This window comes from Streptomyces sp. NPDC046716 (assembly GCF_040645755.1).
GTDB lineage: Bacteria > Actinomycetota > Actinomycetes > Streptomycetales > Streptomycetaceae > Streptomyces.
This window is the reverse complement of the sequence record NZ_JBEYYU010000071.1, coordinates 1-40,655: the sequence shown is the minus strand read 5'-3', so window position 1 is coordinate 40,655 and position 40,655 is coordinate 1. Positions and strand designations below refer to the sequence as shown.

Genomic DNA, 40,655 nt, shown 5'->3' with positions numbered 1-40,655 from the left:
GCGCAGTTCCCCCTTCCCCTGGACGAGCGGAGCTCGTTTCAGGGGCGCGGGGAACTGCGCGACCAGCCACGACGTGGCCCGCACCCGACGACGAACCCCTACCTCCGATACCGGCCCAGAACATCCAGCGCCGGCAACGCACGGTCGCCGAAGTCGAACAGCGCCAGGTTCTCCCAGGCATTGCCGGACGCCGGATCGGCCGGGTCCCAGCCGTCGCCCGCCCGATAGGTCCACACGCCTTCCCAGTAGCAGTAGCCGAGCCCCTTGCCCCCGGGGACGCCGGCCTGGAGGTCGGCGACGGCGCGCAGCCAGTCGGCCTGGCCCTTCGGGGTCGCGGGGAAGCCCTCGGTGAGCTGGGACTCGCTGTTGAGGATGTCGTTGGTGGCGTCCTCGCTCTCCAGCGTGAAGGGGTAACCCGTCTCGGCGATCACGACGGGCTTGTCGTAACGGGCCGCCAGATCGGCGAAGTTGGCGGCCGCCGTCGCCAGGTCGCCGTGCCAGAAGGGGTAGTACGACTGGGCGATGATGTCGAAGTCGAGCCCGTACGTAGTGATCGCATTGTCGAACCACCAGCGGGAGGTGGCGTTGTCGCCGCCGGAGGCGATGTGCAGCATCGTGCGGGCCCGGGGCGTCGTGTCGCGGACGGCCTGGAGCCCCGCCCGGAGGAACTTCGCGGTGACGTCCCAGCCGCCGGAGCCGTCGCCCCAGTTCTTGCCCTCGGGCCACACCAGTCCGCCGTTGATCTCGTTGCCGACCTGCACGAGGTCGGCCGGGGTGCCCTGGCGGCGCAGGGCGCCGAGCACGTCGGCGGTGTGGTCGCGGACGGCGCGGGTCAGGCCCGCGACGTCGAGTCCGGCCCAGGCGGCGGGCTTGTACTGCTTCGACGGGTCGGCCCAGGTGTCGGAGTAGTGGAAGTCGATCCAGATGCCGATGCCCTCCTTCCGGAGGCGGCGGGCCAGCGGCAGGATCCGGCGCTTGGTGTTGTAGCCGTCGGCCGGGTCGAGCCAGACCTTGAGCCGGGCGTGGGTGACCCCGGCGCGGGCGAGGATGCGGACGGGGTCGTCCTGCTTGCCGTCGGCGTAGCGGTAGACGGCGCCGTGGGCCTCGTCCTTGGGCAGCGAGGAGATGTCGCAGCCCCGGATCTCCAGGCCCCGCGGCCGGCCGGGCGCGCCGGCTGCCGCGAGGGCCGGGGCGGCGCCGAGCACGGGCGCGGTGAGGGCTCCGGCCGCGGCGGCGGTCAGGACGGTTCGTCTGCGCATGAGGGTCCTTTCAAGGCTGTAACCGGGCACAGGATTCTCGGGTCACGACATGCACTGGCAACAAGTAAGTAACCCTCAACCGCACTCATTGACAAGGGAACGAAACAATTCTCTACTGTGCACGATCACAGAACAGCACGACCCATCGTGCACAGCCGCCCGGCCTTCCTGCCTCTCGTGCCCACGCCGTCACGGCGCGGAGCCCCCCACGGGGACCCTCAGGGACACCCGGCGCGGACCCGTCTTCCAGGGGAGATGAAGATGTCGATCCACCGTCGTGAAATCCGCAGGCGCTCCGTCCTCGCCGGCACGCTCGCCACCGGTCTCGCCGGTACCCTCGCCGCCTGCGGCGGCTCCGACGACAGCGACTCCGGCACCGAGTCCGGTCCGGTCCGGCTCACGTACTGGTCGTGGGCGCCGAACATGGAGAAGGTCGCCGCGATCTGGAACAAGAAGCACCCCGACATCACGGTGACGGTGTCCAAGCAGGCCAGCGGCGGCGAGATCGTCACCAAGCTGATCACAGCGAAGAAGGCGGGCAACGCCCCCGACCTGATCCAGGTCGAGTACCAGTCGCTGCCGACCCTGGTCTCCAACGACGTCCTCGCCGATCTGGCCAAGGAGGCGAAGGAGCTGAAGTCCAAGTTCGCCGAGGGCACCTGGGGCATGGTCACGCTGGGCACGGACGCGCTCTACGCGATACCGCAGGACTCCGGGCCGCTGATGTTCTACTACCGCGAGGACCTGTTCGAGAAGTACGAGCTGTCCGTCCCGAAGACCTGGGACGAGTTCGCCGAGGTGGCCCGCGCCGCGAAGAAGGCCGACCCCGACGCCTTCCTGACCACCTTCTCCTCCAACGACTCCGGCCTGTTCGCCGGTCTCGCCCAGCAGGCCGGCGCCAAGTGGTGGACCGTGGACGGCGACGGCACGTGGACCGTCGCCGTCGACGACGCGGCCACCGAGAAGGTCGCCGGGTTCTGGGGCGGACTCGTCGAGGAGGGGGTCGTCGACAACCAGAAGATGTACACCCCGCAGTGGAACAACGCCCTGAACAAGGGCACGAACCTGGTCTGGGTCTCGGCCGTGTGGGCGCCGGGCGTCCTGGTCTCCTCCGCCCCCGACACCAAGGGCAAGTGGCGGATGGCGCCGCTGCCGCAGTGGAGCGAGGGCGAGAACAGGACCGGCAGCTGGGGCGGCTCCTCGACGGGCGTGTCCACCGACTCGAAGCACAAGGCCGCCGCGGTGGAGTTCATCACGTGGCTCAACACCGATCCGGAGGCCCTGGCCGCGCTGGTCGAGCACGCCGGCATCTACCCGGCCGCCACCGAGGCCCAGTCCGGTGACGTCCTGGAGACGCCCGCGTTCTTCACGAACCAGAAGGACTTCTACGACGAGGCCGCCACGATCTCCGACACCGCCGTCGCCTCGGCCTGGGGCCCGAACGTGCAGACCTGCTACGACGCCTTCATGGACAGCTTCGGCAAGGCCTGCAAGGCGAAGAAGAAGTCCCAGTTCGTCTCCTCGGTCGGCGTGATGCAGGACAAGACGTACGCCGACATGAAGAAGCAGGGCTTCAAGGTGGCCGCCGGATGACCAGCACTCCGTCCGCCGCCGGCCCGGTTCCGGGCCGGCCGGTCCGGGTCCGGCGCCGGGGGCGCGGCGCGCCGTACTGGTTCCTCCTGCCGACGCTCCTGCTCTTCGCCGCGTTCACGGTCGTGCCCATCGGCTACGCGATCTGGATCAGCCTGCACAAGGTGGAGGTGCAGGGCGCGGGGCTCGGCTCGGGCGCCCGCCAGGAGGTCTGGAACGGCCTCGCCAACTACACGGCCGTGCTGCAGAACTCCGAGTTCGGCCACAGCGTCCTGCGCGCCTTCGGCTACGGCCTCATCGTCATCCCGACGATGCTGGGCCTCGCCCTGGTCTTCGCCCTGATGCTGGACACCCCGAAGCTGCGCGCCGGATCCTTCTCACGGCTGGCGATCTTCCTGCCGTACGCCGTGCCGGGCATCATCGCCGCGCTGATGTGGGGCTTCCTGTACCTGCCGGACGTCAGTCCCTTCTACTACGTCCTGCGCGCGCTCGACCTGCCCGAGCCCGACCTGTTCAGCGGCGGCACGCTCTACCTCACCTTCGCCAACATCGCGGTCTGGGGCGGCACCGGCTTCAACATGATCGTGATCTACACGGCGCTGCGCGCCATCCCGCAGGAGATCTACGAGGCGGCCCGCATCGACGGCGCCTCCGACGTGAAGATCGCCCTGCGGATCAAGATCCCGATCGTGCTGCCGTCCCTCGTGCTCACCTTCTTCTTCTCGGTGATCGCCACCCTCCAGGTCTTCACCGAGCCCAAGGCGCTGCAACCGATCAGCAACGGCATCTCCAGCACCTGGAGCCCGCTGCTCGCGATCTACAACGCCGCGTTCGGCACCAACGACCTGTACGGGGCGTCGGCCACGGCCGTGGTGCTGGCCGCCGCGACCTTCCTCCTCTCGTTCGCGCTGCTGCGCGTCTCCGACCGCTTCACCCGGGAGGACCCGGCATGACGTCCCTGACCCTGACCCGGGGCGCCACGGACACCCGTACGGCCCGTGCCACCGGCCGGCGCACCGCCTGGGTGCCCACCCTCGTGCTGATCCTGGGCGCGCTGTACTGCCTGGTGCCGATCGCCTGGGTGGTGATCGCCGCCACCAAGAGCCGCTCCGAGCTGTTCTCCACGTTCACCTTCGCCCCCGGCTCCGGTCTCCTCGACAATCTGCACGACCTGTCGACGTACCGCGACGGCATCTACTGGCAGTGGATGGCGAACTCGGCCTTCTACGCGGGCCTCGGCGCCCTGCTCTCCGCGACGGTGTCGGCGGCGGGTGGCTACGCGCTCGGCCGGTTCGCCTTCCGCGGTCGGGAGTTCGTCTTCAAGCTGATGCTGGCCGGGGTGCTGGTCCCGGGCATCGTCCTGGCGGTCCCGCAGTACCTGCTCATGTCCGAGCTGGACCTCGCCGACTCGTACTGGTCGATGCTGCTGCCGTCGATCCTCTCCCCGTACGGCGTCTACCTGATGCGGGTCTACGCGAGCGCGGCCGTGCCCGCCGAACTCCTCGAGGCGGCGCGGATGGACGGCGCCGGAGAGTTCCGCATCTTCACCCGGATCGCCGTCCCGATGATGATGCCGGGCCTGATCACGGTGTTCCTCTTCCAGTTCGTCGGCATCTGGAACAACTTCCTGCTGCCGTACGTGATGCTGGCCGACGACACCAAGTTCCCGCTGACACTCGGGCTGTACACCCTGCTCGCCCAGGGCGCGTCGCAGCCCGCGCTCTACACTCTCGTCATCATGGGGTGTCTGCTGGCGGTCCTCCCGCTGATCGGGCTGTTCCTGGTGATCCAGCGGTTCTGGTCTCTCGACCTGTTGAGTGGTTCCATCAAGTCGTGACGCCCTGGTCCGGACCTTCCCGGGGCGGAGGGTTCCGGACCGGCACGACCCCACCCGCGGACGCACCGCACCGCCCCTGCCCGCTCCACCCCCGCACGATCGAGGACCATGACCACCAGCCCGAACGAACGCCGCAAGCCGCCCACCATCCACGACGTGGCACGGGTGGCGGGGGTGTCCCGCGGTACCGTCTCCCGCTATCTCAACGGCGGGCACTACGTCTCGCCCGCGGCCCGGCAGTCGGTGGAGGCCGCCATCAAGAAGACGGGCTACGTCGTCAACCGGCACGCCCGCAGTCTCAGCACCGGCCGCTCGGACTCGGTGGCGTTCCTGCTGACGGAGCCGCAGGAGAGGTTCTTCGAGGACCCGAACTTCAATGTGCTGCTGCGCGCCTGCACCAAGGCGCTCGCCGAGCGCGACATCACCCTGCTGCTGATGATCGCGGGCACGCCGGACGAGCGGCGGCGCAATCTGCGGTACATCACCTCCGGCCACGTCGACGGCGTGCTGCTGGTCTCCTCGCACTCCGGGGACCCGGTCGCGGCCGAACTGCGCGACGCAGGGGTGCCGTTGGTGGCGTGCGGGCGGCCGATGGGGATCGGGGCGGCGGGGCGGAAGGTCAGCTACGTCGCCGCCGACGACCGGGACGGGGCGCGCGACATGGTGCGGCACCTGCTGTCGCTCGGGCGGCGCCGGATCGCCACCGTCACCGGGCCGCTGGACACGCCGGGCGGGGTGGACCGGCTCGCCGGGTACCGGGAGGTGCTGGCCGAGACGGGGATCGCGGTCGACGAGCGGCTGATCGTCACCGGTGACTACAGCCGGGCCGGCGGTGAGGCCGCCGCGGAGCGGCTTCTCGCGGACGGGGTGGAGTTCGACGCGATGTTCGTGGCGTCGGATCTCATGGCGCAGGGGGTGATGGGGGCGCTGGGGCGGGCCGGGCTGCGGGTGCCGGAGGATGTGGCGATCGGGGGGTTCGACGACTCGCCAGCGGCGCTCGCCACGCAGCCGGAGCTGACCACGATTCGGCATCCGCTGGACCGGATCAGCTCGGAGATGGTGCGGGTGCTGCTCGCGCAGATCAGCGGGGAGGATCCGGCCGCGGTGATCTTGCCGACGGAGCTGGTCCGACGGGGCTCGGCCTGATCCGACCGTCACCGGCGCCGCCACCCACGCGCGGCTCTCGTCGTGGCCGGTCGCGCAGTTCCCCGCGCCCCCAGGCAACCGATCCAGCTCGGCACAGCCCGTGCCCGACCACGCGCGGCTCTCGTCGTGGCCGGTCGCGCAGTTCCCCGCGCCCCTGAAGGCTGCGCTTCGCGCGCCTTCCCCTGGGGGCGCACGCAGTGCGCATCTCAGGGGCGCGGGGAACTGCGCGAGAAGCGGCCACCGGGCCGCGGACGAAGGACGACCCAGGGGCGCGGGGAACCGCCTGGCGGGCCCCCGGGACCACGGAACCCCGCCCGTGATCCAATCGGCCCCAGGACCGCATGAAAGGCCGACCGCCATGCCCGACACCCGCCCCATGAACTGGGCCCGCAACATCACCTTCTCCGCCGACGCCGTACACCGCCCGGCCACCCCCGACGCCTTGCGGCAGCTCGTGGCGCGGAGCCCGCACGTCCGGGTCCTCGGCAGCGGCCACTCCTTCAACCGGATCGCCGACGTGGACGAAGCCCGCGACGGCACCCTGGTCTCGCTGGGCGCCCTCCCCGCGGGGATCGACATCGACACGGCCGCGCGCACGGTACGGGTCGGCGGCGGCGTCCGCTACGCCGAGCTGGCGGCGCAGCTGCACGCCCACGGCCTCGCGCTGCCGAACATGGCGTCCCTGCCGCACATCTCGGTGGCCGGTTCGGTGGCGACCGGCACCCACGGCTCGGGCAACGGCAACAAGTCGCTCGCCGAGGCGGTCCGCGCCGTGGAGATCGTCACCGGGAACGGCGAGACCGTCACCCTCGCGCGCGGCGACGACGGCTTCGACGGCGCCGTCGTCTCGCTGGGCGCGCTCGGCGTCGTCCTCTCCCTCACCCTGGACGTGGAGCCGGACTACGAGGTGAGCCAGCACGTCTTCCGTGAACTGCCTTTCCAGGGGCTGGACTTCGAGGCCGTCACCTCGTCCGCGTACAGCGTGAGTCTGTTCACCAAGTGGCGCGGGCCGCACTTCGACCAGGTGTGGGTGAAGCAGCGGCACCCGCTGTCCGTCGACTTCCCGTGGGCCGAGCCGGCCACGGACAAGCAGCACCCCGTGCCGGGCATGCCCGCGGTCAACTGCACCGAGCAGTTCGGTGTGCCGGGACCCTGGCACGAGCGACTGCCCCACTTCCGGGCCGAGTTCACCCCCAGCAGCGGCGAGGAGCTCCAGTCGGAGTACCTGCTGCCGCGCGAGCGCGCGGTCGCGGCACTGGCCGCGCTGGACGGCGTACGGGACCGGATCGCGCCGGTGCTCCAGGTCTGCGAGGTGCGGACCGTGGCCGCCGACGCGCAGTGGCTGAGCCCGGCGTACGGGCGGGACACGGTCGCCTTCCACTTCACGTGGGTCGCGGACACGGCGCGCGTCCTGCCGGTCGTGTCGCTGGTCGAGGACCGGCTGCGGGACGTCGACGCGCGGCCGCACTGGGGGAAGGTGTTCACCGCCGAGCCCGCCCGGATCGCCGCGCGCTATCCGCGGGCCGCCGACTTCGGTGCGCTCGCACGGCGGCTCGACCCCGCGGGCAAGTTCGCCAACACCTTCGTGCGCGAGCTCTTGCCGAAGCCCTGACCTTCCCTCTCCCTGCTGGACTTTCATGCCACTTGTTGGACTTTCGCCACCTTTTCTCCCAGCTCTTCCGCCAGGACATCTAGCGTGAGGCGCAGTCGCACTGCTGCTGGGAGACACATGTCCTTCTCGTATGTCGATGACGTCCTGCCGGGTTCGGGAGCGCTCCCGCCGCGCAGTTGGTACGCAGCTTCGTCCGCGCACGCGCTGTCGCTGAACGGCGCGTGGCGGCTGCGGGTGGCGCCGACCGCCGACGCGTACGACGCGTCCTTCGCCGCCGAGGGATACGACGCCGGGGACTGGCCCGAGGTGCGGGTGCCCGGCCACTGGGTCCTCCAGGGCGACGGCGCGTTCGGTGCCCCGGTCTACACGAACCACCTCTACCCGTTCCCCGTCGACCCGCCGCACGTGCCCACCGAGAACCCGACCGGTGACCACCTGCGCGTCTTCGACCTGCCGGACGACTGGCCGGACGCGGGCGCGGGCGGTGGCGCCGTGCTGCGGTTCGACGGGGTCGAGTCGTGTGCGCGGGTGTGGCTGAACGGCACGGACCTCGGCGAGTTCAAGGGCAGCCGGCTGCCGCACGAGTTCGCGGTCGGGCAGCTGCTGAAGCCGGCCGGGAACACCCTCTCGGTCCGTGTCCACCAGTGGTCGTCGGGCTCGTACCTGGAGGACCAGGACCAGTGGTGGCTGCCCGGCATCTTCCGGGACGTGACGCTGCTGCACCGGCCGGCGGGCTGCGTCCTGGACTTCTTCACGCACGCCTCCTACGACCACACCGCCGGTCTGGGCACGCTGCGCGTCGACAGTGACGTGGACGGCCGGGTCACCGTGCCCGAGCTGGGGATCGACGTCGCGACCGGTGAGCCGGTGACCGTGCCGGTCGAGCCGTGGACGGCGGAGACACCGCGCCTGTACGCGGGCGAGCTGGCCACGGACGGCGAGCGCGTGCCGCTGCGCGTCGGGTTCCGGACGGTGGCCTTGGAGGACGGCCTGATCAAGGTCAACGGCACCCCGGTCCTCTTCAAGGGCGTCAACCGGCACGAGTGGCACCCCGAGCACGGCCGCGCCCTCGACCTCGAAACGATGCGCCACGACGTCGAGTTGATGAAGAAGCACAACATCAACGCCGTCCGCACCTCGCACTATCCGCCGCACCCGGCCTTCCTCGACCTGTGCGACGAGTACGGTCTGTGGGTCGTCGACGAGTGCGACCTGGAGACCCACGGCTTCGTCGAGCAGGGCTGGCGCGACAACCCCGTCGACGACGACCGCTGGACCCCGGCCCTCCTGGACCGCGCGGCCCGCACGGTGGAGCGCGACAAGAACCATCCGTCGGTGGTGATGTGGTCGCTGGGCAACGAGGCGGGCACCGGGCGCGGGCTGACCGCCATGGCCGAGTGGATCCGCGGCCGCGACCCGGAGCGCCTGGTGCACTACGAGGGCGACGCCGACTGCCGTGACACGGACGTCTATTCACGGATGTACGCCGATCACGCCGAGGTCGAGCGGATCGGGCGGGGCCTGGACGGCGGTCCGGAGCGGCGTCGCGGGCTGCCCTTCATCCTGTGCGAGTACGCGCACGCGATGGGCAACGGCCCCGGCGGACTCGCCGACTATCAGCGGCTGTTCGAGCGGTACGGCCGTCTTCAGGGCGCGTTCGTGTGGGAGTGGATCGACCACGGGATCGCCGACGACCGGTTCGGGTACGCGTACGGCGGTGACTTCGGCGAGGAGCTGCACGACGGCAACTTCGTGTGCGACGGGCTCGTCTTCCCCGACCGCACCCCGTCGCCCGGCCTGGCCGAGTTCAAGAAGGTGATCGAGCCGGTCCTGATCGCGGTCGACGGCCCGTCCGGCACGGCGCGCGTCACCAACCGCTTCGACTTCCGCGATCTGTCGCACCTCTCCTTCGAGTGGTCGTACCAGGTGGACGGCGAGACGGTGGAGGCGGGCTCGCTCGTGGTGCCCGCGCTCGGCCCCGGCGAGAGTGCCGAGGTCAAGCTGCCCGCGCCGCCTGTCGACCGCCGGGGCGCGGAGACGCAGTGGACGGTGCGCGCCCTCGACGGCGACGGTCACGAGGTGGCCTGGGGCGAGGCGGTCGCGGCGCACCGGCCCGCTCCGGCCGGGGTGTTCGACGACCGTCCGGTCCTGGGTGAGCGGCTGGTCACGCTCGGCCCGGCCGCGTTCGACGCGCGCACCGGCGAACTGCGCACGATCGGCGGGGTCGAGGTGCTCGCGCCACGGCTGGACGTGTGGCGGGCGCCGACCGACAACGACAACGGGGCGAGCTGGCAGGACGGGGAACGACTCGGCCTTCGCTGGCGGGAGTTCGGCCTGCACCGCATGCAACACCGCGTGGATGGGGTGGAGTTGGGTGACGACGCGCTGACCGTGCGGGCCCGGGTCGCTCCGGCCGGCCGGGACCTCGGCCTGCGGGCCGTCTACCGCTGGACCGCCGACGCGAGCCGGTTGCGGCTGACGGTGTCGGTGGCGCCGGAGGGCGACTGGCGGCTGCCGCTGCCCCGGCTCGGCGTGCGGCTCGGCCTGCCCGGGGGCGCGGACCGGGTCCGCTGGTTCGGCGGCGGCCCGGGCGAGGCGTACCCGGACACGAAGGAGGCGTCGGCCGTCGGCCTGTGGCACTCCGACGTGGACGCACTCCAGACCCCGTATCTGCGGCCGCAGGAGAACGGGGCGCGGGCCGACGTGCGGTGGGCCGAGCTGGGCGGGCTGCGGGTCGAGGGCGACCCGGCGTTCTTCTTCACGGCCCGCCGCTGGACGACGGAGCGGCTGGACGCGGCCGAGCACCGTACGGACCTCGTGCGGGAGGGCGACACGGTGTGGGTGAACCTCGACCACGCCCAGCAGGGCATCGGCTCCCAGTCATGCGGCCCGGGCACGCTGCCGCGGTACCGCCTGACTCCGGAGCCCGCCGAGTTCGCCTTCGTCTTCCGCGAGGTGGAGTAGGCCCGCTCTGGACGGCCGGGGCGACGGTCCCGTGCGCCGCCCCGGCCGGGACGCCCGCCACCGCCGCGCCGACCACCCTCTGCGCGCCGAGGCGGGGGGCTTCCGCGGGCGTGGGGCGAGCGGTGCGGTGTGCCGCGGCCGTCCGGTGATCTGGTCGCCGCCGGTGCGCGAAAGGTTGCCGGTGATTCGCTCAAGAGGATGTGTCGCAGCCAAGGAGTGAACGATGAGCAGGGGTGGCGGTATGCGGGAACGGCTCGCCGGCGCGCTGGCCGCGGCGGGTGTCGCGTGGGGGGATGTCGGCGCGTACGAAGAACTCGACGGCGGCACGTTCAACACGGTGTTCCGGGTGCGCCGTTCGGGCGGGGGCGCCGGGATCGTGGTGAAGCTGGCGCCCGGGGCGGACGTGCCCGTGCTGCGGTACGAGGAGGGGATCCTCGGGACCGAGGCGTGGTTCTACGAGGTGGTGCGGGACGGGGCGGTCGGAGTGCCCACGCCCGTCGCGCTGGCGCCTGCCACGGCCGGTCATCTCGTGATGTCGGAGTGTGCGGGCAGGCCGTGGTCCGAGGTCGGGGAGAAAATGAGTGAGGAGGAACGGCGTTTGATGCGCGGCGAGTTGGGGACGTACGTCGCCGGTCTCCACGCGTTGGAGGGTGACGGGTTCGGATATCCCGCGCGGTCTCTGGGGCCCCTGCGCGGCACCTGGCGGGAGGCGTTCCTCGGGATGGTCGACGCCATTCTGCTGGACGCCGAGCGGTTCGGCGTCGCGCTCCCCCGGCCCGTCGACGAGGTACGGGAACTGTTCGCCGGGCACGGCGCGTTGCTGGACGAGGTGACCGTGCCGCGGCTCGTCCACTTCGACCTGTGGGACGGGAACATCCTCGTGGAGGACGGGCACGTCAGCGCTCTGATCGATGCCGAACGGGCCTTCTGGGGAGACCCTTTGGCCGAGTTCGTGTCGCTCGCGCTGTTCGGGGACATCGAGCGGGACGAGGACTTCCTGGCCGGGTACCGGGCGGCGGGTGGCCCGGCGGTGATCGACGAGGGCGGACGGCGGCGGCTCGCGCTCTATCAGGCGTACCTGTATCTGATCATGTGGGTGGAGGTGGCGCCGCGAGGGTACGACGCGGGGCGGGTGGAGTGGCTGCGGCGGCAGGTGGTGGAGCCGCTGGGCCTGACGCTCGACGGGTGGGCCCGACGCTGAGCCCCTGCCTCCGTCGATCGCGACGAAAGTCGCACCGGTCATGGACCATCGGCGGACGCCTGCCGCACCGGCGGCGCCCAGAATCGGACGCGTGAACACCGAGAAGACATCCCGCGCAGGCGCGCGGACCGCGACCGGGACCACCGCCCTCGCCGAACCGGCCTGGCTGACCGTGCTCGTGTGCGTCGCGGGCGGCGCGGTGCTCGGCGGCGCCGCCCGCCTGCTCGCCGCCTGGCTCGTGACGCTGCCGTGGGCGCCGTTGCAGGGGCCGGCCGAGCTGCTGACCTCGGTCGACGAGCCCTGGCGCAGCGTCGGCGCGGTCGGCGTGGGGGCGCTGGCGGGCCTGCTCGTCGGGTTCCTCGCCGTGGACGAGTCGCTGTCGGTCACGGTCGGCGACGAGCACGTCGCCCTCACCCTCAAGGGCGACACCCAGGAGTTTCCGCGCGCTGAGGTCGCCGTCGCCTTCCGGGACGGCAAGCATCTCGTGCTGCTCGGACCGGACGGCGCCGAGATCGCGCGGGAGGAGAGCGGTCTGCCGTGGCCGCGGCTCGCCGCCGCCCTCACCGCGCACGGGTACCGCTGGGCGGACGCGGACCCGCACGGGGACGCCTTCGCCCGCTGGGTTCCGGGAGCCGCCGGACTGCCCGTGGGAGCGGACGCGCTGCTGCGGGCCCGCGCCACGGCCCGCGGCGGGGACGGCAACGCCGAGGAGGCGCGGGAGCTGCGCGCGGAACTGTGGCGGCTCGGCGTCGTCGTCCGGGACGACAAGCAGCGCCAGTACTGGCGTCACGCGCACCAGCCCTCCCACGAGTGACGGCCTCCAGGGGCGCGGGGAACTGCGCGACCGGCCACGACGCACGCGCACCCGGCGGCGAAACAGCCCCGCCCCCGAAGAAACCCCCCGCAGGCACCACTCCCACCCGCTTGACATCATGGGACGCGTGAACTTCCGGTCGATCTACAGTCAGGGATTCGCGCGGGTAGCGGCATGCACCGGGCACGCCGCCATCGCCGATCCGCACGCCAACGCCGAGGCGATCCTGCGCCAGGCCCGTGAGCGCGCCGCGGACGGGGTGGCCGTCGCGGTCTTCCCCGAGCTGGGGCTCTGCGGCTACTCCATCGAGGACCTGCTGTTGCAGGACGTCGTGCTCGACGAGGTGGAGCAGGCGCTGGAGAGCGTCGTCGCCGGATCCGCCGAGCTGCTGCCGGTACTCGTGGTCGGCGCGCCGCTGCGCCACCGGGACCGGATCTACAACTGCGCGGTCGTCGTGCACCGGGGCCGGATCCTCGGCGTGGCCCCGAAGTCGTACCTGCCGAACTACCGGGAGTTCTACGAGCGCCGCCAGATCGCGGCCGGTGACGCCGAGCGCGGCGGAACGATCCGGCTCGGCGGCGCCGAGGTGCCGTTCGGCGTGGATCTGCTGTTCGCCGCCGACGACGTGACCGGCCTCGTGCTGCACGTCGAGATCTGCGAGGACATGTGGGTGCCGGTGCCGCCCGCCGCGGAGGCGGCCCTCGCCGGCGCGACCGTGATCGCCAACCTGTCCGGCAGCCCGATCACGGTCGGCCGCGCCGAGGACCGCAAGCTGCTCTGCCGGTCGGCGTCGTCCCGCTACCTCGCCGCCTACGTCTACGCGGCCGCCGGTCTCGGTGAGTCCACCACGGACCTGTCGTGGGACGGGCAGACGATGATCTACGAGAACGGGACGCTGCTCGACGAGACGGAGCGCTTCCCGCTGGGCGACCGGGCCGCGATCGCCGACATCGACCTGGACCTGCTGCGCCAGGAGCGGCAGCGCCAGGGCACCTTCGACGACAACCGGCGCACGCACGCCGCGCGCACCGGCGACTTCCGCCGCATCCCCTTCCGCCTCGACGCGCCCGCGACCGACTTCGGGCTGCGCCGCGTCCTGGAGCGGTTCCCGTTCGTGCCGGCGGACGCCGAGCGGCTCGCCCAGGACTGCTACGAGGCGTACAACATCCAGGTCGCGGGCCTGGTGCAGCGGCTCGGCGCGATCGGTGACCCGAAGATCGTGATCGGGGTGTCCGGCGGGCTCGACTCGACGCACGCGCTGATCGTCGCCGCCCGCGCGATGGACCGGGCGGGGCGGCCGCGCAGCGACATCCTCGCCTTCACCATGCCGGGGTTCGCGACCGGCGAGCACACCAAGTCCAACGCGCACGCGCTGATGAAGTCCCTCGGTGTCACCGCCGCCGAGCTGGACATCACCGACACCGCGCGGCTGATGCTGAAGGAGATGGACCACCCGTTCGCGGGCGGCGACCCGGTCTACGACGTCACCTTCGAGAACGTGCAGGCCGGACTGCGGACGGACTACCTTTTCCGGCTGGCCAACCAGCGCGGCGGCATCGTCCTCGGCACCGGCGACCTGTCCGAGCTGGCGCTCGGCTGGTGCACGTACGGCGTCGGCGACCAGATGAGCCACTACAACGTCAACAGCGGCGTGCCGAAGACGCTGATCCAGCACCTGATCCGGTGGGTGGTCAGCAGCGGGCAGTTCGGGGACGACGCCGGGGAGATCCTCACCGCGATCCTCGACACGGAGATCAGCCCGGAGCTCGTGCCGGGCGAGGAGCTCCAGTCGACCGAGTCGAAGATCGGCCCGTACGCGCTGCACGACTTCACGCTGTTCTACGTGCTGCGGTACGGGTTCCGGCCCACGAAGATCGCGTTCATGGCGTGGCACGCGTGGCGGGACGCCACTGCGGGGGCGTGGCCGCCCGGGTTCCCGGACGCCGACCACAAGGCGTACGAGCTGGCGGAGATCCGGCACTGGCTGGAGTACTTCTGCCGCCGGTTCTTCCAGTTCGCCCAGTTCAAGCGGTCCGCGATGCCGAACGGGCCGAAGGTGTCGGCCGGCGGTTCGCTCTCGCCGCGCGGCGACTGGCGGATGCCGTCGGACAGTTCGGCGCGGGCCTGGCTGCGGGATCTGGAGCGCTGGGACCCTGCCGACATCGGCGACTGATCGCGCTACGGTCCTCATCGACGACTTGATCGCCGACCGAGAGGACCGAACTCCCTTGAGAGCGCCACGTGTTCGTCTCACCGTTCTCGGTGTCGTACTGCTGACGGGGCTCACCGCCCCGCTTCCGGCAGCCGCGGCCACCACCGCCACCGGCACCGTCGAGGAGGCCCGGCTCGACCGGGCCGCACCTCGGGAGATCCTGCGCCGCTCCGGCTTCGACGAGGCGGCGCCCCGGTTCGAGCGGGCGCTGGCCGGTGCCCGCACCTACGGGCAGGCCGAGCGTGCCGTCGCCCGGGAAGGGGCGCGGCTGTGGCGCCGGGCGGTGGACCGGGTGCAGGGGCGCGGGCCCGCCGGCGGTGATCTCAGCCGCGACGACGACCGGCCGCTGTACTGGGCACGGCTTTCGATGACGCGTGAACTGCGTTCCTGGGAGCCGGGGTTCGGGCTGAGCGAGACCCGCAGGGCCTCGCTCCTCGACCGGCTCGACCGGGCCTCGCGCGGGCAGGACGACATCGGCTATCCGCGCGGCAAGGGCCTGAAGCGGGTCTTCGTGACCGGCTTCGACCCGTTCCAGCTCGACATCGACGTACGCCGCTCCAACCCGTCCGGCGCCGCGGCCCTCGCCCTCGACGGCACGGTGGTCCGGACGGCGGACGGGCCCGCCCGGATCGAGGCCGTCACGTTCCCCGTGCTGTGGAAGGACTTCGCTGACGGCACCGTGGAGCGGGCGCTCAAGGGGGTCCTGCCGAAGGTCGACCTGTTCACCACGGTCAGCCAGGGCCGCGTCGGCCGCTTCGACATCGAGCGGACCAACGGCGCCTGGCGGGGCGGCTATCCGGACAACGACAACGTCTCGGACACCGGGACCGTCCCCGTCGGCGATCCGGCCACCCAGCCGCAGTGGACGTCGACGACGCTGCCGTACGCGAGGATCACGGCCGCGGACACCGGATCCTTCCCGGTGTACGACCACACGTCGGTGACCGAGATCCCGGCGGGCGCCACGGACCCCGTCGTCCGCCCGGACGGCCCGACCCCCGGCTCGACGGCGCGCGCGGGTGGCGGCGGCGACTATCTCTCCAACGAGATCGCCTACCGCGCGACCCTGCTCCGCGACCGGCTCGGCCTGCACGACAGCCTGCCCGGCGGCCATGTCCACACGCCGGTGCTGCAGTTCGCGGGCACCAACACGGATCCGGCGACGGGCACCGTCACCGACCCGGAGTTCGTAAGGAACAGGGTGGCGATCGTGGCGCAGCTGCGGGCGATCGTGGCGACCGCGCTGTAGGGCCTGCCCCGGGGCCCGCCGGTTCAGCCGCGGGCCCCCTCCAGGGCCTCCGCCCTGAACGTCCGCCGGTAGTCGCGCGGCGACACCCCGATGGCCGCGTGCAGGTGCTGGCGCAGCGAGGTGCCCGTGGCGAAGCCCACCTCGGCGGCGATCCGGTCCACCGGCAGATCGCTGGTCTCGAGCAACTGCCGGGCCCGGTGCACCCGCTGCTGGACGATCCAGCGGCCGGGGCTGGTACCGGTCTCCTCCTGGAAGCGCCGGGCGAAGGTGCGCCGGCTCATCCGGGCATGATCGGCCAACTCGCCGAGCGTCAGCGGCCGTTCCAGGTTCCGCAGGACCCAGGCGCGGGTGTCGGCGGTGCCGGTGCCGTCCTCCTCCGGCATCGGCTGCTCGATGTACTGGGCCTGGCCGCCGTCGCGCCACGGCGGCACCACGCAGTGCCTGGCCACCCGGTTCGCGACGGCGCTGCCGTGGTCGGAGCGGACCACGTGCAGGCACACGTCGACGCCGGACGCGGCGCCCGCCGAGGTGAGCACGTCGCCGTCGTCGACGAAGAGCACGTCCGGATCCAGGGCGATGTGCGGGAACATCCGGCGGAACAGGTCGGCGAGCGCCCAGTGCGTCGTCGCGGGCCGCCCGTCGAGCAGGCCGGCCGCGGCGAGGGTGAACGCGCCGGTGCAGATGGAGACGATCCGGGTGCCGGGCCGGATCCGGGCCAGCGCGGCGCGCACCGGCTCCGGCAGCTCGGCCGAGAGGAAGCGCAGGTCGAACGGGGGCACGACGACCGTGTCCGCCGTCTCCAGGGCCTCCGGGCCGTGCCCGACGGTGACGGTGAAGTCGGCGTTCGTCGCCACCGTGCGGTCCTGCGTCGCCGCGCACGTCACCACGTCGTACGCGCCCGGGACCATCGGGAAGACCCGGTTCGGGATGCCCAGCTCGAAGGGGTACACACCGTCGAGGGCGAGCACGACGACGCGGTGCGGCGGTGTCGTACGGAAGTCGACGGGCCGGGCGGAACCGGTCCGGGCGGGAGCCTGAGTCATGGCACGATCCTATCGGTTAATGACCATCTTGCCATTGCCGGGGCGGTGGCCCCGGCGCAGGCTGGACACATGACCAAGAACAACGGCGACCAGCCCGCGCAGCCCACCATGAAGGCCATCAGCCAGAACGCCCTCGGCGAACCCGACGTGCTCGAGGAGATCGAGACCGCCCGGCCGGAGCCGGGCGTCGGCCAGATCCTGGTGGCCGTGCACGCGGCGGGGGTGAACCCGACGGACTGGAAGCACCGCAGGTTCGGCGCCTTCCTGGGCAAGCCGCCGTTCACGCTCGGCTGGGACGTGTCCGGCGTCGTGGAGGCCGTCGGTGTCGGTGTGGCCCTGCACAAGCCCGGCGACGAGGTGATGGGCATGCTGCCGTACCCGTACGGCGCCGGTGCGCACGCCGAGTACGTCACCGGGCCCGCCCGCGCCTTCGTGCCCCGGCCCGCCGGGCTCGACCCCGTCGAGGCGGGCGCGCTGCCGCTGGTCTCGCTGACCGCCTGGCAGGCGCTCGTCGACCTCGCCGACGTGCGGCCGGGCCAGCGGGTCCTCGTGCACGCCGCCGCGGGCGGTGTCGGGCATGTCGCCGTGCAGATCGCGAAGGCGCGCGGCGCGTACGTCATCGGCACCGCGTCGGCGCCCAAGCACGACTTCGTCCGCTCGCTCGGCGCCGACGAGGTCATCGACTACCGCACCCAGGACTTCCGTGCGCAGGCCCGCGACGTCGACGTCGTCCTCGACACGCTCGGCGAGGAGACCCGGCTGCGTTCGCTGGAGGTGCTGCGGCCCGGCGGCATCCTCGTCTCGATCCTCCCGAACGGGTTCGGCGAGGTCCCGGCCCGGGCCCGGGAGCTGGGCGTGCGGGCCACCGCGATGCTGGTCGAGCACGACCAGGCGGGCCTGCGGGCCGTCGCCGGTCTGGTCGAGGAGGGCAGGCTGCGGGTGCACGTCTCGCAGACCTATCCGCTCGCCGACGCCGCGAAGGCGCACGAGGAGGGCGAGACGGGCCGGGTCACCGGCAAGCTGGTGCTGACGGTCCGCCCGTGACCGGCGCGCGGTGCGGGGCACGCTCCCCGCACCGCGCCGCGGACCGGTCCGGTGGCGCTCCAACGCGCTTCGCCGGAAGGGGACTTGTCCCACAGGTCACCGGGTTACCGTGTGCCCTGCCCGATCCCCTCACCCGCTCCTCCGAACGCGACAGGGACACCCGATGAGCGACTCCGCACCGGCCCCGAGAACCTCTCCCGCACCCGAAGGGCCCGCCGACACGGACCCGGACACCGCCGCCCGGATCCGCGACCGCATCGACACCACGCGCCCCCACCCGTCGCGCGTCTACGACGCGCTCCTCGGCGGCCGCAACCACTACCCCGTCGACCGCGCCGCCACCCTCAAGTCCCTGGAACACAATCCGCGCGGCTATCTCGACGTGCGGCACAACCGCGACTTCATCCGGCGCGCGGTGCTGCACCTGACCCGCGAGGCGGGACTGCGCCAGTTCCTCGACATCGGCACCGGGCTGCCCACCGCGCCGAACGTGCACGAGATCGCGCAGTCCGTGGTGCCCGACGCGCGGGTCGTGTACGTCGACCACGACCCGGTGGTCCTCGCGCACGCCCGCGCACTGCTGACCGGCGGCCCCGAGGGGCGCACCGCCTACCTCGACGCCGATCTGCGCGACCCGCACGCGATCCTCTTCGGCGCCCGCGCCACCCTGGACCCGGAACAGCCGGTGGCGCTGGGTCTCGCGGCGATCCTGCACTTCATGGAGTCGCCGGCGGCGGACGAGATCGTGGCGACGCTGCTCGACGCCCTGCCGTCCGGCAGCGCCGTCCTCCTCACCCACCTCACCGCCGACCTCAACCCGGACACCCTGCTCCCCGCCCTGCGGGCGACGGGCCTGGACTTCACGCTCCGCTCCCGCGAGGACGTGCTCCGCCTGCTCACCGACAACGGCCTGAAACCGGTCGACCCGGGCGTGGTCCCGGTCCACCGCTGGCGCCCGGACGGCACGTGGCACGGCTCCGGCCTGGAGCCGGAGGACACGGCGGGCCTCGACGCCCTGGAGGTGGCCGCGCGGCGCGGCATCGGCGACGTACGGGACGAGGACATCAACATCTACGGGGCGGTCGCCCTCAAGCCGTGAGCCGCGCCCCTCACCCCGGGCCCGGTCGGGCGAGGCTCGGGCCGATACGGGCGATCGCCGCGGGGCCGACCCGGCAGCATCCCCCGATCAGCCGTGCCCCCCGGTCGCGCCAGCCGGCCACCCGCTGCCCGGAGAACGAGCCCTGCCCGGCCCACCGGCGGGCCCGCGCGTCCCAGGTCTCGCCGCTGTTCGGATAGACCACCACCGGCTTCCCGGTGCTCCGCGCCGCCAGTTCGACCGCGCGGTCCACGTCCTCGGGCGCACAGCAGTTCACCCCGACCGCGATGATCTCCGGGACGTCGGCGGCGAGGGCGAACGCCTCGCCGAGCGGCTGGCCCGCGCGGGTGCGCTCGCCGTCGACGCTGTACGAGAGCCAGGCCGGGACCCCGAGTCCGCGCACCGCCCGCAGCAGTGCGCGGGCCTCGTCGGCGTCGGGGACGGTCTCCAGCGCGAGGACGTCCGGTCGTGCCCCGGCGAGCGCTTCGAGGCGGGGCCGGTGGAACCGCTCCAGCTCGGCGACGCTCAGCCCGTACCGGCCCCGGTACTCCGAACCGTCGGCGAGCATCGCCCCGTAAGGACCGGCGGACGCGGCGACCCACAGCGGTCGCCCGACCCCCGCCTGCCGCGCCGCCTCCCGCGCCAACTCGACGCTCAGCGACATCAGTTCGGCGGCGTGCCCGTGCCCGATGCCGTGCCGCGCGAACCCCTCGAAGGTGGCCTGGTAGCTCGCGGTGATGGCGACGCTCGCGCCCGCCTCGTAGTAGGCGCGGTGCGCGGCGACGATCGCCTCGGGGTGCTCGGCGAGCAGCCGCGCCGACCACAGCGCGTCGCTCAGGTCGTGCCCGGCGGCCTCCAGCTGGTTGGACAGCCCACCGTCGAGCACGATCGCCGCGTCGCCGCGCAGGGCGGACGCCAGGGAGCCGGGGCCGTCGGGGAACGCGCTGGTGTTCATGGGCCCGACGCTACCCGTGGTCGCGCGCGGGCCGGGAACGTCGCACGCGGCCCGGGACGAGGGACGGCGTCCGTTTCGTACAAGACCGGTGGCGTGCCGTCCGCCTACGGTGAGGCGCATGACCGACATCAGCATGCGCATGGACGCCATCGGCGTCGCCACCTCCGATCTGGCGGCGTCCCTCGCCTTCTACCGGCTCCTCGGCCTCACGTTCCCCGAGGGCGCCGAGCGGCAGCCGCACGTGGAGACGGAACTGGCCGGTGGGATCCGGCTGATGTTCGACCCCGTCGAGAGCACGGCGGACCAGGTCCGCGGCCGGATCGCGCTGGCCTTCCACTGCGGTGACGCGGCCGGGGTCGACGCGGCGTACGAGCGGGTGACGGCCGCCGGCCATCACGGCGAGAGCAAGCCGTTCGACGCGCCCTGGGGGCAGCGGTACGCGGTGGTGCTCGATCCGGACGGCAATCAGATCGACCTGTTCGCGTAGCGGGCTCGGTGGCTCACCGGCTCAGACGAGACCGCGCAGCGTCAGGCCCGTCAAGTCCTTGACGTCGCGCGAGAGATGGGCCTGGTCCGTGTACCCGGCGCGGGCCGCCGTCTCGGCGAAGGGGACGCCCGCGCGGGCCAGTGCGAGGGCGCGCTGGAGGCGCAGGACGCGGGCGAGCGTCTTGGGGCCGTAGCCGAACGCCGTCAGGGACCGGCGGTGCAGGAGCCGGGGGCCGAGGCCCGTCAGCCGGGCGGTCTCGGCGACGGTCGCGCCGGAGCGCAGCGAGCGCACGATCCCGGCGAGCAGCGGGTCGGGCGGGGCCGCCGCCGCGAGCCGGACGGCGACGGCCTCCAGTTCGGCGGCCGGGTCGGCGGCCGCGCCGATCCGCTCGGTGAGGCGGCGCACCCGCGCGGACGGCCACAGATCGGCCAGGCCGACACCGCGGTCGCGCAGTTCGTGGGCCGGGACGCCCAGCCAGGCGGGGGCGGCGCCCGGGGCGAACCGGATGCCCGCGTACCGGGTGACGCCGGACGGGGCGGGGCGGTGGGCGCGGGTGTCGGGGCCCGCGATCCGCAGCTCCCCCGTGCTGCCCGCCAGCCACAGCAGGTCCATGCAGCCGTCGGGCAGCACGGGCGCGACGGGGCCGTGCGCCGGGTCGATCGTGCGCGTCCACAGCACCGCGCCCGGCATCCCGGCGGCCCGCTCCGTGTATCCGCCGTCGCCCGTCATGACCGGTACTCCTGGGGGCTCACCCCGTACTCCCGCTTGAACGCGCTCGACAGGGCGAACGCGCTGCCGTACCCGACCCGGCGCGCGATCGCCGCGACGGTGAGCCCGCCGTCGCCGTCGCGCAGCGCGTCCGCGGCGAGCGCGAGCCGCCAGCCCGTGAGGTACGTCATCGGGGGCTCGCCCACGAGGTCGGTGAAGCGGCGGGCGAGCGCGGCCCTGGACACCCCGGACCTCTCGGCGAGTTCGGTGACGCTCCACGGGTGGGCGGGGTCGTCCTGGACGAGGCGCAGCGCCCGACCGACCACGGGGTCGCCGAGCGCCCGGTACCAGGCGGGCGCGTCGGCCTCCGGGCGCGCGAACCAGGCCCGCAGCGACGCGATCAGCAGCAGGTCGAGCAGCCGGTCGAGCACGACCTCCTGGCCCGGCTCGTCCTTCACGATCTCCTCGGCGACGAGCGGGGTCAGCGGGCACTGCCACACCTCGGTCGGCAGGACGAGCAGCGGCGGCAGCGCGTCCAGGAGGCGGGCGGTGATCTCGCCGCGCATCTGGTACGTGCCGATGAGCATCTGCGCGGGCCCGTCCGGGGACTCGCCCCACTCCCGCACGCCGAGGTCCCGGTAGCGGCCGGCGTGCTCGGGGCCGAGCGGCCGGCACACCTGGCCGGGGCCGATCTCGGCGCGCGGCGCGGTCGCCGGGTCGTCGCACGCGACGTACGGGGCCGGGCCGCGGGCGATGGCGATGTCGCCGGGGCGGATGTGCAGCGGCTTGCCGGTGGTGCCGTCCGCTCCCCCGGGCCCGGGCAGGATCCAGGCGTCGCCCTCGACCATGATCATGACGGTGAGCGGTGCCTCGTCGGCGATCCGCACCGCCCACGGCAGCTCGAACGAGGCCCTGATCATGAAGGCGCCGCGTGCCCGCGGTCCCTCCAGGAGCCCTGCGAAGACGTCCATGCGGCCAGCCTAGACGGACGCGTATGGAGGTGAGCGGTTCGGCGATGTCCGGCTGCCCGGCGGGGCAGTTGAGTGGACGCATGACAGAGAACAGCGGGAACACGATGACGGTACTGGTGACCGGAGCGACGGGACGGACGGGAAGCAGGGTCGCGGAGGCGGCGCGGGCGGCGGGGCTCACGGTGCGGGCGGCCTCCCGCTCGGGCGAGGTGCCGTTCGACTGGACGGATCCGGGGACGTGGGACGCGGCGCTGCGCGGCGCCGACGGGGCGTATCTCGCGTATCCGTCGGACATCGGCGCGCCGGACGCGGCCGCCGCGGTGGGGGCGCTGGCGCGGCGGGCGGTCTCGCTCGGGGTGCGCAGGCTCGTCCTGCTCTCGGCGCGCGGGGAGGAACTGGCGCGGCCGGCGGAGGAGGCGCTGCGGGTGCCGGGGGCGGAGTGGACGGTGCTGCGGTGCGCGTGGTTCGCGCAGAACTTCGGTGAGGGGCCGTTGGCGGACCAGGTCCGCGGGCCCGAACTGGCCTTCGCGGCGCCGGACGCGCTGCGGGAGCCGTTCATCGACGTGCGGGACGTCGCCGAGGTGGCGGTGGCCGTGCTGCGGGGGCCCGCGGGGCGGTACGGGGGCCGGGTACTGGAGTTGACCGGGCCGGAGCTGTTGACGTGGGGGGAGGCGTTGGCCGAGGTCGGGCGGGCGGCCGGTGAGGTGAAGCGGTATGTCGCGGTGCCGGTGGCCGCCTACGGTGCCGCGCTGCGGGAGTTGGGGGTTCCCGAGGAGGAGGCCGACTTCCTGATCGCCCTCTTCACCGCCCTCCTGGACGGCCGCAACGCCTCCCTGACCCAGGACGTCCCCCAGCTCCTGGGCCGCCCCGCACGCCCCTTCTCGACCTACGCGTCAGACACCTGGAAGTAGCCCGCCCCGCGAGGGGCACTGTGATCGCGGGTCACTGCCCGCCCCGACAGGGGCGCGGGGAACTGCGCGACCAGCCCCCACCGGGACGCACCCGCCAACGGCGCTGCACCAACCGCCCCTTGAAGCGCTCACCCCGCACCGGGGCGCCGCCTTGCCCACCCTGCCGCCCCAGGCGGCAGACTGCCCAAGGCTAGGGGGACTCGCCGGAGACGGCCGGGCGAGAGCCCAAGGCGGGGCGGGCCGGGCGCCAGCCCAAGGCGGCGGGGCGGCGGGGCGGGAGCCCAAAGCGGCGGGGCGGCAGGGTGCCGGGGAGTCAGGAGTCGGGGTCCTCCGGAGGAGCCTCGCCGCGGCGGGTGTGGGACGTCCGCAGCCGCGACGTGACGTCCTCCGGCGGCAGGAACTTCGACCAGCGCTCGGGGAACTCGGACGGCATGTCCGGATCCCCGAGCCCGTCGTCGACGTCGTCGTCCTCCGGATCACCGGAGCCGAAGAAGCCCGGCCCGGCGGAGACGTCCCGGCGCCCGGCGGCAGCCCCCCGTCCCCGGTCGTTGGCCGCCCGCGCCGCGGCGGTGGCCACGGACGGCCACACCCGGTCGATCGCGGCGTTCACGGCGGCCCCGACCAGCACCGCGAAGGCCGAGACGCCGATCCACAGCAGCACGGCGACCGGCGCCGCGAGTGAGCCGTAGATCGTCGGGCCCTCGATGGTGTTCGTGAGGTACAGGCGGAGCAGAAAGCTGCCCGGGATCCACATCGCGAGGGCTACGAGGGCTCCGGGCACGTCCTCGATCCAGGGCGACCGCACCGGCACCGACACGTGGTACAGCGTCGTGAGGAAGGCGATCGACAGCACGAGGACGACCGGCCAGTACAGAATCTGGACCAGCGTCTCCGACCACGGCACGAGGGCGATCACCGCGTCCGGCCCGGCGATCATCAGCGGCAGCGCGATCGACCCGACGACGAGCCCCACCAGGAACAGCAGGAAGGCGAGCAGCCGCGTCTTGACGATGCCGCGCACGCCGTCGAGGCCGTACATCACCGTCACCGTGTCCACGAACGTGGAGACCGCGCGGGAGCCCGACCACAGCGAGATGAGGAAGCCGATGGAGATGACGTCGGGGCGGCCGCCCTTGAGGACGTCGTCCAGGATCGGTTCTGCAATCTCTTTCACGCCTTGATCGGACAGGACCGTGCGCGAGGCCTCCAGGATGTTGTCCCGGACGCCCTCGATGGTGTTGGCGCCGGTCCACGCGTCGACGTACGCGAGCAGCCCGACCAGCGACAACAGCAGCGGCGGCACCGACAGCAGCGTGAAGAACGCGGCCTCGGCGGCGAGGCCCAGGATCCGGTACTCCATGCAGGAGTTGACGGTGTCCTTGAGGAGCAGCCACGTGGTCCTGCGTTTGGAGACGTTCTGGTAGAGCACACGCGCGCGGTGGAGTCGGCCCTGCCGCTGGGGGGATTCACTTGCTGGCTGCACGTCCTAAAGGTATCCGTCACAGGCGGCGGCACTCATCCCCGGTGCCGGGCCCCGCACGCCGCCCCGCGACGGAGCGGTACTGGCCGAATGGTGGTGGCGCGTTCCGGGAACCGCACGGCGGACCGTTGCCGTCTTTTCGGATGAGTTCCCCGGCGGGGCACGTCATATCGAGGCACGAACGACATGACCGCGTCAGAACCGGGGAACAGGAAAGCGCCAAACGTCGAATCCGGGTTGCACCGTTCATGAAATTCTAGAAAGAATCCGGATTGTATTCGTTGCGCCCGGCGGGGGGCCGTGCGAGCGCAGCGTACCTGGGGGACATCGGGGGTTTCGGGCCATGCCCGTTGCAGAGGCGCGACCGGCCGAGCGCGCGATTCACCGTTTGCTCCTGCTTTTCAGAAACAACAGGATTAACCACGAGGAGCACAAGTGGCGAACGGCACCGAACGCGTTCTCGCCGAAGTTCTGGCTGGTGTCGTGCGGCAGGATCATGTGCCGCCCGATAGTCATTTCTTTGACGATCTGTGTGCCAATTCTCTGGTGATGGCGCACTTTTGCGCCCGGGTCCGCAAGCGCGCCGATCTGCCGTCGGTGTCGATGCGGGACGTCTACGGGCACCCCACGATCCGCAGTCTGGCGGCCGCGCTCGACGCGGCGCCCGCCGTCGCGCCGGACCGCGCGGTGGCACCGCAACCTCCACCGCCGCCGGGGAACAACCGGCGCCATGTGCTCTGCGGCGTGCTGCAGTTCCTGGTCTTCGCCGGGTACTGCGCGCTCGCCGGGTTCGTGACCGCGCACGGTTACGCGTGGATCGCCGGGGCCTCCGGCGTCGTCGACGTGTACCTGCGCGCCCTGGTGTTCGGCGCGACGCTGTTCGCCGCCGCCTGTGTGCTGCCCATCGTGGCGAAGTGGCTGCTCGTCGGCCGCTGGCGCGAGACCGAGTTCCCGGTGTGGAGCCTCGCGTACGTACGGCTGTGGACGGTCAGGGTGCTGCTGCACACCAACCCGCTGATGCTGTTCGTCGGCAATCCGCTGTACGTCCTCTATCTGCGGCTGCTCGGCGCGCGGATCGGGCCGGGCGTGACGATCCTGTCGCGTGCCGTCCCGGTCTGTACGGACCTGGTGACGATCGGCGCGGGCACGGTGCTCCGCAAGGAGGCCACGTTCCTCGGCTACCGCGCGCAGGCCGGCATGATCCGCACCGGCCCGGTCACGATCGGCCGGGACGTGTACGTCGGCGAGAAGACCGTGCTCGACATCGGTACGTCGATGGGTGACGGCAGCCAGCTCGGCCATGCCTCCGCCCTGTACGACGGGGCCGCGGTCCCGGCGGGCGAGCGCTGGCACGGCTCCCCCGCGCGGCGCACGGACGTCGACTACGTCCGCGTACCGCCGGCCCCCACGTCGGCCGGCCGCCGGATCGGCTACGCGCTCGGCGCCCTGGTTCCGGCGCTGCTGCTGTGGACGCCGCTCGCGCTGGGCGGCACGTATCTGCTGCTGACCGAGGTGCCCGCGCTGGGCTCGCTGCTGGCACCGGAGACGGAGGACCTGACCTCGCCGGCGTTCTACGCCGAGGCGCTGGGCCTGTCGGTCGTCGGGTTCGCCGCGTTCCTGCTGTGCGGGTTCGCCGGGGTGGCCCTCGTGCCGCGCGCGCTGGGGCCGCTGCTGCGCGAGGACCGCGTCTATCCGCTGTACGGCTTCCACTACTCGGTGCAGCGCGCCATCGCCCGGATGACCAACGTCAAGTTCTTCAAGTGGCTGTGCGGCGACAGCTCGTACATCACCGGCTACCTCAAGGCCATCGGCTACGACCTGTCGAAGGTCGAGCAGACCGGCTCCAACTTCGGTACGGAGGTGCAGCACGAGACGCCGTACCTGGCCACGGTCGGCAGCGGCACGATGGTCGCCGACGGACTCTCGGTGATCAATGCCGACTTCTCGGCCACCTCGTTCCGGGTCTCGCGCACCACGATCGGGGACCACAACTTCCTGGGCAACCACATCGTCTACCCGTCGGGTGCCCGCACCGGCGCCAACTGTCTGCTGGCGACCAAGGTGCTGGTGCCTCTGGACGGCCCGGTGCGCGAGGGCGTGGGGCTGCTCGGCTCGCCGGCCTTCGAGATCCCGCGCTCGGTGGAGCGCGACAGCCGCTTCGACCACCTGCGCGAGGGCGAGGAGCTGCGGCGCCGGCTCGCCGCGAAGAACCGCTCCAACCTGGCCACGATGGGCCTGTTCCTGGCGCTGCGCTGGCTGCACTGGCTCGCGATCTCGCTGATCGCGCTCGTCGCCTTCGACCTCTACGACACCCACGGCGGGGCCGCCGCCCTCTTCGTCGGCGCGGCCATGCTGCTCGGGCTCGTGTTCAGCACCTCCTACTACGTGTTCATCGAGCGGGTGATCTGCCGGTTCCGGCCGCTGCAGCCCCAGCTGTGCTCGATCTACGACCCGTACTTCTGGTGGCACGAGCGGCTGTGGAAGACGCCCGACAACCATCTGGCCATCTTCAACGGCACGCCGTTCAAGGCCCTGGTGTGGCGGGCCCTCGGCGTGCGGATCGGGCGCCGGGTCTTCGACGACGGCGCGTACATCACCGAGCGCACCCTGGTGACGATCGGCGACGACTGCACGCTCGGCACGCACTCCAAGGTGCAGGCGCACTCGCAGGAGGACGGCACCTTCAAGTCCGACCACATCGTGATCGGCGCCGGCTGCACGCTCGGCACGGGCGCACTCGTGCACTACGGCGTGGAGATGGGAGACGCGGCGGTGCTCGCCCCCGACTCCTTCCTGATGAAGGGCGAGCAGATGCCACCGGGGGCGCACTGGGGCGGCAACCCGGCGGTGGGGAGGTAACACCATGACCACAGAGATCTTCGAACAGGTCGAAGTGCCGCTTCCCGAGGGCCTTTCGGTGCCCCGGGACGCGGTGGAGGCCGCGCACGAGCGGGTGCTCGCTGCGCTGTCCGCCGACCGCGACGACCGCGCGCTGCGGGTGAGCGTCACCCCGCGGCACACCCTGCTGTTACGCCATCTGCCCGAGCGGTACGACCGGGCCGCGGCCGAGCGGATCGCCGGCTATCACGTCACCGCGCTGACCGCCCCGCGCCGCCGGAGCCTGCTCTCCGAGGCCGAACTCCGCCACCAGCTGCACGAGTTGGCGGGCCCGACGCGCACGCTGCCCGACCGGCGGGTGCACGAGCTGTTCGAGGAACAGGCGGCCGCGCGGCCCGACGACGTCGCCGCCCTGCACGGGGAGCGGCAGTGGACGTACGCGGAGCTGAACTCCCGCGCCAATCAGGTCGGCCGGGCCCTCCTGGCGCGCGGGCTGCGGCCCGAGGGCGTCGTCGCCGTGGTCCTCGACCGGGGCCTGGAGTGGATGGCCGCGGTGCTCGGCGTGCTCAAGGCGGGCGGGGTGTATCTGCCGGTCGAGCCGCACTTCCCCGAGGAGCGGATCGCGGGGATGCTCGGCCGGGCGGACTGCTCGCTGATCGTCGCGGAGACCGGGGACCCGGCGGGCACCGGCAACCCGGCCGGCACCCTGTCCGTGGCGCAGGCCCTCGCCGAGGGCCACGACGACGCCGATCTCGGCGTTCCGGTCGCCGCGTCCCAGCTCGCGTACATCTACTTCACGTCCGGCTCCACCGGCGAGCCCAAGGGCGCGATGTGCGAGCACGCCGGGTTCCTCAACCACGTACTCGCCAAGATCGCCGACCTGGGCATCGGCGCCGGCGACGTGGTCGCCCAGACCGCGCCGCAGTGCTTCGACATCTCGCTGTGGCAGCTGGTCGCGGCCCTCCTCGCGGGCGGCCGCACGTGCGTCGTCGGGCAGGAGACGATCCTCGACGTGTCGCGGTTCGTCGGGACGCTCGAGCAGGCACGGGTGAACGTGGTGCAGGTCGTGCCGTCCTATCTGGAGGCCGTGCTCGCCGAGTTGGGGCAGCGGCCGCGCGAACTGCCCGAGCTGCGCTGCGTGTCGGTGACCGGCGAGGCCGTCAAGGCGGAACTCGTCCGGCGCTGGTTCACCGCCCGGCCCGGCGTACGGCTCGTCAACGCGTACGGCCTGACGGAGACCTCGGACGACACCAACCACGAGGTGCTGTACCGGGCCCCGGACGGGGACCGGGTGCCGCTCGGGCCGCCCGTCGCGAACGTGCGGATCTACGTCGTCGACGAGGATCTGCTGCCCGTGCCGCTCGGCGCGCCCGGCGAGATCGTGTTCTCCGGGGTGTGCGTCGGGCGCGGGTACGTCAACGATCCGGAGCGCACCGAGGCGGCGTTCACCGAGGACCCCCACCGGCCGGGCGAGCGCCTGTACCGCAGCGGCGACCACGGGCGCTGGCGGCCCGACGGGAAGCTGGAGTTCCTGGGGCGGCGCGACAACCAGGTGAAGATCCGCGGCTTCCGCGTCGAACTCGGCGAGATCGAGAACGCGCTGCTGCGGGTGGCCGGCGTCCGCGACGGCGCGGTGGTCGTGGTGCGCGGCACGCAACTGGCCGCGTTCTGCGCGGGCACCCGGCAGGACGACGTGCGCGCCCGGCTGGCCGTCTCGCTGCCGTCCTACATGGTGCCGTACGCGGTGCACTGGCGGGAGCGGCTGCCGCTGACCGCGAACGGCAAGATCGACCGCCGTGCGCTCACCGCGCTCGCCGAGGAGCTGGACGGCAGGACGGGCGAGCCGCCCCGCACGGACGCCGAGCGCCGGACCGCCGCCGCCTGGGCCGAGGTGCTCGGGGTGCCGGTCGAGGGCATCGGCCGCCACGACCACTTCTTCGACCTCGGCGGCACCTCGCTGGCCGCCGTGAAACTCGCGATCACCCTGGACCGGGTGGTCACCCTCAAGGACGTCACACGGCAGCCGGTCCTCGCCGACCTCGCCGCCCTGCTCGACCGACGCATCTGAACCGAGGCACCCGAAAGGAGCAGCACCCGCATGCCGCTCTCCAGCTCGACCCCGCACATCCATCTCTCACCGGGACAACCGCCCCTGCTGCGAGCCGAGTTCGACGGCGATCCCGCCGACTGGGCGTCCCGGAACCGCGACACCCTGCGGACGGCCGTCGCCGAACACGGGCACCTGCTCGTCCGCGGCCTCGGCCTGTCCGGTCCGGACGCGGTGGCGGCCGTCTTCCGCCGCTGCGCCCGTACGCTCATGCCCGACCCGGAGCCCTTCGCACCGCGGCGCACCTACGGAGAGGGCCTGTACTCGGCCACCAAGTGGCCCCCGAACCAGCTGATGTGCATGCACCACGAGGTGAGTTACGCCCTCGACTTCCCGGGTCTGATGCTCTTCGCCTGTCTGGAGGCGCCGGCGAGCGGCGGCGCCACCGGTCTCGCCGACGCGGGCGCCGTCCTGGACGCGCTCCCCGCCGACCTGACCAAGCGGTTCGAGCAGGAGGGCTGGCTGCTCACCCGGTCGTACCACGACGAGATCGGGGCGTCGGTGGCCGAGGCCTTCGGCACCGACGACCGGGACGCCGTCGCCGCGTACTGCCGCACGCACGCCATCGACTTCGCGTGGCAGAGCGACGGTTCGCTGCGCACCCGGCAGCACCGCGCCGCGGTGCTGCGCCACCCGGTGGACGGCCGCCGCGTCTGGTTCAACCAGATCGCGTTCCTCAGCGAGTGGACGATGGACCCGGAGGTCCGCGACTACCTCGTGGAGGAGTACGGGCCGGACGGCCTGCCCTTCAACACCCGGTACGGGAACGGCGATCCGGTCGACGAGGACGTCGTGCGCGTCCTGAACGAGGTGTACGAGGCGCACACCGTCCGCGTCGGCTGGCAGGCCGGCGATCTGCTGCTCGTCGACAACATCCGCACCGCGCACAGCCGCGAGCCCTTCGAGGGGCCCCGCGAGATGCTCGCCGCGCTCGCCGATCCGGTCCGGCTCGCCGACTGCACGCCGACGGCCGGGGTGAGCGCATGACACCCAGCTTCGCCGTGGTCACCGGCGAACAGGTCCAACAGACCCTGGCAGGGCGGGAACCGGAGCTCGGGAAGCTGATCGAGGCGGTGTATCTGCTGCACGACACGGGCGGCACCGTGAACCCGCCGTCCTACTTCCTGCGCTTTCCCGACCGGCCGAAGGACCGCATCATCGCGCTGCCCGCCTCGCTCGGCGGACCGCTGCGCGTGGACGGCCTGAAGTGGATCTCCAGCTTTCCGGAGAACACCGCGGCGGGACTTCCCAGGGCCTCCGCGGTACTGATCCTCAACGACCCGGACACCGGCTACCCGTACGCCTGCCTGGAGAGTTCGGTGATCAGCGCCACCCGGACCGCAGCCTCCGCGGCCCTCGCGGCCGACCGGCTCAGCCGCGACCGGGCCCGCCCGACGCGGGCCGGGTTCATCGGGACGGGTCTCATCGCCCGCTACATCCACGCCCATCTCGTCGCCACCGGCTGGGAGTTCGAGGAGACGGGGGTGTACGACGTGGCGCCGGACAGCGCGGCCGGGTTCCGCGACTACCTCGAACGGACCGCCGCGAAGGGGACGGTCACGGTGCACGACACGGCCGAGTCCCTCGTCCGCGGCAGCGATCTGATCGTCTGCGCGACGGTCGCCGCCCGGCCGCACCTGCACGACCCGGCCTGGTTCGCCCACCGTCCGCTGGTCCTGCACGTATCGCTGCGCGATCTCGCGCCGGAGATCCTGCTGGCGTCCGCCAACTACGTCGACGACGTCGAGCACTGCCTCAAGGCGGACACCTCGCCACACCTGGCCGAACAACTCACCGGAGGAAGGGAGTTCATCGACGGCACACTCGCCGACGTGCTCGCCGGACGGTCCCGGGTGCCCGACGACCGGACCGTGGTGTTCTCACCGTTCGGTCTCGGGGTGCTCGATCTCGCCGTCGGCCGGTTCGTCCACGACGAAGTGGCCCGAAGGGGAGGGCTGCACGTCGTGGACGGTTTCTTCCACGAGCTGCGCCGCCACGGCTGACCGCACGGCAGCAGCACAGCACGACAGGAAAGGCAGGGGGACATGCGCAACGGGGGATTCGAGGAGAGGGGGGCGGGGGGACATCATGCCTGTCATTGACGATCCCGCACAGTTCAACGAGGAGGGGCTCTACGTCGACCTTCGGTCGACGATCGGTCTGCCGCTCTTCCTGAAGTGCGAAGGGTTCAACTTCGCAGGATCCATCAAGATGAAGGCGGCCACCGAGATGGTGAACGCCGCCGAGCGCGAGGGGCTGCTGCGGCCCGGCTCGATCCTGATCGAGTCCTCGTCCGGGAACCTGGGCGTGGCGCTCAGCGTCATCGCGGCGCACCGCGGATACCGGTTCCTGTGTGTGACGGACGTGCGCTGCAACCAGCCCACGATCCGGCTCATGCGGGCGCTCGGCGCCCAGGTCCACGTCGTCCGCGAACCGACCGCGCACGGCGGCCTGCTGGGCGCCCGGAAGGCGTACGTACGGGCCCTGTGCGCGGCCGACGACCGCTACGTCTGGCTCGACCAGCACAGCAACGACGGCAACTGGCGGGCGCACTTCCGCACCACGGCCCCCGCCATCGCCCACCGGTTCCCGCATCTGGACGTCCTGTTCGTCGGGGCGGGCACGACGGGGACGCTGATGGGCTGCGCCCGCTGGTTCTGGCAGTGGCGGCGCCGGGTCCGCATCGTCGCCGTCGACAGCGTCGGCTCGGTCACCTTCGGCGGCCAGGCCGCTCCCCGGCTCATTCCCGGGCTCGGGGCGGGCGTACGGCCGCCGCTGCTCGACACCTCGTACATCGACGACGTCGTCCACGTCGACGAGAGCGAGGCGGTGCGGGTGTGCCGCAGGCTCGCCGGCCACGGCTTCCTGTTCGGCGGCTCGACCGGAACGGTGATCAGCGGGGCGGACCAGTGGCTGGCCCGGCACGGACGGCGCGGCCTGACCGCGGTGGCGATCGCCCCGGACCTCGGCGAACGCTATCTCGACACGGTGTACCGCGACGGCTGGCCGCCCGCCGACAGCGGTCGGCACCCGAGGGAACCGGAGGCGGAGCCGGCGATGGCGCACATCGGCTGAGTGTGGTGGTGAAGCGTCCGGGTACGCCCGGGTAGGTTCCAGGACATGGCAGGCAGCACGCACACCGTGGGGAACCAGCCCCCGCCCCTGACGGGGCACGACGTCTTCACCACCGACCGGCCGCTCACCGAGGGCGTGGCCCGGCATCTCGCGCCCGAACTCCTGGACGAGGCGCGCGCGGAGCTCTCGCTGCTCGGCCGTACCGCGGGTTCGGCGCAGGCCCAGGAGTGGGGCCGGCTCGCGAACGAGAATCCGCCCGTCCTGCGCACCCACGACCGCTACGGCCACCGCATCGACGAGGTGGAGTTCCACCCGTCCTGGCACCGCCTCCTGGGCAAGGGCGTCTCGGCCGGGCTCACCGCGGCCTGGACCCGGCCCGGGGGCCATCTGCGGCGCGCCGCGGCGTTCCTGGTCTGGTCCCAGGTCGAGGCCGGGCACCTGTGCCCGCTGTCGATGACCCACGCGGCGGTGCCCGCGCTGCGCGCGCAGCCGGACCTCGCCGCGCTCTGGGAGCCGCTGCTCACCTCCACCGTGTACGACGCCGGGATGCGCCCCGCCGCGCACAAGGCGGGGGCGCTCCTCGGCATGGGGATGACGGAGAAGCAGGGCGGCAGCGACGTACGGGCGAACACCACGCGGGCCCTCGTCCGGGGCGACGGCAGTTACGAGCTGACCGGCCACAAGTGGTTCTGCAGCGCGCCCATGTCGGACGGCTTCCTGGTCCTCGCGCAGGCCGCCGAGGGGCTGACGTGCTTCCTGGTGCCGCGCGTCCTGGAGGACGGCGGGCGGAACGTGTTCGCGATCCAGCGGCTGAAGGACAAGCTGGGCAACCGCTCCAACGCCTCGGCCGAGGTCGAGTTCGACGGGACGTGGGCGCGCCGGGTCGGCGACGAGGGCCGCGGGGTGCGCACGATCATCGACATGGTCGCGGCGACCCGGCTCGACTGCGTACTGGGCTCGGCGGCCCTGATGCGGCAGGCGGTCGTCCAGGCGGTGCACCACTGCGCGTTCCGGGAGGCGTTCGGCGGCCCGCTGCTCGACAAGCCGCTGATGGAGAACGTCCTGGCCGATCTGGCGCTGGAGTCGGAGGCGGCGACGACGCTGGCGCTGCGGCTCGCGGCGGCGTACGACTCCGAGGACCCGGCGGAGCGCGACTTCCTGCGGATCGCGGTGCCCGCCGCCAAGTACTGGGTCACCAAACGCTGCACCCCGCTGGTGGCCGAGGCCCTGGAATGCCTGGGCGGCAACGGCTACGTGGAGGAGTCGGGGATGCCGCGGCTGCTGCGCGAGTCGCCGCTGAACTCGATCTGGGAGGGATCGGGGAACGTGCAGGCGCTGGACGTGCTGCGGGTGCTGCGGCGGGAGCCGCCGGCGTTCAACGCGTTCCTGGTGGAGATCGGCCGGGCGCGCGGCGCGGACCACCGGCTCGACGCCGCGGTGAAGGGCCTGCTGACCGAGCTCGGCGACCTGGACGGCATGGAGGCGCGGGCCCGCCGGCTGACGGAGCGGATCGCGCTGGTCCTCCAGGGCTCGCTCCTCGTCCGGTTCGCTCCCCCGGAGGTCGCCGACCTGTTCTGCGCGACGCGGCTGGGCGGGGACGGCGGCGCGGCGTTCGGCACCCTGCCGCACACACTCGACCTGGGGGCGCTGGTGCAGCGGGCCCGGCCGCTCTGACCGGCGCTCGCACAGAGTTACGGGGATGGTGCCGCGCCGACACGGCACCATCCCCGCCTTCAGAGGCCCCGTCAGGAGCTTGAGCGCCGCCGGGGCGGCGTTGATCCCAGTTTCAAACGCCGCACGGCTGTTCGCCAGGGTTGCAGGGGGTTGCAACGTTCCTTCTAAAGTCCGACGCTTGCCGTGGTCCGGGGGGACGCACGAGGGCGTGACGACTCCGTGGGCCGTCAGCAGCCCGCTTGCAGACCGAGGTTCCCGGCATGAACAACGACTCCACGATCGATCTGGCGCGCTTGTCGGCGATGGACGTGACGCTCGCGTCGCGCCTGCTCAAGGGCGTCCGCGCCGCCACGCTCTCCGGGCAGCGGCCCCGGGTGCGGCCCCGGCCGGTGATCGGCGAGTCCTGGCGGCGGATGCTGCGCGACGGCGTCGATCCGGACCGCGATGTGCGCCGGGGGCTGCTGAGTCTCGACGAGATCGAGGAGCGGCGGCAGTCGTCACCGCTGGTGCCGGTGCTGCCCGTGCTGCGGGAGGCGCTGGTCGCGGTGGCCGAGGCCGCGCAGCACATCGTGGTGATCAGTGACGCGGACGGCCGGATCCTGTGGCGCGAGGGGCATCCAGCGGTGCTGCGCAAGGGCGACCGGCTGGGTTTCCAGGTGGGCGCGCTCTGGGCGGAGGACGTCGTCGGTACGAACGGGGTCGGCACGCCGCTGGTGACCCGGCGCCCCGTCCAGGTGTTCTCGGCCGAGCACTTCGTGGAGTCGCACCACGGGTGGACGTGCACCGGGGCGCCGATCAAGGATCCGCGCGACGGGCGGGTGCTCGGGGTCGTGGATGTGAGCGGGCCGCTGGAGACGATGCATCCGGCAACGTTGTCCTGGGTGACCTCGGTGGCGCAGCTCGCCGAGGCCCGGCTGCGCGAGCGGCATGTCGCGGGTCTCGAGCGGCTGCGGTCGGTGGCGGCGCCGCTGCTCGCCCGGATGGCGGGCCGGGCGCTCGCCGTCGACGCGCACGGCTGGCCCGCCGCGGTGACCGGGATGCCGCTGCCGGAGCGGGTGGCGCTGCCCAGGCACGTGGCGGAGGGGCGCTGCTGGATACCGTCGCTCGGCGCCTGTCAGGTGACGCCGCTGGCGGGCGGCTGGCTGCTGGTGCTCGCGGACGACGCCCCGCAGCCGCTGACCGCGACCCGGATCACTCTGGACCTGAGCCGTCCGCGCCGCCCGTCGCTGCATGTGACGGGCAGCGCGGCCTCCTGGGTCCACGAACTGAGCCCGCGCCACGCCGAACTGCTGTTCCTGCTGGCGCGGCAGCCGGACGGCCGCACCGCGGCGGGCCTCGCCGACGACCTGTTCGGCGACCCGGCGCGGACGGTGACGGTGCGCGCGGAGATGTCGCGGATCCGGCGCTATCTGGGCGGCCTGCTGGCCCATCGCCCGTACCGCTTCCAGGAGGACGCGGAGGTCGAGACGGTGCTGCCCGAGGACCCGCTGGACCTGCTGCCGCACTCGACGGCGCCGGCGGTCGTCAGCGCGCGGACCCCGGCGCCCTGACGGCCGCGACGTCCCGCGCGATCCGCTCGGCGGCCTGCTCGGGCGTGAGGTGGGTGGTGTCGACGACCTCGGCCTCCTCGTGCAGCCAGGTGCGGGCGGCCTCCGCGTACGGTTCGAGGTACTTGAGGCGGAAGGCGGAGGGGCCCATGTCGGTGTCCCCCTCGATGCGTCCGCGCAGCGTCTCCTGGTCGGCGTGGAGGACGAAGTGGTGCACGGGGATGCGGTGGCGGGCGAGGCCCGCGCTGATCTCGCGCCAGTACTCCTCGACGAGGACCGTCATCGGCATCACGAGCGCGCCGCCGGTGTAGTCGAGCACGTGGCGGGCGGTCTCGACGACGAGGGGGCGCCAGGGCGGCCAGTGCTGGAAGTTGTCCGTCGCGGACAGCGTCGGCGTGATGTCCATCAGGGTCTCGCCGACCTTCTCCGCGTCGAACACCCGGGAGTCGGGGACGAGTTGCTGCACGATTCTGCTGGTCGTCGTCTTGCCGGCGCCGTGGGTTCCGTTCAGCCATACGATCATGGGCGCCGAGGTTAGCGCCCGGGGCGCCGCGCGGGCAGCCCTTGGCCGGACGTCGCCCGTCGTGATCCGATGGCCGCATGAGCAGCAGCGACACCGCCACCGTGACCGTCACCACCTGGTCACTGGAGCAGACCTCCCCCTCCGACCTGCGGCCCGCGACGCCGCCCGCGGGCGACGCCGTGCGCATCGTGCGCGCCGAGGTGCCCTCCCCCGAGTTCAGCCGCTTCCTGTACGCGTCCGTGGGCGGCGACATCCACTGGATCGACCGGCTGGGCTGGACGTACGCCCAGTGGCAGGAGCAGCTCGGCCGGCCGGGGAGCGAGACCTGGGTCGCGTACGAGAAGGGCACGCCCGCCGGGTTCGTGGAGCTTCAGGTGCAGGACGACGGTGCCGTGGAGATCGCCTACTTCGGGCTGCTCCCGGCCTTCCGGGGGCGCCGGATCGGCGGTCACCTGCTGTCGTACGGGATCGCGCGGGCCTGGGACCTGGCCGAGCGGTGGCCCGGGCGGATGCCGACGAAGCGGGTGTGGGTGCACACGTGCAGCCTGGACGGGGAGCATGCCATGGCCAACTACCAGCGGCGCGGGTTCCGGCTGTTCGAGACCGAGGTCGCGGAGGAACCGGCCGTGGCCACTCCGGGGCCGTGGCCCGGAGCCTGACGCGGGGCACAGACCGCCCTATTCACGGCACTCCGGGCGCCCGGAGCCACCCTTGACGTGACCAGAACCACACCTGTCCGCCATGTGGGACACATACGTCCACATGGCGGACGATGGTGGACCGGGCCCAAAGTCCCGTGACACGCTTCCGTCATGTCTACAGCTGGAATCGCCTTGGTGAGTCGACGGCACGTCGACTTCGGCCGCATGTCCAGCGCCATCTGTCCGGCGCGCTGAGAGAACCAGCACCGCCGATTCCGCTTCACCCCTATCTCCCTGCGCACCGCCGCGCCATTTGCGCGAAGTGTGCGGGTCAGAGCCGCCCCCAGCCCTGCCTTGAAGGACGTATCCATGGCTGCCACCCCTGAAAAGCCCACCACGGCCGCGCCCCGCCGCAAGGTGAGCCGTCACCGCGGCGAGGGCCAGTGGGCCGTCGGCCACCACACGCCGCTCAACGGCAATGAGCAGTTCAAGAAGGACGACGACGGTCTCAATGTGCGGACACGCATTGAGACGATTTACAGCAAGCGCGGATTCGACTCCATCGACCCCAATGACCTGCGCGGACGCATGCGCTGGTGGGGTCTGTACACCCAGCGCCGGCCCGGGATCGACGGCGGCAAGACCGCCATCCTGGAGCCGGAGGAGCTGGACGACGAGTACTTCATGCTGCGCGTGCGGATCGACGGCGGGCGGCTGACCACCGAGCAGCTGCGCGTCATCGGCGAGATCTCGCAGGAGTTCGCGCGCGGCACCGCCGACATCACCGACCGGCAGAACATCCAGTACCACTGGATCCGGATCGAGGACGTGCCCGAGATCTGGAACCGGCTCGAGGCCGTCGGCCTGTCGACGACCGAGGCCTGCGGTGACACGCCCCGCGTCATCCTCGGCTCGCCGGTCGCCGGGGTCGCCGCGGACGAGATCATCGACGGCACCCCCGCCATCGACGAGATCCAGCGGCGCTTCATCGGCAACCCGGACTTCTCCAACCTGCCGCGCAAGTTCAAGACCGCGGTCTCCGGCTCCCCGCAGCTGGACGTGGCGCACGAGATCAACGACATCGCGTTCGTCGGCGTCGAGCACCCCGAGCACGGCCCCGGCTTCGACCTCTGGGTCGGCGGCGGCCTCTCCACCAACCCCAAGCTGGGCCAGCGGCTCGGCGCGTGGGTGCCGCTCGACGAGGTGCCGGACGTGTACGGCGGCGTCATCGGTATCTTCCGCGACTACGGCTACCGGCGGCTGCGCACCCGCGCCCGCCTGAAGTTCCTGCTCGCCGACTGGGGCACCGAGAAGTTCCGGCAGGTCCTGGAGGACGAGTACCTGAAGCGGAAGCTGGTCGACGGGCCCGCCCCGCAGCAACCCGCGGGCACCTGGCGCGATCACCTCGGTGTGCACCGCCAGAAGGACGGACGCTTCTACGTCGGCTTCGCGCCGCGCGTGGGCCGGGTGGACGGCACGACCCTCACGAAGATCGCCGAGGTCGCGGGAGCCCACGGTTCCGGCCGGCTGCGCACCACCGCCGAGCAGAAGATGATCGTGCTCGACGTGGCCGAGGACCAGGTCGACTCCCTGGTGGCCGGCCTGGAGGCGCTGGACCTGAAGGTCAACGCCTCGCCGTTCCGGCGCGGCACGATGGCCTGCACCGGCATCGAGTTCTGCAAGCTGGCCATCGTCGAGACGAAGGCGCGCGGCGCCTCCCTCATCGACGAACTGGAGCGCCGCATCCCGGACTTCGACGAGCCGATCACCATCAACCTCAACGGCTGCCCCAACGCCTGCGCCCGTATCCAGGTCGCGGACATCGGTCTCAAGGGCCAGCTGATGCTCGACAAGAACGGCGAGCAGGTCGAGGGCTACCAGGTGCACCTCGGCGGCGCGCTCGGCCTGGAGGCCGGGTTCGGCCGCAAGGTGCGCGGCCTGAAGGTGACCGCGACCGAGCTGCCCGACTACGTCGAGCGGGTCCTCAAGCGCTTCCAGGCGGAGCGCGAGACCGGCGAGCGCTTCGCCGCCTGGGCGGGCCGCGCGTCCGAGGAGGCCCTGTCGTGAGCGAGCGTGCGGCGCCCTTCTACTGCCCCTACTGCGGCGACGAGGACCTTCGGCCGAACCCCGAAGGTCACGGCGCCTGGGAATGCGGAGCGTGCAATCGAGCCTTCCAGTTGAAGTTCCTCGGGCTCCTGACCCGGGGACTTCAGCGCAACGACGGTGGAGGGGAAGAGATATGACCGCGACTCAGATCGCCTCGGACACTGAAGAGTTGAAGGCGCTCGCCGAGCAGGCCGGGCGCGACCTGGAGGACGCCTCCGCCCTGGAGATCCTCCGGTGGGCGACGGAGACCTTCGGGAAGAAGTTCTGCGTGACCTCGTCCATGGAGGACGCGGTCGTCGCCCACCTCGCCTCGCGGGCCCTGCCCGGTGTGGACGTCGTCTTCCTCGACACCGGCTACCACTTCGAGGAGACGATCGGCACCCGGGACGCCGTCGAGGCCGTGATGGACGTCAACGTCATCACCCTCACGCCCCGGCAGACCGTCGCCGAGCAGGACGCCGAGTTCGGCCCGAAGCTGCACGACCGCAATCCCGACCTGTGCTGCGCGATGCGCAAGGTCAAGCCGCTCGAGGAGGGGCTGACCCAGTACGCCGCCTGGGCCACCGGGCTGCGCCGCGACGAGTCCCCCACCCGTGCGAACACGCCGGTCGTCGGCTGGGACGAGAAGCGGCAGAAGGTGAAGGTCTCGCCGATCGCCCGCTGGACGCAGGACGACGTCGACGCCTACGTCACCGAGCACGGAGTGCTCACCAACCCGCTCCTGATGGACGGCTACGGGTCCGTGGGCTGCGCCCCGTGCACCCGCCGCCTCCTGGAGGGCGAGGACGCGCGCGCCGGGCGCTGGGCCGGGCGCGCGAAGACCGAGTGCGGACTCCACGGCTGACCCCCATGAACGCCCCCCAGATTTTGGAGAAGCAAGTGACCGGAGCCACGATCTGGCTCACGGGTCTGCCGAGCGCCGGCAAGACCACCATCGCGTACGAGCTGGCCGACACGCTGCGCGCCGAGGGCCGGCAGGTCGAGGTGCTGGACGGCGACGAGATCCGCGAATACCTCTCGGCGGGCCTCGGCTTCAGCCGCGAGGACCGCCACACGAATGTGCAGCGCATCGGCTACCTGGCCGAACTCCTCGCCCGTAACGGCGTGTTGGCGCTCGTCCCCGTCATCGCCCCGTACGCGGACAGCCGCGAGGCGGTGCGCAAGCGCCACCAGGTGGGCGGCACCGCCTATCTGGAGGTGCACGTGGCCACGCCGGTCGACGTGTGCTCCGTACGCGACGTGAAGGGCCTGTACGCCAAGCAGGCCGCCGGTGAACTGAAGGGCCTCACCGGGGTGGACGACCCCTACGAGGCACCCGAATCGCCCGACCTGCGCATCGAGTCGCAGGACCAGACCGTGCAGGAGTCCGCGGCCGCCGTGCGCGCGCTGCTCACCGAGAGGGGTCTCGCCGCATGACGACCGTAGCCAGTGTCTCCGAGGAGACCGACAGCCCTTACGCGCTGAGCCACTTGGACGCTCTGGAGTCCGAGGCGGTGCACATCTTCCGCGAGGTGGCGGGCGAGTTCGAGAAGCCGGTGATCCTCTTCTCCGGCGGCAAGGACTCC

General features: G+C 72.3%; 33 protein-coding genes and 1 pseudogene. 27 read left to right on the top strand and 7 right to left on the bottom strand.

The features are described from left to right. Nucleotides 1–98 precede the first annotated feature (98 nt). Nucleotides 99–1,259, bottom strand: a complete 1,161-nt coding sequence (locus ABZ930_RS35475; RefSeq protein WP_361557564.1) for a glycosyl hydrolase 53 family protein — start codon at nt 1,257–1,259, stop codon at nt 99–101. A gap of 255 nt (nt 1,260–1,514) precedes the next feature. Between ABZ930_RS35475 and ABZ930_RS35470 the strand changes: the two genes are divergently transcribed. The 10 genes from ABZ930_RS35470 (at nt 1,515) to ABZ930_RS35425 (ending at nt 15,884) form a co-directional block, all read left to right on the top strand. Beyond that, nucleotides 1,515–2,852, top strand: coding sequence for an extracellular solute-binding protein (locus ABZ930_RS35470; protein ID WP_361557561.1), 1,338 nt, complete (start codon nt 1,515–1,517; stop codon nt 2,850–2,852). Further along, nucleotides 2,849–3,802, top strand: coding sequence for a sugar ABC transporter permease (locus ABZ930_RS35465; RefSeq protein WP_361557558.1), 954 nt, complete (start codon nt 2,849–2,851; stop codon nt 3,800–3,802). The genes ABZ930_RS35470 and ABZ930_RS35465 overlap by 4 nt, the downstream gene beginning before the upstream one ends. Continuing rightward, on the top strand, nt 3,799–4,686 hold the full coding sequence (locus tag ABZ930_RS35460) for a carbohydrate ABC transporter permease (protein WP_361557555.1): 888 nt from the start codon (nt 3,799–3,801) through the stop codon (nt 4,684–4,686). The genes ABZ930_RS35465 and ABZ930_RS35460 overlap by 4 nt, the downstream gene beginning before the upstream one ends. 108 nt (nt 4,687–4,794) lie before the next feature. Continuing rightward, nucleotides 4,795–5,832, top strand: coding sequence for a LacI family DNA-binding transcriptional regulator (locus tag ABZ930_RS35455; RefSeq protein WP_361557552.1), 1,038 nt, complete (start codon nt 4,795–4,797; stop codon nt 5,830–5,832). A 358-nt stretch (nt 5,833–6,190) separates the two neighbouring features. Next, nucleotides 6,191–7,444 (top strand): FAD-binding protein, encoded by a 1,254-nt coding sequence (locus ABZ930_RS35450; RefSeq protein ID WP_361557548.1) that lies wholly within the window; start codon nt 6,191–6,193, stop codon nt 7,442–7,444. A 117-nt stretch (nt 7,445–7,561) separates the two neighbouring features. Further along, nucleotides 7,562–10,408, top strand: a complete 2,847-nt coding sequence (locus tag ABZ930_RS35445; RefSeq protein ID WP_361557545.1) for a glycoside hydrolase family 2 TIM barrel-domain containing protein — start codon at nt 7,562–7,564, stop codon at nt 10,406–10,408. Between the two features lie 223 nt (nt 10,409–10,631). Next, entirely contained in the window at nt 10,632–11,609 is a 978-nt protein-coding gene (locus tag ABZ930_RS35440; RefSeq protein WP_361557543.1) for an aminoglycoside phosphotransferase family protein, read from the top strand. Nucleotides 11,610–11,700: 91 nt separating this feature from the next. After that, nucleotides 11,701–12,423 carry a hypothetical protein gene (locus tag ABZ930_RS35435; protein ID WP_361557540.1) on the top strand — a complete coding sequence of 241 codons (723 nt, stop codon included), beginning with the start codon at nt 11,701–11,703 and terminating at the stop codon, nt 12,421–12,423. 118 nt (nt 12,424–12,541) lie between these two features. Beyond that, nucleotides 12,542–14,596: an NAD(+) synthase gene (locus ABZ930_RS35430; protein ID WP_361557537.1), complete on the top strand. Its 2,055-nt coding sequence runs from the start codon at nt 12,542–12,544 to the stop codon at nt 14,594–14,596. A gap of 55 nt (nt 14,597–14,651) precedes the next feature. Next, nucleotides 14,652–15,884, top strand: coding sequence for a pyroglutamyl peptidase (locus ABZ930_RS35425; RefSeq protein WP_361557534.1), 1,233 nt, complete (start codon nt 14,652–14,654; stop codon nt 15,882–15,884). A 23-nt stretch (nt 15,885–15,907) separates the two neighbouring features. Here the strand turns inward: ABZ930_RS35425 and ABZ930_RS35420 are convergent, their stop codons facing one another. After that, complete coding sequence (locus ABZ930_RS35420) at nt 15,908–16,927, bottom strand: helix-turn-helix domain-containing protein (protein ID WP_361557531.1); 1,020 nt, start codon at nt 16,925–16,927, stop codon at nt 15,908–15,910. Nucleotides 16,928–16,996: 69 nt separating this feature from the next. Between ABZ930_RS35420 and ABZ930_RS35415 the strand changes: the two genes are divergently transcribed. Together ABZ930_RS35415 and ABZ930_RS35410 are read left to right on the top strand one after the other, a co-directional pair. Further along, nucleotides 16,997–17,971 carry an NADP-dependent oxidoreductase gene (locus ABZ930_RS35415; RefSeq protein WP_361557528.1) on the top strand — a complete coding sequence of 325 codons (975 nt, stop codon included), beginning with the start codon at nt 16,997–16,999 and terminating at the stop codon, nt 17,969–17,971. Nucleotides 17,972–18,134: 163 nt separating this feature from the next. Next, nucleotides 18,135–19,070 (top strand): SAM-dependent methyltransferase, encoded by a 936-nt coding sequence (locus tag ABZ930_RS35410; RefSeq protein WP_361557525.1) that lies wholly within the window; start codon nt 18,135–18,137, stop codon nt 19,068–19,070. 10 nt (nt 19,071–19,080) lie between these two features. Here the strand turns inward: ABZ930_RS35410 and mmuM are convergent, their stop codons facing one another. After that, the gene (gene mmuM / locus ABZ930_RS35405; protein WP_361557522.1) at nt 19,081–20,022 is read right to left on the bottom strand and encodes a homocysteine S-methyltransferase; all 942 of its coding nucleotides are present in this window, start codon (nt 20,020–20,022) and stop codon (nt 19,081–19,083) included. Nucleotides 20,023–20,140: 118 nt separating this feature from the next. On the opposite strand from mmuM, the gene ABZ930_RS35400 reads away from it, so the two are divergent. Beyond that, nucleotides 20,141–20,509: a VOC family protein gene (locus tag ABZ930_RS35400; protein ID WP_361557519.1), complete on the top strand. Its 369-nt coding sequence runs from the start codon at nt 20,141–20,143 to the stop codon at nt 20,507–20,509. Between the two features lie 21 nt (nt 20,510–20,530). On the opposite strand, the gene ABZ930_RS35395 is transcribed toward ABZ930_RS35400, so the two are convergent. Together ABZ930_RS35395 and ABZ930_RS35390 are read right to left on the bottom strand one after the other, a co-directional pair. Next, on the bottom strand, nt 20,531–21,238 hold the full coding sequence (locus tag ABZ930_RS35395; RefSeq protein WP_361557516.1) for a helix-turn-helix transcriptional regulator: 708 nt from the start codon (nt 21,236–21,238) through the stop codon (nt 20,531–20,533). Then, complete coding sequence (locus ABZ930_RS35390; protein ID WP_361557513.1) at nt 21,235–22,188, bottom strand: AraC family transcriptional regulator; 954 nt, start codon at nt 22,186–22,188, stop codon at nt 21,235–21,237. The genes ABZ930_RS35395 and ABZ930_RS35390 overlap by 4 nt, the downstream gene beginning before the upstream one ends. Before the next feature lie 80 nt (nt 22,189–22,268). Here ABZ930_RS35390 and ABZ930_RS35385 point away from each other — a divergent pair, with 80 nt between their 5' ends. After that, entirely contained in the window at nt 22,269–23,099 is an 831-nt protein-coding gene (locus tag ABZ930_RS35385; RefSeq protein ID WP_361557510.1) for an NAD(P)H-binding protein, read from the top strand. A gap of 313 nt (nt 23,100–23,412) precedes the next feature. Here ABZ930_RS35385 and ABZ930_RS35380 read toward each other — a convergent pair whose 3' ends face one another. Further along, on the bottom strand, nt 23,413–24,582 hold the full coding sequence (locus ABZ930_RS35380) for a YihY/virulence factor BrkB family protein (protein WP_361557506.1): 1,170 nt from the start codon (nt 24,580–24,582) through the stop codon (nt 23,413–23,415). A gap of 432 nt (nt 24,583–25,014) precedes the next feature. Here ABZ930_RS35380 and ABZ930_RS35375 point away from each other — a divergent pair, with 432 nt between their 5' ends. The 7 genes from ABZ930_RS35375 to ABZ930_RS35345 all read left to right on the top strand — a co-directional run bounded on the left by ABZ930_RS35375 (nt 25,015) and on the right by ABZ930_RS35345 (nt 35,823). Then, entirely contained in the window at nt 25,015–27,438 is a 2,424-nt protein-coding gene (locus ABZ930_RS35375; RefSeq protein ID WP_361557503.1) for a Pls/PosA family non-ribosomal peptide synthetase, read from the top strand. 4 nt (nt 27,439–27,442) lie between these two features. Beyond that, nucleotides 27,443–29,485 (top strand): non-ribosomal peptide synthetase, encoded by a 2,043-nt coding sequence (locus ABZ930_RS35370; protein ID WP_361557501.1) that lies wholly within the window; start codon nt 27,443–27,445, stop codon nt 29,483–29,485. A gap of 30 nt (nt 29,486–29,515) precedes the next feature. After that, nucleotides 29,516–30,511 carry a TauD/TfdA family dioxygenase gene (locus ABZ930_RS35365; RefSeq protein WP_361557498.1) on the top strand — a complete coding sequence of 332 codons (996 nt, stop codon included), beginning with the start codon at nt 29,516–29,518 and terminating at the stop codon, nt 30,509–30,511. Continuing rightward, nucleotides 30,508–31,527, top strand: a complete 1,020-nt coding sequence (gene sbnB, locus ABZ930_RS35360; protein ID WP_361557495.1) for a 2,3-diaminopropionate biosynthesis protein SbnB — start codon at nt 30,508–30,510, stop codon at nt 31,525–31,527. The genes ABZ930_RS35365 and sbnB overlap by 4 nt, the downstream gene beginning before the upstream one ends. An 85-nt stretch (nt 31,528–31,612) precedes the next feature. Then, entirely contained in the window at nt 31,613–32,599 is a 987-nt protein-coding gene (sbnA, locus tag ABZ930_RS35355) for a 2,3-diaminopropionate biosynthesis protein SbnA (protein WP_361557492.1), read from the top strand. A 45-nt stretch (nt 32,600–32,644) separates the two neighbouring features. Further along, nucleotides 32,645–34,273 (top strand): acyl-CoA dehydrogenase family protein, encoded by a 1,629-nt coding sequence (locus ABZ930_RS35350; RefSeq protein ID WP_361557489.1) that lies wholly within the window; start codon nt 32,645–32,647, stop codon nt 34,271–34,273. Between the two features lie 260 nt (nt 34,274–34,533). Beyond that, entirely contained in the window at nt 34,534–35,823 is a 1,290-nt protein-coding gene (locus ABZ930_RS35345; protein ID WP_361557486.1) for a GAF domain-containing protein, read from the top strand. Here the strand turns inward: ABZ930_RS35345 and ABZ930_RS35340 are convergent. Beyond that, nucleotides 35,798–36,343, bottom strand: coding sequence for an ATP-binding protein (locus tag ABZ930_RS35340; protein WP_361557483.1), 546 nt, complete (start codon nt 36,341–36,343; stop codon nt 35,798–35,800). The genes ABZ930_RS35345 and ABZ930_RS35340 overlap by 26 nt on opposite strands. Before the next feature lie 77 nt (nt 36,344–36,420). Here ABZ930_RS35340 and ABZ930_RS35335 point away from each other — a divergent pair, with 77 nt between their 5' ends. The 6 genes and pseudogenes from ABZ930_RS35335 to ABZ930_RS35310 all read left to right on the top strand — a co-directional run. Further along, nucleotides 36,421–37,002 (top strand): GNAT family N-acetyltransferase, encoded by a 582-nt coding sequence (locus ABZ930_RS35335; RefSeq protein WP_361557481.1) that lies wholly within the window; start codon nt 36,421–36,423, stop codon nt 37,000–37,002. A 351-nt stretch (nt 37,003–37,353) separates the two neighbouring features. Next, on the top strand, nt 37,354–39,051 hold the full coding sequence (locus ABZ930_RS35330) for a nitrite/sulfite reductase (protein ID WP_361557478.1): 1,698 nt from the start codon (nt 37,354–37,356) through the stop codon (nt 39,049–39,051). Further along, nucleotides 39,048–39,227: a hypothetical protein gene (locus tag ABZ930_RS35325; RefSeq protein ID WP_361557475.1), complete on the top strand. Its 180-nt coding sequence runs from the start codon at nt 39,048–39,050 to the stop codon at nt 39,225–39,227. The genes ABZ930_RS35330 and ABZ930_RS35325 overlap by 4 nt, the downstream gene beginning before the upstream one ends. Beyond that, nucleotides 39,224–39,934, top strand: a complete 711-nt coding sequence (locus ABZ930_RS35320) for a phosphoadenylyl-sulfate reductase (RefSeq protein WP_361557472.1) — start codon at nt 39,224–39,226, stop codon at nt 39,932–39,934. Before ABZ930_RS35325 ends, ABZ930_RS35320 begins: the two co-directional genes overlap by 4 nt. A 5-nt stretch (nt 39,935–39,939) precedes the next feature. Beyond that, nucleotides 39,940–40,506, top strand: coding sequence for an adenylyl-sulfate kinase (gene cysC, locus ABZ930_RS35315; RefSeq protein ID WP_361557469.1), 567 nt, complete (start codon nt 39,940–39,942; stop codon nt 40,504–40,506). Next, nucleotides 40,503–40,655: pseudogene (locus tag ABZ930_RS35310) on the top strand (sulfate adenylyltransferase small subunit); the annotation flags it as partial. The gene cysC and the pseudogene ABZ930_RS35310, both read left to right, overlap by 4 nt.

Coding starts and splice junctions, on each gene's coding strand:
- ABZ930_RS35475 (WP_361557564.1), bottom strand. CDS start 1,259: ATGCGCAGACGAACCGTCCTGACCGCCGCCGCGGCCGGAGCCCTCACC.
- ABZ930_RS35470 (WP_361557561.1), top strand. CDS start 1,515: ATGAAGATGTCGATCCACCGTCGTGAAATCCGCAGGCGCTCCGTCCTC.
- ABZ930_RS35465 (WP_361557558.1), top strand. CDS start 2,849: ATGACCAGCACTCCGTCCGCCGCCGGCCCGGTTCCGGGCCGGCCGGTC.
- ABZ930_RS35460 (WP_361557555.1), top strand. CDS start 3,799: ATGACGTCCCTGACCCTGACCCGGGGCGCCACGGACACCCGTACGGCC.
- ABZ930_RS35455 (WP_361557552.1), top strand. CDS start 4,795: ATGACCACCAGCCCGAACGAACGCCGCAAGCCGCCCACCATCCACGAC.
- ABZ930_RS35450 (WP_361557548.1), top strand. CDS start 6,191: ATGCCCGACACCCGCCCCATGAACTGGGCCCGCAACATCACCTTCTCC.
- ABZ930_RS35445 (WP_361557545.1), top strand. CDS start 7,562: ATGTCCTTCTCGTATGTCGATGACGTCCTGCCGGGTTCGGGAGCGCTC.
- ABZ930_RS35440 (WP_361557543.1), top strand. CDS start 10,632: ATGAGCAGGGGTGGCGGTATGCGGGAACGGCTCGCCGGCGCGCTGGCC.
- ABZ930_RS35430 (WP_361557537.1), top strand. CDS start 12,542: ATGGGACGCGTGAACTTCCGGTCGATCTACAGTCAGGGATTCGCGCGG.
- ABZ930_RS35420 (WP_361557531.1), bottom strand. CDS start 16,927: ATGACTCAGGCTCCCGCCCGGACCGGTTCCGCCCGGCCCGTCGACTTC.
- ABZ930_RS35415 (WP_361557528.1), top strand. CDS start 16,997: ATGACCAAGAACAACGGCGACCAGCCCGCGCAGCCCACCATGAAGGCC.
- ABZ930_RS35410 (WP_361557525.1), top strand. CDS start 18,135: ATGAGCGACTCCGCACCGGCCCCGAGAACCTCTCCCGCACCCGAAGGG.
- mmuM (WP_361557522.1), bottom strand. CDS start 20,022: ATGAACACCAGCGCGTTCCCCGACGGCCCCGGCTCCCTGGCGTCCGCC.
- ABZ930_RS35400 (WP_361557519.1), top strand. CDS start 20,141: ATGACCGACATCAGCATGCGCATGGACGCCATCGGCGTCGCCACCTCC.
- ABZ930_RS35395 (WP_361557516.1), bottom strand. CDS start 21,238: ATGACGGGCGACGGCGGATACACGGAGCGGGCCGCCGGGATGCCGGGC.
- ABZ930_RS35390 (WP_361557513.1), bottom strand. CDS start 22,188: ATGGACGTCTTCGCAGGGCTCCTGGAGGGACCGCGGGCACGCGGCGCC.
- ABZ930_RS35385 (WP_361557510.1), top strand. CDS start 22,269: ATGACAGAGAACAGCGGGAACACGATGACGGTACTGGTGACCGGAGCG.
- ABZ930_RS35370 (WP_361557501.1), top strand. CDS start 27,443: ATGACCACAGAGATCTTCGAACAGGTCGAAGTGCCGCTTCCCGAGGGC.
- ABZ930_RS35365 (WP_361557498.1), top strand. CDS start 29,516: ATGCCGCTCTCCAGCTCGACCCCGCACATCCATCTCTCACCGGGACAA.
- sbnB (WP_361557495.1), top strand. CDS start 30,508: ATGACACCCAGCTTCGCCGTGGTCACCGGCGAACAGGTCCAACAGACC.
- sbnA (WP_361557492.1), top strand. CDS start 31,613: ATGCCTGTCATTGACGATCCCGCACAGTTCAACGAGGAGGGGCTCTAC.
- ABZ930_RS35350 (WP_361557489.1), top strand. CDS start 32,645: ATGGCAGGCAGCACGCACACCGTGGGGAACCAGCCCCCGCCCCTGACG.
- ABZ930_RS35345 (WP_361557486.1), top strand. CDS start 34,534: ATGAACAACGACTCCACGATCGATCTGGCGCGCTTGTCGGCGATGGAC.
- ABZ930_RS35340 (WP_361557483.1), bottom strand. CDS start 36,343: ATGATCGTATGGCTGAACGGAACCCACGGCGCCGGCAAGACGACGACC.
- ABZ930_RS35335 (WP_361557481.1), top strand. CDS start 36,421: ATGAGCAGCAGCGACACCGCCACCGTGACCGTCACCACCTGGTCACTG.
- ABZ930_RS35330 (WP_361557478.1), top strand. CDS start 37,354: ATGGCTGCCACCCCTGAAAAGCCCACCACGGCCGCGCCCCGCCGCAAG.
- ABZ930_RS35320 (WP_361557472.1), top strand. CDS start 39,224: ATGACCGCGACTCAGATCGCCTCGGACACTGAAGAGTTGAAGGCGCTC.
- cysC (WP_361557469.1), top strand. CDS start 39,940: ATGAACGCCCCCCAGATTTTGGAGAAGCAAGTGACCGGAGCCACGATC.